The following is a 57,671-nucleotide window of genomic DNA, read 5'->3' on the forward strand; positions in this document are numbered from 1 at the left end:
GACAAGTTCGTCGGCCGCCAGAAGCGCCCAACGCCCTCGTCGATGAGCGGCGTTATAAGCCCACCAACCATAAACAGTCAACAGGAGATATGACATTTTTTTGAAAAAATTCCAAGTCTTGTCTTTCCCCCCGGGCCGGCTCCCGGGAATCCGGGCGTTATCCGAAATCGGCGGCAGGCCTCCTGTCCTGCCTTCAGATACACACAATCCCCGCGTCTACACTGGACCGAAGGCGCGGGCGCGGTGATTTGACTTCCGCCCCCTCGTGCGTGCATGGTCCCGCCCCTGACGGCATTCTCTGACGAGGCAAAGCAACAACGGCATGACGACCGACCGGAACATGATCCGATCTCTCGGCAACGAGCCGCCGATTCTCGCCGACGGGCGAAAGGCGCCCGACCGCCGCGAGATTTCGCTTCGCTGGCTCTCCGGGACGTTCCTCACCGGCATTACCTCATCCCTGCTGATGGGCGTGGCGCTTTTTGCCGCGCTCGACGGCCGCCAGCAGCTTGCCATCCCCGCCGAAGCCTACGCCGCGCTCGACCCGACCGGGCAGGCCGCGAGAAACCCGGCGGTCGCCGCCAAGCGCGGCGAGCGCATACTGGAGCCCGCGCTCGTCACCAAGCCGTCCGACAAGAAGGTCATGGAAATTTCGACCCTGATCCATGACGGCGAGAAGGAAGTGGTTCGTCGCCAGCCTTTCGCCCACGTCAAGATGGCGCTTGCCGTCAACCATACGCCGACAGAGGACTATCCCCGCTTCGATCCGCTCGCCATTTTCTCTCCGAGCGGGCGGGACACCACATCGGCCTCCCGCATGGGCACGATCTATGGCTCCGACGTCGAATCGGAGGTGGCGCTTCAGACCGGCGATTTTCCGAGCGGCGGTTCGGCGCTCGATTACGGCGATCTGATGTCGATCGAGGAAGTGGAGGAGAACGTCCGCACCAACGGTTCGGTTCTGACCGACGGCAACGTCCAGGTCGCCTCCCTCGCCTATGTCGACCCGCGCCGCTTCGCCTCCGACAGTTCCGACATCGACCTCTTCGCCGGCCTGACGGCGCGCGTGGTCGAAGAGAACATGAGCGTGTCGACCTATGACACGATCACCCCGGACGATACGGAATACGCCGACGACGTGCTTCCCGCGCGCCAGGATACCGATATCGACACGCTGATGATCGGGGCCGGTTATACCAAGGCGCAGGCCGAAGACCTCGCCGCCTATCTCGAAGGACAGCTCGGGAGCCGGGAGCTTGCCGAAGGCGATGTGCTGCGTATCTGCATCGCGCAGCAGGGCAAGGAGGCCGATATCGTCCGCGCCAGCGTCTATTCGCGCGGCCGGCATGTGACGACCGCCGCCCTCGACGACAAGGGCCGCTTTGTCACCGGGGCCGAGCCACCCTATCTGGATGCGGTGGCGACCGCATTCGACGACGATGGAAAGCCGGCGATCATCACCGGCCGCGACCTGCCGCGCGTCTATGACGGCATCTACCGCGCCGCCCTGTCCTATGGCATGGGCAAGGAGATGACGGCGGAGATGATCCGCATCCTGGCCAGCAATGTCGATTTCCAGGCGCAGCTGCGTTCCACGGACACGCTCGAGGCCCTCTATTCCGTCTCCGACGAAAACGGCCAGGCCACCGAGGATTCGGAGCTTTTGTTCCTCACCGCGAAATTCGGTGATACGCAGACCGGCGTTTATCGCTTCCAGAACCCCGAGGACAATTCGGTCGACTATTATGACGAGAACGGCAAGAGCATCCGCCAGTTCCTGCTGCGCAATCCCGTTCCGAACGGCGTCTTCCGCTCCGGCTTCGGCATGCGGCGCCATCCGATCCTCGGTTTCTCGCGCATGCACACGGGCGTCGACTGGGCCGCTCCGCGCGGCACGCCGATCATCGCCGCCGGCAACGGCGTGGTGGAAAAGGCAGGATGGGATTCGGGCGGTTACGGCAACCAGACCCTGATCCGCCACGCCAACGGCTACGTGTCCTCCTACAATCACCAGAGCGCCATCGCCAAGGGCATCAAGCCCGGAGTCAAGGTGCAGCAGGGGCAGGTGATCGGCTTTGTCGGCACGACCGGCCTTTCGACCGGACCGCACCTGCATTACGAACTCATCGTCAACGGCAACAAGGTGGATGCGCTGAAGATCCGTCTGCCCGGCGGCAAGTCGCTGGAAGGCAAGGCCCTTGCCCAGTTCGAAGTCGAGCGAAAACGCATCGACGATCTGCTGGGCCGCAGCGACAGTTCGACGGAAGTCGCCGAAACCCGCTAACACCGGAGCCGTGGACCTGCCGCATCTTCCCGTCCCGTGAAGAGCCTCGCTCGGCCGGCCGCTGCGCAAGCCGGCCCTGACGCGCAAGGCCGCCGGGAGCCAAGCAAAAAGCGCGGGCCGTAACCCGCGCTTTTGCCTTTTTCCGATCGGTGGCCGCGAACCCGTCTTCGGCCCCGGCTTCTCGACCCCGGCGTCAGGCCGCCTTGCTCATCCCGCCTGGGCGCGGCGAAAACAGCAGCCGGTCGGAGCCGGCCGTCACCTTGACGGTCGAATCGTCCACGATGTCTCCGGCGAGAATCCGCTCGGCCAGCGGATCCTGAAGATGCTTCTGGATCGCCCGCTTCAGTGGCCGTGCGCCATAGACGGGATCATACCCCTTCTCGGCCAGCCAGTGCACCGCTTCCTCATCCAGCTCCAGTGTGATCTTGCGATCGGCCAGAAGCCCGCGCAGCCGCTCGAGCTGGATATCGACGATCGCGCCCATTTCCGAGCGTTTGAGGCGATGGAACAGGATGATCTCGTCGATCCGGTTCAGGAATTCCGGCCGGAAGGATGCCTTGACGACATCCATGACCTGATCGCGAACCGCCTCGCTGTCTTCATCCTCGCCGAGCGCCGTCAGATATTCAGCACCCAGGTTCGAGGTCATGATGATCATCGTATTGCGGAAATCCACGGTGCGGCCCTGACCGTCGGTCAGGCGGCCGTCATCGAGGACTTGCAGGAGCACGTTGAAGACATCCGGATGCGCCTTTTCGATCTCGTCGAACAGCACGACCTGATAGGGCCGGCGACGGACCGATTCGGTGAGTGCCCCGCCCTCCTCGTAGCCGACATAGCCGGGAGGCGCGCCGATCAGCCGGGCCACGGAATGCTTCTCCATGTATTCCGACATGTCCATGCGCTGGATCGCCGTCTCGTCATCGAAGAGGAAGCGGGCGAGCGCCTTGGTCAGCTCCGTCTTGCCGACGCCGGTCGGCCCGAGGAAGATGAACGAGCCGATCGGCCGGTTCGGATCCTGAAGGCCGGCGCGCGCGCGGCGAACGGCCCGGGAGACCGCCTGGACGGCGTCGCCCTGACCGACCACCCACCGGGCCAGGTCATCTTCCATCCGAAGCAGCTTGTCCCGTTCGCCTTCGAGCATCTTGTCCACGGGAATGCCCGTCCAGCGGGAGACCACATGGGCGATATTGTCAGGGGTGACGACCTCCTGCACCATCGGATCGATATCGCCGGCATCGCGGCCTTCGGCCGCCTCAAGCTCCTTCTCGAGGTTCGGAATGATACCATAGGCTAGCTCGCCGGCGCGCTGGAACTCACCTTTTCGCTGCGCGATGGCCAGTTCGTTGCGCAACTCGTCAAGCTGGCGCTTCAGGTCGGCGGCGCGGCCGAGCTTGGATTTTTCCGCCTGCCAGCGCGCGGTGAGGGCTGCCGCTTCTTCTTCCAAGGCCGCCAGATCGATTTCAAGTCTTTCCAGCCGGTCCTGCGAGGACCGGTCGGTCTCCTTCTTCAGGGCCTCGCGCTCGATCTTGAGCTGGATGATGCGGCGGTCAAGCTCATCAAGCTCTTCCGGCTTGGAATCGACCTGCATGCGCAGGCGCGCGGCGGCCTCGTCCATCAGGTCGATGGCCTTGTCCGGCAGGAAACGGTCGGTGATATAGCGATTGGAAAGCGTCGCTGCGGCAACGATGGCCGAATCGGAGATCCGCACCTTGTGGTGCTGCTCGTATTTCTCCTTGAGGCCCCGCAGGATCGAGATCGTGTCCTCGACGGTCGGCTCCTCCACCATGACAGGCTGGAACCGCCGGGCGAGCGCCGCATCCTTCTCGACATGCTTGCGATACTCGTCGAGCGTGGTCGCGCCGACGCAGTGCAGCTCGCCGCGGGCAAGCGCGGGCTTCAGGAGGTTGGAGGCGTCCATCGCCCCGTCCGCCTTGCCGGCGCCGACCAGCGTATGCATCTCGTCGATGAACAGGATGATCTCGCCGTCTTCCGCCTGCACTTCGCTCAAGACCGCCTTCAGCCGCTCCTCGAATTCGCCGCGATATTTCGCGCCGGCGATCAGCGCGCCCATGTCGAGCGCCATCAGCTTCTTGTCCTTCAGGCTTTCCGGCACGTCGCCATTGACGATACGCAACGCAAGCCCCTCGGCGATCGCCGTCTTGCCGACGCCGGGCTCGCCGATCAGCACTGGATTGTTCTTGGTGCGGCGCGACAGGACCTGGATCGTGCGGCGGATTTCGTCGTCCCGGCCGATGACCGGGTCGAGCCGGCCTTCGCGTGCGTCGGCCGTCAGGTCACGGGCGAATTTCTTCAGCGAATCGAAACCCTGTTCCGCGCTCGCCGTATCGGCGGTGCGACCCTTGCGGATGTCGTTGATGACCTCGTTGAGCTTGGCGGGCGTCACGCCGGCCTTGGCGAGAATCTCCGACGTCGCCGCGGATTTTTCGATCGCCAGCGCCAGAAGCAGGCGCTCGACCGTGACAAAGCTGTCGCCGGCCTTCTTCGCGGCCTCCTCGGCGGTGGAGAAAACTTTCGCGACCTGCTGAGAGAGATAGACCTGTCCGTTGCCGCCGGAAACTTTCGGCTGCCTGGAAAGGGCAGCGTCATTGGCCATCCGCGCTTCGCGCGCGTTGCCGCCGGCCCGCTCGATCAGCGACGCGGCCATGCCCTGCTCGTCATCGAGCAGAACTTTCAGGATGTGCTCGGGTGTGAACTGCGGATTACCGTCCGCCAGCGCTTTCGTCTGGGCCGATTGCAGGAAACCGCGAACGCGCTCGGAATATTTTTCAATGTTCATTGTCTGCCTCCAGGACTCGCCCGGCCCTTCACAAGGCGCCGGCCGACGTTTCAGGACAGGGCTCCCATGCCGGCAAGCCCTTTCATTGCTGCGACGACCCTGTTTGCACATGGCCGATCGCCTGAAGCGAATATGGGGAGAACAGTGTGGAATTAAAGAGAGGCCAGACGCCGCAAGCGACAATTTTACCAGCTGAAATCCCATCGGCAGAGACGCGAAAACCCGGCGCGGGGCCGGGTTCCTGCCTGATGGATGATTTTTCTTCCCTTACTCCGAGGTGACAACCTCAAGGGACGAGGCTTCTCCGCCTGTCGCGGGACGCTCTTCCTCGCCTGCGGCCTGGGCCTCACTGCTGCGCCTCGTGCGGCGCGGGCGCGTCACGCTGCGGCGGCGCGGCGTCTGGCTGCGGGGGGCTGCGGCGTCCTCCTCCTCGAGAGAGACTTCGACCGGCGTGCCCTCGATAACCGGCTGCGGGCCGGTGCCCTCGATGACCGGTTGCGGGCCAGTGCCCCCGATATCCGCCGTCTCCGGGGTGCTTTCCGGAGCCGGCTTGACAGGCTTTGCGGGCTTTGTGACGGCGGCGGCCGCGCTTTCCTCTACGGCAGGCGTCAGATCGCCCTCTTCCTGATCACGGTCGAAACCGTCGCGGTCGGAAAAGTCGTTGCGATCCTCGCGGGCGACACGATCCTGCATCTGCGCCTGCGCGGCGGCAATGATCCGATTGTAGTGCTCCGCATGCTGGAGATAGTTCTCCGCAATGACGCGGTCGCCGGAACTCTGGGCGTCACGGGCAAGTGCGGTGTATTTCTCGGCAATATGCTGCGCTGTGCCTCTGATCTTCACATCCGGACCCGAACTGTCGTAGGTCCGCGTCAGGGGATTACCGCCCTTACGGTGATTGTTGTTGCCGTTATTGTTATTGTTATTATTGCTACGCCCGCGACCGCGCTTGTTTTGCTGTCCTGGCCTCATATGTCACTCACCTAATGTATCGAGTATCGATGATCATGTGTCTGCATGCCCGATCGGCCGAGCCGGATCAGGCAACCTTAGCCGCGGCCAAACCGCATCGGTGGCCCTGTCGCCGTAAGACGCCAAATTAACAGGTACCCGCACAGGGCAGTCTTCAATCCAGCAACTCTTCGAAGAGAGCAACCCTCGCGATCGGGTCATGCAGGAACGAATCCTCTGCGTCATGACCGCTTGCCCAGTGCGTGGCCGCAACCTATCCCGCTTCCCGCCTGATTCCAAGCCTTTTCTTTGCAGAAGCGGAATTTTACTGCGCAGTCGCAGCATTCCGATCCATAGCCTTGCGTTCGAAGATCAGGGCGCGATCGTTTCCGCCGAGATCCCGCACCGCCTCGATCAGGCGGAAGCCCTCCGCCGCCATAAGGTCGGCTACCGTGTCCTTCTGGTCGTAACCAATCTCCAGTCCGACCCGCCCCTCCGGCGAAAGATGGGAAACGGCGCCGGCCGCAATGGCGCGATAGGCGTCCAGCCCGTCGCGACCACCGTCCAGCGCCAGAACGGGATCGTACAGCCGAACCTCCGCGTCCAGCGTCTCCACGACGGAGCGGACGATATACGGCGGATTTGACACTATGATATCGAATCGTCCGCTCACGGCGGAAAACCAGTCGCTCTCCACCGTTTCGAAACGGTCGGCGACGCCGTTCAGATCGGCATTGCGCCGCGCCGTTTCAAGGGCTCCGGGTGAAAGATCGACACCCACCCCGGTAGCACCCGGCACGAGATCGAGAAGCGCCAGACAAATCGCGCCCGTTCCCGTTCCCAGATCGAGGATGCGGCAGCCGCCGCTTTCCGCCATCATGCGCCGGGCCGGCGCGACCAGCGCCTCGACAAGGATTTCCGTATCCGGCCGCGGCTCCAGCGTTTCCGGGGACAATTCCAGTTCGAGATCCAGAAAAGCGCGTCGTCCGAGAATCCGATGCACCGGCTCCCGAGCGGCGCGGCGTTCCAAAGCCCGGTCGATCGCCGTCATCTCGCCGGCGTCGAGCATCCGCGCGCCCTCGCTGATCAGTTCGGCCGGCGTCAGATGCAGGGAAGCGGCGACCAGCATGCGCGCATCTCCCGCCGCTTCGGCGATACCGGCCTCCTGCAACCGACGGCGCGCCGCGGCAACAACCCCGGCGAGCGTCGATCCGCTCATGGCCTGCCCTGCTCGCCGAGCTGGGCGAGCTGCCCCGCCTGATAATCCGTCACCAGTGCGTCGACCACCTCGTCGATCTCGCCTTCCATCATCCGGTCGAGTTTGTAGAGCGTCAGGTTGATGCGATGATCGGTGACGCGTCCCTGCGGGAAATTGTAGGTACGAATCCGCTCCGAACGGTCACCGGAGCCGACCTGGCTCTTGCGATCGGCGGAGCGTTCGCTTTCGGCGCGCTGGCGCTCCATGTCATAGAGCCGCGAACGCAGCACCTGCATGGCCCTGGCGCGGTTCTGATGCTGTGATTTTTCCGAACTGGTCACGACGAGGCCGGTCGGCAGATGGGTAATGCGCACCGCCGAATCGGTGGTGTTGACGTGCTGCCCGCCCGCGCCCGAAGAACGCATCGTATCGATACGAACATCCTCCGGACGGATTTCGATATCGATGTCTTCGGCTTCCGGCAGCACGGCGACCGTCGCCGCCGACGTATGGATGCGGCCGCCCGCCTCGGTCTCCGGCACACGCTGCACGCGGTGGACGCCCGATTCGAACTTCAGCTTGGCGAAAACGCCCCGCCCGGTGATCGTCGCGATGATTTCCTTGTAACCGCCCGCTTCGCCCTCGTTTGCCGAAAGAAGCTCCACCTTCCAGCCATGGGAGGCGGCGTAGCGCTCATACATGCGGAAGAGATCGCCGGCAAAAAGCGCCGCCTCCGAGCCGCCAGTGCCCGCCCGGATTTCGAGAATCGCGCTTTTCTCATCCGCCGCGTCTTTCGGCAGCAGCAGGATCTGCATTTCCTGCTCGATCGTTTCCAGCCGATCACCGAGTTCCGGCAGCTCCATTTCCGCCAGGTCCCGCATCTCGCGATCCGTCGTCTTGTCGGCCAGCAGGGTTTCAAGCCCCTTGAGATCGTCGGCCACCTTCTGGTAATCGCGAATCTTCGTCACCACCGGCTGCAACTCGGCATATTCCGATGCAAGGCGCACATAGGTATCGGAGTCCGGGCCGGCGGACATGCGCGCCTCGATCTCGCCGAAGCGGCGTTCGAGTTCACGCATCTTTTCGATTGGAAGCTTCGCCACCTTGGCACTCCGGATGGATATCTTACAGCGGAACGCCGTTTTCGGCGGCGAAATCCGCAAGGAACTGCCGGATCGACACCGACGGGCGCGCGTCATCGAGCTGGGGCGCCAGCGCCGCCTCGAGCTTGCCCGCATCCAGCGCAAGCAGCATCGATTTCACGGGACCGATAGCGGTCGGCGACATGGACACCGAGCGGAAACCGAGGCCGATCAGCGCCATCGCCGAGATCGGCTTGCTCGCCATTTCCCCGCACAGGGTCACGGATGTCTCGTTGCGCGCGCCGGCGCGCACGATATCGCGCAGGATACGCAGGAAAGGGCGTCCGAGCGTGTCAAAGCGGTCGGATACGCGCGCATTGCCCCGGTCGACCGCCATGCAGAACTGGAACAGGTCGTTCGATCCCACCGAGACGAAGTCCACTTCCGCCATCAGTTCGTCAAGCTGCCACATCAGCGCCGGCACTTCCAGCATCGCGCCGAATTGCAGCTTCTTCGGCAATTGCTCGCCGAGTTTCGACTGGCGCTGGATTTCCTTTTGCAGGAGGCCGCGCACCTCGCGGATTTCCGCGACCTCGGTGACCATCGGCAGCATCAGCCTGAGGTCGGCGCCCGCCGTCGCGCGCAGCATGGCGCGAAGCTGCGTGCGCAGCAGCCCCGGCCGGTCGAGCGACAGGCGGATCGCCCGCCAGCCGAGCGCCGGATTTTCCTCCGTGGCCGCGCGGAAATAGGGCACCACCTTGTCGCCGCCGATATCCAGCGTGCGGAAGGTCACCGGACGCCCCGCCGCCTGTTTCAGGACATTGCGGTAAAAGGCTTCCTGCTCGTCCGCCTTCGGCATCGTCGAGGCGATCATGAACTGGAGTTCGGTGCGGAAGAGCCCGATGCCGGCAGCGCCCGATTCGTTGAGATGCGGCAGGTCGACGAGGAGACCGGCATTCATCTGGAGATTGATCGCCTTGCCGTCCCTGGTAATCGGCTCGACCGCCCGCAGCGCCCGGTATTGCGCCTGCCGGCGCGCCCGGAAGCGCACCTTTTCCTCATAGGAACGCTGAAGGTCCGGCACCGGCCGGAGATGGACCCGTGCCGCATCGCCGTCGATGATGATCGGATCGTCGTTTTCCGCAAGCGCCACCGCGCCGGCCGCCTGCCCGACCACGGGAATGCCCATGGCCCGTGCGACGATCACCACATGGCTCGTTACCGCGCCGTCCTCAAGCACCAGCCCGCGCACATTCTCGCGCGGATAATCCAGCAGTTCGGCCGCCCCCATGGCGCGCGCCACCACAATGGCGTCATTGGGAAAATTGCTGGCCGACAGTTTCGCGCCATAGCCGGTCAGCTGCCGCAGCAGGCGATTGGCGAGATCGTCGAAATCATGCATCCGCTCCCGAAGATAAGGATCGGTCAGGCGGATCATCCGCGCCTTCATTTCGCTTTGCACCCGCTCGACCGCCGCCTCCGCGGTCAGGCCGTTGCGGATCGCCTCCTCCAGCTTGCGCACCCAGCCGCGGTCATGCGCGAACATGCGATAGGTTTCCAGCACCTCGCGATGCTCGCCCTCCATCGAAACCTCGCGGCGCGACAGCATGTCGTCGATGGAGATGCGCAGCGATCCGAGCGCCTCGGCCAGCCGGCCAAGCTCATGCTCCGAATCCTCGTTGAGCAGATTGGTGACGACGATCCGCGGCTCGTGCAGCACGACGTAGCCAAGGCCGATGCCCTCGCCGAAGCTTGCGCCATCGATGCTGACGGGGCGGGAGAGGTCGAGTTCCAGGCCGGGGCGCGTGAGCTTCTTCAGCTCGCCGGTCGCCACCATTTCGGCGATGACCATCGCCGTCGTCTCCAGCGCCTCCACCTCCTCTTCGCGATAGGTGCGGCTTGCCTTGTTCTGCACCACGAGAACACCGAGCGCCCGGCCCGTCCGCAGGATCGGCACGCCGAGGAAGGAATGATAGACCTCCTCGCCCGTCTCCGGCAGATAGGTGAAGGCGGGGTGGGATTGCGCATCGGAAAGGTTGAGCGGCCGGGCGGAAGCGGCGATCGTGCCGACCAGCCCCTGGCCCATCTTGAGCTGCGCAAGATGCACGGCGTCGGGATTGAGGCCCTCGGTGGCGTAGAGTTCGAGCACGCCGTCGGAGCGCAGCACATAGACCGAGCACACTTCCGCAACCATGTTCTGCGCGATCTGGCGCACGATCTGGTCAAGGCGCTCCTGGGGCTCAAGCGGCTCCGCCATCAGTTCGCGCAGCCGCTTGAGAAGAACGCGCGGACCTGCCGAGAGGTCTCTCATCGCGTGGCGTCTCCTAACAGGACTTTCATCACCGGCTCGATGCACCGGTGGACGGCAATAAACCTGCCGATTCCTTACGTTTTATCGAGACCGTAGACGGAATGCAAAGTCCGCACGGCAAGTTCGGCATAGGCGCCGTCGATCAGGATGGAAATCTTGATTTCCGAGGTGGTGATCGCCTTGATGTTGATCCCCTTATCGGCAAGCGCCCGGAAGGCTGAGGCGGCAACGCCCGCATGGCTGCGCATGCCGATGCCGATGACCGAGACCTTCACGAGGCCCGACTCGTGCTGGATGACATCGAAGCCGACCTGGTCCTTGACGCCTTCGAGAACCTTGATGGCCTTGTCGGCATCGCCCGAGGGCACAGTGAAGGTCATGTCGGTCTTCGAACCGTCCTCGGAAATATTCTGCACGATCATGTCGACGTTGATGCGCTCCTCGGCGAGCGGGCCGAAGATCGCGGCCGATACACCGGGCCGGTCCGCGACGCGGCGGAGCGAGATCTGCGCTTCATCCTTGGCATAGGCGATGCCGGTTACGACTTCCTGTTCCACGATCTCTTCCTCATCACAAATCAACGTGCCGGGCGGGTTCACCGGATCGCCCATTCCCGGCGCATCGGGGTCCTCGAACGACGAGCGAACGAACATGCGTACCTTGTGCACCATCGCCAGTTCGACGGAGCGGACCTGAAGGACCTTCGCGCCAAGCGATGCCAGTTCCAGCATTTCCTCGAATGCGATCTGCCGGAGGCGGCGCGCCTTCGGCTCGATGCGCGGATCGGTCGTATAGACGCCGTCGACATCCGTATAGATATCGCAGCGATCCGCCTGCACGGCGGCGGCGATCGCCACGGCCGACGTATCCGACCCGCCGCGTCCGAGCGTCGCGATGCGATTGTCCGGGCCGATGCCCTGGAAGCCGGCGACGACCGCGACCTGACCCTCGCCCATGCGACGAACGATATCGTCGCCGGGAATATCCAGAATGCGGGCCGCCCCGTGGGCATTGTCGGTCCGGATAGGGATCTGCCAGCCCTGCCAGGAGCGGGCGTTCACCCCCATCGATTGCAGCGCGATGGCGAGCAGCCCGGACGTCACCTGCTCGCCGGAGGCGACCACGGAGTCATATTCGCGCGCGTCGTAGAAGGGCGAGCCCGCACCGGTCACCTTCGGCATGCCCTGCACCCAGCCGACCAGTTCGTTGGTCTTGCCGGACATGGCCGAAACGACCACCGCGACCTCGTTGCCGGCGTCGACCTCACGTTTCACATGGCGGGCGACAGTGTGGATACGGTCGAGGTCGGCGACGGAGGTCCCGCCGAATTTCATCACGATGCGTGCCATATTGTGTCCGATAGTCCATGTGGTCGCGCGAGCGCGCGGAAGTTTTCCGGCGTCTATTAGCGGAAGAGGCCGCCGCGTGCAATGGCGCGAAATCCGGCGGAATGCCGCATTCGCGCCTCCGTCCTCACGCCCCCCGGGAAGCCGTCTCCACGAGACGCACATCGCTTTCAAGACAGATCGAGCGGATGTTGTCGAGCGGGCAGCGGTCGGTGATGAAGGTATGGACCTGCGAGAGATGGCCAATCCGCACGGGTGCGGTCCGTTCGAACTTGGTCGAATCGGAAACCAGGATGACATGGCGCGCATTGGCGACGATCGCCTGGGCCACCTTCACCTCGCGATAGTCGAAGTCGAGCAGCGACCCGTCCTCGTCGATGGCCGATGCCCCGATGACCGCGTAATCCACCTTGAACTGGCGGATGAAATCGACGGCCGCCTCACCGACGATGCCGCCGTCGGAGCCGCGCACGACACCGCCGGCGATCACCACCTCGATGGAAGGAAAGACGCGCAGCCGGTTTGCGACATTGATGTTGTTGGTGATGACCATCAGGCCGCGATGATCGAGCAGCGCCTCGCCGACCGCCTCGGTGGTGGTGCCGATATTGATGAAGAGGGAGGAATTGTCGGAGATCATGCCGGCGGCGGCGCGGCCGATCGCCTGCTTCTCCGCCGCCGCGATGGAGCGGCGGGCCTCGTAGCGGACATTCTCGTTGCCGCCCGGAAAGAGCGCGCCGCCGTGGATGCGCGTCAGCACCTTTCCGTCGCACAGATCGTTCAGATCCTTGCGGATCGTCTGCGGCGTTACGGAAAAGCGCGCGGCAAGCTCTTCCACCAGCACGCGCCCCTTCGTTTTCGCCAGATCCACGATCTCCGTCTGGCGCTCCGTCAGAAACATCCGCTTTTCTCCCGCTTCGTTTCGCCGCCATAATATGCAAATGCGAAAACACATCAATTCGTCCCTGCCGGTCTTGGAGTGGCGCGGCGATTTTGGGATAGTGGGGAAAATGAACCCCAGCGGGAGAAAGACGCATGTTCCATCCGGCATTGTTCAAGGGCGCGAATGTCGTGGTGACCGGCGCCGGGCGCGGCATCGGCCTGGAGGTGGCGCGGCAGTTTCTGGACTGCGGCGCGCATGTGCTGCTGCACGGCGGCCGCACCGCCGCGACGGAACTGCCGGAATTCCTCGAAATCGCGGTGGCCGAGGCCCGCGCCCATATCGTCCATGCGGATTTCCTGCAACAGGACGGCATCGCGACGGTGGCGCGCCGGGCGGAAGACCTGTTCGACCAGGTCGATGTGCTGGTCAACAATGCCGGAACGATGGTCGGCCGCTTCCCGGCCGGCGAGATCACCGATGCGGAATATGAAACGGTCGTCCGCCTCAACCAGACCTCGGTCATGGAAATGACGCGGGCGCTGCTGCCGCATCTGCGGCGCGCGCCGCAGGCGGCGATCGTCAACACCGTCTCGATCTCGGCCCTGACCGGCGGCAGCCCCGGCTCGTCCATCTATTCGGCGACCAAAGCCTTCGTGGCGACCTATTCCAAGGCTCTGGCCCGCGAACTGGCGCCCGACGCCATCCGCGTGAACTGCGTTTCGCCGGGCACCATCGAAACCGACTTCCACCAGCGCTATTCCTCGCCGGAAAAGCTGGAGGCGACGCGCAAGGCGATCCCGCTGCAGCGGCTCGGCACGGCGGAGGACTGCGCCCCCGCCTATCTCTTCCTCGCCGCCGGGAGCCTGTCCGGATATATCACCGGACAGGTGCTGGAGGTAAACGGCGGCCAGCTCATCTGCTGACCGTCAGGCCCGCACGTCAATCACCGCCCGGCCCTTGACCTGGCCGGCAAGAATACGGTTCGCCAGCTCCGGCAGGTCGGAAAGCCGGTGTTCCTCCACCATTGCCTCCAGCTTTTCCATGGGAAGATCGGCGACAATACGGTTCCATGCGTCGACCCGCTGGTCATAGGACCGCATGACCGAATCGATGCCGATCAGGCTCACGCCGCGCAAAAGAAAGGGAATGACGGTGAAGGACGGCACGGCGGCGCCTGCGGCAAGGCCGACGGCGGCGACCGCCCCGTCGTATTTCATCTGTTTCAGCACCCGCGCCAGCATCTCGCCGCCGACCGCGTCTATGGCCCCGGCCCAACGCTCCGATTCCAGCGGCCGGCCCGAGGCTTCCGACAGTTCCGAACGCGCGACGATGGTGGTCGCGCCGAGGTCGCGCAGATAATCCGCCGCTTCCGGACGTCCGGTGACGGCGGCAACCGCATAACCGAGCCGGGCGAGCAGCGCCACGGCGACCGAACCGACGCCGCCGGCCGCCCCCGTCACCAGAACCTCGCCCTTCGGCGGCGAAAGTCCCGCCTTCTCCAGCGCCATCACGGCGAGCATCGACGTCAGCCCCGCCGTGCCGATGGCCATCGCCTGCCGGGTCGACAGCGCGCCGGGAAGCGGCGTCAGCCAGTCCGCCTTGACGCGGGCGCGGGTCGCATAGCCGCCCCACCAGATCTCGCCGACCCGCCAGCCCGTCAGCACCACCCGGTCGCCCGGCCGGTAGCGCGGATCCTGCGAGGCCTCGACCGTGCCGGCGAAATCGACGCCGGGCACATGCGGATAGGTCCGCACCAGCCCGCCCTTGCCGTTGATGCAGAGGCCGTCCTTGTAGTTGAGGGTGGAATATTCGACCGCCACCGTGACGTCTCCTTCCGGCAGGCGCGAATCGTCCAGCTCCCGGACCGCGGCCGAAACGGTTCCATCGTCATCCTTTTCGACAAGCAGGGCGGTGAACGTCATGGTTTCCTCCTCGTGTTCCCGGCTTTTTTCCTTCATATAGGGCCACGGCCACGGCTGTGGCCACCGTTCTTTTGCCCAGAGGCCCGGGAGGCCCGTTCCGTGATCGACAAGCTCGAATATTTCATCGCACTCGCCCGGGAGAAGCATTTCGCCCGGGCGGCAGAAGAACTTGGAATTTCGCAGCCGACGCTTTCGGCGGCGATCCGTCAGCTTGAAGAGCAGCTCGGCGTCATCCTCGTCAACCGCGGCTCGCGCTTCCAGGGCCTGACGCCGGAAGGCCAGCGGGTGCTGGAATGGGCCCGCCGCATCGTCGGCGACACCCGCACGATGCGCGAGGAGATGCGCGCGGCGCGCAAGGGTCTGTCCGGCCACATCCGGCTTGCCGCCATTCCCACGACCCTCGCCATGGTCCCCCGCATCACCGCACCCTTTCAGGAACAGCATCCCGACGTCACCTTCTCGGTACAGTCGACCACTTCGCTCCAGATCCTCAGCCTGCTCGAAAATCTGGAGATCGACGCAGGCCTGACCTACCTTGAAAACGAACCGCTCGGCCGGGTAACGAGCGTGCCGCTTCATACGGAGCGATACCACCTTGTCACCGCCATCGGCAGCCCGCTGTCGGATCGCGAAAGCGTGTCCTGGAAGGACGTGAGCAATCTTCGGCTTTGCCTATTGACCGCCGACATGCAGAACCGCCGCATTATCAACCATCACTTCACGGAAGCCGGCGTCACAGTCAGGCCGCAACTCGAATCCAACTCGATGATCGTGCTGTTTTCTCATATCCTGACCGGCCGCCTGTCCAGCATCATGCCGAAAAGCGTCACGAAATCCTTCGGCTTTCATGGGGAAATCGCCGTGGTTCCGATCACCGAGCCGGCGGCCCACCATACCGTCGGCCTCGTGGCGACCCACAGGGAACCCTTCACGCCGCTGGTTTCCGCTTTGCTGCATCAGGCGCGGATCCTGGCTGAAACGGACCTTTCTTGATAGAAATTTCCTATCAAGTAACGAAACAGCTTTATTGACCTGCGGCACAGCCGCTGGGAAGTTGGAGGGACGCAAGCGAAGATGGCGGTGTTCCGGGCTTCGCACAGCAGCGACTTGAAGTTTTCGGCGCACCGGAATCCGTCTCCCTCTTGCGGTACTGGGTCGTGTCCGTTCGGGAGGCCTGATCATGAATGTCCATGCGACCGGCGGCGATGTCGGGAAACGAAGCCTGTCGATCATCGACGCGTTGCGGGAGCTGGAAGGCCCGCTCCTGCCCATCCTGCACGAGATCCAGGCCGAATTCGGCCATATCCCGCAGGAAAGCCTGCCTGTGATCGCCCGCGAACTCAATCTTTCGCGCGCCGAAGTGCATGGCGTCGTCACCTTCTACCATGATTTCCGCCAGCAGCCGGCCGGCCGGCATGTGCTGAAGCTCTGTCGGGCGGAAGCCTGCCAGTCGATGGGCGGCGATGCGGTGGCCGAACGGGTGAAGGCGATGCTCGGCATCGATTTTCATGAAACGACCGGCGATGGCGCGGTGACGCTCGAACCCGTCTACTGTCTCGGGCTCTGTTCCTGCGCGCCGTCCGCCATGCTGGACGGCGCGGTGCACGGCCGGCTCGACCCGGCCCGGGCGCAGGCCCTCGTCGAGGAGGCGCGCCGATGACCGTCCGCATCTATGTTCCCCGCGACGCCGCCGCGCTCGCCCTTGGCGCCGAAGCCGTGGCGGAGACGCTGCACCGGGAAATCGCCGGGCGCGGTCTCGACGTGAAGATCGTGCGCAACGGCTCTCGCGGCCTGCACTGGCTGGAGCCGCTGGTGGAGGTGGAGACGCCGGCCGGCCGCGTCGCCTACGGTCCCGTCAGCGCCGCCGACGTTGCGGCCCTGCTCGATGCGGGCCTTGCGGAAGGCAGGCCGCATGCGCTTTGCCACGGGCTCACCGAAGAAATCCCCTTTCTCAAGGGCCAGACCCGGCTCACCTTCGCCCGCTGCGGCGTCACCGATCCCCTTTCGCTCGAAGACTATCGCGCCCATCGCGGACTGACCGGTCTTGAAAAGGCGCTCGCCATGGACCCGGCCGACGTGGTGCGGGAAGTGACCGACAGCGGCCTGCGCGGCCGTGGCGGCGCGGGTTTCCCGACCGGCATCAAGTGGAAAACCGTCCTCGATGCCGCCGGTCCGCAGAAATATATCGTCTGCAATGCCGACGAGGGCGACAGCGGCACCTTCGCCGACCGCATGATCATGGAAGGCGACCCCTTCGTGCTGGTCGAGGGCATGACGATCGCCGGTCTGGCGACGGGTGCGACGAAAGGCTATATCTACACCCGATCAGAATATCCCCATGCCGTGAAAACGATGCGGAACGCCATCGTGGCGGCCCGGGCGGCGGGCCTGCTCGGCCCTTCCATCCTCGGCTCCGGCCGCGCCTTCGACATGGAAGTCCGCGTCGGCGCCGGCGCCTATGTCTGCGGCGAGGAAACCTCGCTGCTCAACAGCCTGGAGGGCAAGCGCGGCGTCGTGCGCGCCAAGCCGCCGCTGCCGGCGCTGCAAGGTTTCCTCGGTCGCCCAACGGTCGTCAACAACGTCATCTCGCTTGCCTCCGTGCCGATCATCATGGACCGGGGTGCTGCCTATTACCGCGATTTCGGCATGGGCCGCTCGCGCGGAACGATCCCGATCCAGATCGCCGGCAACGTGCGCCATGCCGGCCTCTACGAAACGGCCTTCGGACTGACGCTCGGCCAGATCGTCGATACGATCGGCGGCGGCACCGCCTCCGGCCGGCCGGTCAAGGCGGTCCAGGTCGGCGGCCCGCTCGGCGCCTATTTCCCGCGCGCGCTCTTCGACACGCCCTTCGACTATGAAGCCTTCGCCGCGAAGGACGGGCTTATCGGCCACGCCGGCATCACCGTCTTCGACGACACCGCCGATATGCTCAAGCAGGCGCGTTTCGCCATGGAATTCTGCGCCATCGAAAGCTGCGGCAAGTGCACACCCTGCCGCATCGGCTCGACGCGCGGCGTCGAGACCGTCGACCAGATCGCCCGCGGGATCGAACCGGAGAAGAACCGCGATCTCCTGACCGATCTCTGCAACACCATGAAGTTCGGCTCGCTCTGCGCGCTTGGCGGCTTCACGCCTTATCCGGTGATGAGCGCCATGACCCATTTCCCCGAAGACTTCCGGCCCACGCCGATGGTGGAGGCTGCGGAATGAACGGCACGCTTCCCGCCATACGACCGAATTCTTCCCTTTCTCGCGCACCGGAGGCTTCTCATGCCCCTCATTCGTGAAATCGACTACGGCACGCCGGAATCCCGCTCCGAGGCGATGGTCACGCTGACCGTCGACGGCCGCGAGGTCACCGTGCCGGAAGGCACCTCGATCATGCGCGCCTCGATGGAGGCCGGCATAGAGGTGCCGAAGCTCTGCGCCACCGACATGATGGACGCCTTCGGCTCCTGCCGCCTCTGTCTCGTGGAGATCGACGGGCGCAACGGCACGCCGGCCTCCTGCACGACCCCCGTCGCGCCGGGGCTGGTGGTGCGCACCCAGACCGAACGCCTCAAGCAGATCCGCCGCGGCGTGATGGAACTCTACATTTCGGATCACCCACTCGACTGCCTGACCTGCGCCGCCAATGGCGACTGCGAATTGCAGGACATGGCCGGCGCGGTCGGCCTGCGCGACGTGCGCTACGGCTATGAGGGCGAAAACCACATCCGCGCCCGCAACAACGGCGAGGCCAATCCGCACTGGACGCCCAAGGACGAATCGAATCCCTATTTCGCCTATGATCCCTCGAAATGTATCGTCTGCTCGCGCTGCGTGCGCGCCTGCGAGGAAGTGCAGGGCACCTTCGCGCTGACCATCGAGGGCCGGGGCTTCGAAAGCCGCGTCTCCGCCGGCATGCATGAATTGTTCATCGATTCGGAATGCGTCTCCTGCGGCGCCTGCGTGCAGGCCTGCCCGACCGCGACGCTCATCGAGAAATCGGTCATCGACATCGGCCAGCCGGAGCATTCCGTCGTCACCACCTGCGCCTATTGCGGCGTCGGCTGCTCCTTCAAGGCGGAAATGCGCGGCGAGGAACTGGTGCGCATGGTGCCGTGGAAGGACGGCAAGGCCAACCGCGGTCACTCCTGCGTCAAGGGCCGCTTCGCCTATGGCTACAGCACCCATCGCGACCGTATCCTCAATCCGATGATCCGCGAGAAGATCACCGACCCCTGGCGTGAAGTCACCTGGGAGGAGGCCTATGCCCATGCGGCCTCCGAATTCCGCCGCATCCAGTATCAATACGGCCGCGATTCGATCGGCGGCATCACCTCCTCGCGCTGCACCAACGAGGAGACCTATCTGGTGCAGAAGCTGGTGCGCGCCGGCTTCGGCAACAACAACGTCGATACCTGCGCCCGCGTCTGCCATTCGCCGACCGGCTATGGCCTCGGCCAGGCCTTCGGAACCTCCGCCGGCACGCAGGACTTCGATTCCGTCGAGGAAACCGACGTGGTGATCATCATCGGCGCCAATCCGACGGACGCTCATCCCGTTTTCGGCTCCCGTCTCAAGAAGCGGCTGCGGCAGGGCGCGAAACTGATCGTCATCGACCCGCGACGCATCGAACTCGTCTCGTCGCCCCACATCAAGGCGGCGCATCACCTGCCGTTGCGGCCCGGCACCAATGTCGCCGTCATCACCGCGCTTGCCCATGTCATCGTGACGGAAGGTCTCAGCGACGAGCGCTTCATCCGCGAGCGCTGCGACTGGGCGGAATTCGAGGACTGGGCCGCCTTCGTTTCCGATCCTCGCTACAGCCCCGAGGCAACGGAAGCGCTGACCGGCGTCCCGGCGGAAGCCGTGCGCGAAGCCGCCCGCCTCTTCGCCACCGGCGGCAATGGCTCGATCTACTACGGCCTCGGCGTCACGGAGCACAGCCAGGGCTCCACCGCCGTCATGGCCATCGCCAACCTTGCGATGGTGACGGGCAATATCGGCCGTCCCGGCGTCGGGGTGAACCCCTTGCGCGGCCAGAACAACGTGCAGGGCTCCTGCGACATGGGCTCCTTCCCCCACGAGTTGCCGGGCTATCGCCATATCTCCGACGACGCCACCCGCGACGTTTTCGAAAAGATGTGGGGCGTCACGCTCAACCCCGAACCGGGCCTGCGTATCAACAACATGCTGGACGCCGCCGTGGAGGGCTCCTTCATGGGTCTCTACATCCAGGGCGAGGACATCCTGCAATCCGACCCGGATACGAAGCACGTCTCGGCGGGCCTCGCGGCGATGGAATGCGTCGTCGTGCAGGACCTCTTCCTCAATGAGACCGCCCGCTACGCGCATGTCTTCCTGCCGGGCTCCACCTTCCTCGAAAAGGACGGCACCTTCACCAACGCCGAACGCCGCATCAACCGCGTGCGCCGCGTGATGACGCCGAGAAACGGCTTTGCCGACTGGCAGGTGACGCAGGATCTCGCCCGGGCCATGGGTATCGACTGGAACTACAGCCATCCTTCCGAGATCATGGACGAAATCGCGGCCACGACCCCGAGCTTCGCCAATGTCTCCTACGACTATCTGGAGGAGATGGGTTCGGTGCAATGGCCCTGCAACGATACACACCCGCAGGGCTCGCCGATCATGCATGTGGACGGCTTCGTCCGCGGCAAGGGCAAGTTCATCCGCACGGAATATATCGCGACGGACGAGAAGACCGGCCCGCGTTTCCCGCTGCTGCTGACCACCGGCCGCATCCTCAGCCAGTACAATGTCGGGGCGCAGACACGCCGCACCGACAATGTCGCCTGGCATGCGGAGGACCGGCTGGAGATTCACCCGCACGACGCGGAAAACCGCGGCATCCGCGACGGCGACTGGGTGCGGCTGGCCAGCCGTTCCGGCGAAACCACCCTTCGCGCGCTTGTCACCGACCGCGTCGCGACAGGGGTCGTCTACACCACCTTCCACCACCCGGACACCCAGGCGAACGTCATCACCACCGACTTTTCCGACTGGGCCACCAACTGCCCCGAGTTCAAGGTGACCGCCGTGCAGGTCGCACCCTCCAACGGGCCGTCCGACTGGCAGCTCGAATATGAGGACCTGTCACGCAAGACGCGGCGGATTGCCGGCAAGCTGGAGGCCGCGGAATAGAACAGATCATGCCGGATCCCGCCCTCTGCGTCGAAGTGCCGGACGTCACCCGCCGCGGGGGGCGGCTGTCCGCCGGAAAGCGTCTCGTGCCGGAGGAAACGCCCGTCGCCTTTTCCTATGCCGGTTCGACCCACGCGGTGATGATGGCGACACCGGCCGATCTGGAGGACTTCGCGACAGGCTTCAGCCTGACCGAAGGCATCATCGGCGATCCCTCGCAGATCGAGACGATCGGGATCGTCACGGAAGAAAAGGGCATCGACGTGCAGATCCGGCTCGTCGAGCCGCAGAACGATGCGCTCGTCGCCCGGCGTCGCCACATGGCCGGCCCTGTCGGTTGCGGCCTGTGCGGCATCGAATCGATCGAACAGGCGGTGCGTCCGACGCCGTCCGTCCGCGCCTCATCGCTGACGCTGAGCGAGGAGGAGGTGATCGAGGCCGTTCGCCTGCTCGATGGCCAGCAGCCGCTGCATCATGCGACACGGGCCGTCCACGGCGCCGGCTTCTACGTCCCCGGTCGCGGCCTTGTGGCCGTGCGCGAGGATGTGGGCCGCCACAACGCCCTCGACAAGCTTGCTGGCGCGGCATGCCGGGCGGGCCACGAGGGCGCGGCCGGAGCAGTGGTCGTGACCAGCCGGGTGTCGGTCGAAATGGTGCAGAAGACCGCCGTCATCGGCAGCCCTTTCATCATCGCCATTTCAGCGCCGACGGCGCTGGCGATCCGCACCGCCGAGACAGCGGGCATGACGCTGATCGCCCTGGTCAGGGGTGACGAATTCGAAATCTTCACCGGCGCGGAACGCGTGAGCACGAAAGCCCGCCGGACGGAAAACATTCAGGAGCAGGTCTGATGTCCGAGGAAAACAAGCTCGTCCGGATGGCGAACCAGATCGCCGCCTTCTTCCACACCCAGCCGGCTCTCGACGGCCCGCAGGAAGTCGCAGACCACATCAACAAGTTCTGGGAGCCGCGCATGCGCCGCGCCCTGTTCGCCCTCGTCGAAAACGAGGGCGGCGAGGGGCTCGACGGGCTCGTTCGCCAGGCCGTGCCGCTCATTCGCCGGCCGCCGGCGGAAGCAGCACGCGGCCCGACGACCCCGCCGCCGGCGGCAGGCTGAGCCGCGCCGGCAGGCCGGCGGCGCGTCAGAACTCCTCCCAGCCCGTCGCAGCAGCCGCCGCCGCACCGCCGCCTGAACCCCGCATCGTGCGGGCGACCGCATGAAGCCTGGCGACCGATCCGGCCGCCGGACGCGGGGCGCCCGCATCTCCGGAAAGGCGGAAGCCGCGGATCAGCCCGTGCAGCGCATCCGCTTCGCGCGCCATGGCGTGGCTCGCCGCGGTGCTTTCCTCGACCATCGCCGCATTCTGCTGCGTGGCCTGATCCATCGCATTGACCGCCTGGTTGATCTCGCCGAGCCCGCTGGACTGCTCGCGGGAAGCCTCGACGATCGCCACCACATTGACATGAACGTCCTGCACCTGCGCGAGGATAGCCTCCAGCGCCCGCCCGGTTTCACCGACCAGCGCGACACCGTTGCGCACCTGCTCGCCCGAGGTGGTGATGAGACCCTTGATATCCTTCGCGGCGCTTGCCGAACGCTGGGCGAGTTCACGCACTTCCTGCGCCACGACGGCGAAGCCCTTGCCGGCCTCGCCGGCCCGCGCCGCCTCGACGCCCGCGTTGAGCGCCAGAAGGTTGGTCTGGAAGGCGATATCGTCGATGACGCCGATGATGTTGGATATTTCCCGCGACGAGCCCTCGATCTGGCCCATGGCCTCGATGGCCTGCTTGACCACCTCGCCCGACTTTTCCGCCCCGTCCCGGGTCCGGGCGACGAGCGTGCCCGCCTCATCGGCGCGGCGGCTGGAATCGGCGACCGTCGTGGTGATCTGGTCCAATGCGGCGGCGGTCTCCTCTACGGAAGCCGCCTGCTGCTCGGTGCGCTTGGCGAGGTCGTCAGCCGCCGAGCGGATTTCCTGCGCGCCGGAGGCAATGGCGTTGGCGTTTGTTTCAACCGTCCGCATCGCCGCGTGCAATCCGGCGACCGCCTCGTTGAAGTCCTTTCGCACCGCTTCCATCGACGGCACGAAAGCCGTGGAAAGATGCTGCGTCAGATCTCCTTCCGACAAGGCCTTCAGCGCACCGCCGAGAAGGTTGATCGCCGACATGCGCTCGGTGACATCCGTCGCAAACTTGACGATCTTGTAAACCTGGCCATTGAGGTCGCGCATCGGGTTATAGGCGGCCTGAATCCAGACTTCCCTCCCGTCCTTGCCGTAACGGACGAACTCGTTGGAAACAAACCGGCCTTCCGCGAGGCTCTTCCAGAAGTCCTCATAGGCCGGCGTGCGGGCATAGGTCGGGTCGCAGAAAATACGGTGATGCTTGCCACGGATTTCCGAAAGCTCGTAGCCCAGCACCGCGCAGAAATTCTCGTTGGCGTCCAGCACTTCGCCGGCTGGCGTGAATTCGATGATCGCCTGCGAGCGGGAAATGGCGGCGAGCTTGCTTGCGTCCTCCGCCGCCTGCACCCGTCTTTCGGTGATATCGGTCGCGAATTTCACCACCTTGTAAGGCTTTCCGCCGCGCAGCACCGGATTGTAGCTCGCCTGGATCCAGATCTCCGCGCCGCCCTTGCAAAGCCGCTTGTAGACGTTGGAATCGTATTCCCCGCGCGAAAGCCCCGCCCAGAACGCCTTGTATTCGTCGCTCGCCACATAGGCGGCATCGCAGAACATGCGATGATGCTGACCGACGATCTCGCGCAGTTCATAGCCGAGGGTCCGGCAGAAGTTTTCGTTTGCGGTCAGAATTTTTCCGGAGAGATCGAACTCGATGATGGCCTGCGATCGCGAAAGCGCCGCGATCACATGGCTGGCGTCTCCAAAGCGCGCGAATGACAACATGACCTGTCCTCCTGGCGAAACCGCATGGGCCGGAAAGCCCGCCCGGGCGGCATTCATCCTGTTGTTGATACTGCCGGAGTCGCTCTTGCCGATGCAGACCCCGTACGTCCTGTGACGGTCGATCAATCTTCGCGGAAGGCGTCATGCCGAAAGCGATAGAAATGCGCATCTGCAATCAAGGATAGATATTTCTTTGTTAAAAGATCATGAAGCAGGGAGGGCCAATTCATCTAGTTCCGCGCGTGAATACCGGATTTACAGGGTATTCGACACTCGAAGATATAAACTTTCAAACCAGTAAAACACTTTATAGTTGCATACGCTGGCAAAAAATGCCGCCACGCATGAACCGCGCGGCGGCCGATTGCAACCGGCGGAAAGGGTCGTCAGGCCGCCAGGTCTTCCCCGTCGCGTTCCCTGAACATGCGCGACAGATTGAGGAAGCAGATCATGCCATTCTCATGCGCGATGATCCCTTCGGCATAGGTTTTGTCGAAGGACGTCGTCACTTCCGGCACCGGCTGGATCTGCTCGCCGCGAATGGTGAGGATGTCCGACACGCGGTCGACCACGAGTCCGACCACCATATTGTACACTTCTGCAACGACGATGGCGCTGCGCTCGTTGGCGTCGGTGCTCTTCATTCCGAGCTTATGGGCGAGATCAATGATCGGGATCACGCTGCCGCGCAGGTTCATCACCCCGATGACATCCGGCGGCGCATGGGGAATGGGTGTCGACCGGGCCCAGCCGCGAATCTCGCGGATCGTCGTCGTCTTTACGCAGAACTCCTGATCATGCAGGCGGAAGGCGATGATTTCGAGCGTCTCTCCGTCGAAACCGGCTGTGTTGATTGTCGTCATCGAAAAACCCCGAAGCCCCTTGAAAACTGGAACCGATCCTAGACACCGACGGGTTAACATCCTTCAAACGCCGGCGTCCGGCGCAACGGCAAACGAAAAAAGGCCACGCGCCGGCGCAGCCTTTTTCCTTTCCCACAAGTCGCTCCTCAGGCGCGAAGCACCGCCTCGAACTGCTCCAGCGCCCAGTCGACCTGGTCTGCGGTGATGACGAGCGGCGGCGCGATACGGATCGTATCGCCATGCGTATCCTTGGCGAGGATGCCGCGCTCCTTCAGCGCCTCGCAATATTTACGCGCACCGCCGGCGGCGGGATCGAGTTCGACGGCCAGCATCAGGCCGCGCCCGCGCACCTCCTTGACGAGGTTGGAGCGGATGTCATTGAGCCCCGCCTGAAAGCGCTCGCCCATGCGGGCCGAATTGGCGATCATATCCTCCTCGACGAGGACTTTCAGCGCCGCGCGCGCGATGGCGCAGGCCAGCGGATTGCCGCCGAAGGTCGAACCGTGCTGGCCCGGCTTCAGCACACCCAGGACCTCGCTGTTGGAAAGCACCGCCGAGACCGGATAGAAGCCTCCGGACAGAGCCTTTCCGACCAGCGTCACATCCGCTTCCACGCCCTCATGCTCCTCGGCCAGAAGCCGGCCGGTGCGGCCGAGCCCGGTCTGGATCTCGTCGAGGATCAGCGTGATGCCGTGCCGGGTGCAGAGATCGCGCACCGAGGAGAAATAGCCGGCAGGGGGGATGATCACGCCCGCCTCGCCCTGGATGGGCTCGACGAGGAAAGCAACCGTATTCTCGTTGATCGCGGCGCGGAAGGCGTCGATATCGCCGAAAGGCACGGTGCGGAAGCCGGGCGCGAAGGGGCCGAAGCCGGTGCGGGCGTCGGGATCCGTCGAGAAACTCACGATGCCCATGGTGCGGCCGTGGAAGTTGTCGGCGCAGACGATGATTTCCGCCCGGTTCTCCGCCACCCCCTTCACCTCATACCCCCATTTGCGAACCGCCTTCACGGCGGTTTCCACCGCCTCCGCGCCGGAGTTCATCGGCAACACCTTGTGCGAACCGGTCAGCGCGGCGATCTCCTCGTAGAAAAGCGCAAGCTGGTCGTTGCGGAAGGCGCGCGAGGTCAGCGTCAGCTTCCCCGCCTGCTCCACCATCGCCGCGAGGATCTTCGGGTGGCAATGGCCCTGGTTGACGGCCGAATAGGCCGACAGGCAATCGAGATAGCGGTTGCCGTCGATATCCCAGACATGAACACCTTCGCCGCGCGACAGGACCACGTCGAGCGGTTGGTAGTTATGAGCGCCGAGGCGGTGTTCGGCTTCGATCAGGCGCGCGGTCGATGACGTCATCTTGTTCCTCCGGAATAGTCATGCGCTGCGGGTTGGCCGGTCGAGTATCCGGCGCCCGAAAAGGCTGGCGGTCAATTCGACGAGAATGCGGGCGCTCTTGCCCCGGTCGTCGAGAAAGGGATTGAGCTCGACGATATCGAGCGAGGAAACGAGGCCGCTGTCGCAGAGCGTTTCCATGATAAGATGCGCTTCGCGGAAGGTCGCCCCGCCCGGCACGGTCGTGCCGACGCCGGGTGCAAGGTCGGGATCGAGAAAGTCGACGTCGAGGCTCACATGCAGCAAGCCGTTCTGCGCTTTGATACGGTCGACGATCTCGTGCATGATCCGGGCCATGCCGATCTCGTCGATGGAGCGCATGTCGTAGACATTGACGCCCTGTGCGGCGATCTCCTTGCGCTCCCGCGCATCGACGGAACGGATGCCGACCTGGAACACGTTGCCGGGCTCGACCAGCGGGCGATTCTTCTCGAGGATCGGCGCAAACTCGGCCTGACCGCAGAAGAAGGCGACGGGCATGCCGTGCATATTGCCGGAAGGCGAGGTGGCGGGCGAATTGAAATCCGCATGCGCATCGAGCCAGAGCACGAAGAGCGGGCGCCCCTCGTCGGCGGCATGGCGCGCCATGCCGGAAACCGAGCCCATCGAAAGCGCATGATCGCCGCCGAGGATCAGGGGCAGCCGGCCCGAACGGGCAGCGGCATAGACGCTCGCATCCAGCGCCCGGGTAAAGGCCGCCACCGTCTGCAATTCGTTCGCGCCGGGATGGTCGGCAAGGTCGGCGGCCGGCAGCGGGCAGAGATCGCCCTCGTCCTTCACGTCATGGCCGAGTTCGATCAGCGTAGCGTCGATACCGGCGATGCGCAGCGCCGTCGGCCCCATCGCCGCGCCCCGCCGTCCGGAGCCTTCCTCCAGCGGCGCGCCGATCAAGGCGATCTGTTTGCGATTTTCATCCATGCTGCCCCCACGACGGATCACGATACGTTTCTCGTCAGGGTGCATTATCGCCGGTTGCACTGTTGGCAAATAGTGTAAAAACTGACAGATAGTTTGCCAGTTTCAGCATTTTGAGAAGCCGATCCTGACAAAATGGCAAACCTCGACGATCTCGACCGCGCGCTGATCAGCGCGCTCCGCCACAATTCCCGCCTCCCGGTCTCCTCGCTGGCGGCAACGACCGGCGCCTCGCGCGCCACCGTCGCCGCACGCATCGAACGGCTCGTCGCCTCCGGCACCATCGCCGCCTTCACCATCACCACGGGGGCGGAACTGGCGGGAAGCGGCGTGCGGGCCATCGTCATGATCGAGGTTCACGGCAAGATGGCCGACCGGGTCGCCATGCAATTGCGCGGTCTGCCGCAGGTGCGCGCCCTCCATTCCACCAACGGGCGCTGGGATTTCATCGCCGAGCTGGAAGATCGCGATCTCGGCAGTTTCGACGAGACGCTGCATCGCATCCGGCTCATCGACGGCATCACCGTGACCGAGACCAATATCCTGCTGAAGACCACCAAGAATACGCTGGCCTGAAAGACCGGAGCCTATGCCCGCCGGCACCGGGCCGGCCTTTTGCGGCTTTGGCGGTCAGTATTCCTTTTCGTAGAATATGCCCGCGCCGGCATTGCCACCGCTGCCGGCCTCGCCCCGCAACTTCAGCCCGCGCCCGACATCGAGGTTGATCACCGCCTTCGCGCCATTGGTCTCGGGATCCTGCTTCAGTTCGATATAGGTGCGGTCGTTCAGGTATTTTCCGGCCGAAACCTGGGCCCGGCCTTCCGAATCGGTGGTGATGTCGAGATCGTCCACGCCGAGCTTGCTGCGCAGGCTGTTGAGAAGGCCGGTCGAGCGCCCGCCGGCAAGCTCGCTTGCAGCCGCCGCGAGCTGCGCGATCTGCACCGCCGAAAGGTTCGACATCGAGCGATTGAAGATCAGCTGGGCCAGGATTTCGTCCTGCGGCAGCGAGGGCGAAGACATGAAGGTGACGGTCGGATTGCTGGCCACACCGGCGACAGTCACGGAAATCTCGGTCCTGTCGGCCGTGGTGGTGGCCACGAAATTGACCGTCGGCACGAGACCGCCGGCAAAACCGATGGTGGCCGTCGAGAAATCGAGCCGGCGCGTCAGGATCTCCATGCGCCCGCGCTCCAGCTGGAAACCGCCCGAGATGCTGGGATCGGCCGAGGTGCCGGCAATCGTCAGATCGCCGCCGAACTCCGCATTGATGCCGCGCCCGCGCACGAAGACCTGGCCCGGCGCGGTGATGGTGAGATCCAGGCCGATGCCCCGCGTTTCCTTGTCGCCCCCCACGTCCGGCGAAATATCCGCTGCCATCCGCTGTACGTCGGCCGGCGCGTTGCGGTGCCGGATATCGATTTCCGACAGGGTCGCCGGCAATTTCTGCGGAATGGTGATATTGGCCTTCCGGATGGCGATCCTGCCGCCGAGCGACAGGCCCGTCAGCGCCGGTCCCTTGAGGGTAAGGTCGCCCGCAAGCGTGGCAGCGACCAGCGTGCCATCCACATAGGTGATATCGCCAAGCTTGACGGCGACATCGACGGGAAAGCCGCTGTCGGGGGCGATACCGACCGTACCGGTCGCCGAGATCGCCCCGCCGCTCGCCAGTTGGCCGCCGAACTCCTGGATCACCGCCTGCCGCCCGTCGAGCGAGACGCGCAGGGCAAGCTTCTCCACCGCCAGATTGCGCCGGACGTCGACCAGCCGCGCACCGGAGGAGGCGATCGTCCCGGTCACCAGCGGCTGCGCCGCCGTGCCCGAAACGGCAAGATCCACATTGGCATCGCCCGTCAGCACGAATCCCTGCGCCGAAAGCTGGTTCTGCAACAGACTGAACGGCACCGTGCCGTTGAACTTGAGCGAAAGCGGCGTCTGCCCCCCCACGCCGACCGTGCCGCCGCCCTTGAAGAAAAGACCGCCGGCCCCGGTGAGACTGGCGTCCAGACGCAGCCTATTGTCGGCAAAGACGCCGTTTGCGCCGATATCGATCGTCCCGACGCCGGCCGCCCTGGTCTGGCTTGTCGCCGCCCCCTTCCAGTCAAGCGCATAATCGACAGTCGGGCTGGCCGCCTGCCCCTTGACGATCACGGTGCCGTCGATCCGTCCTTCCGCATCGAGGCCCGCGGCGAAATTATTGGCAAGCGCCGCCGGCAGCGCATTGAGCTTCACCGTCAGATCCAGCGCCTCGCCCGCACGGCCGGACGCCGTCACGGAGCCGCTTCCCGTCTCGACGGTGAGCCCGTCGATCCGGGCTGCGCCATCCACCACCTCTATGGTCGTCGGCCGGGCGAGTTTCACGGCGATGCCGCGCGGCTTCGCCTCGAAGGACTGGAGGGCGACGGCAAGTCCCTGCGGCCGCTGCTCCACCCGCCCGCTGGTCGACAGGGGCGCCCCATCGAGCTTTCCAGCAAGTTCGAAGCCGGTATTGGTACCTTCACGCGAGAAATCGAGTCGCAGCGCCTCCAGGCGGTTTTCGCCGGCCGCGACACGGTCGGCCCGGACCGTACCGGTGGCGGCGACCGTCGACAGGTCGGAAATCTCCAGATCGACGGCGGGTTTCACGATGCTCAGCGTGTCGCGGGCAATCGACGAGCCGGCCGCCTGCACGCTCAGCGCCGTCTTGCCGCCGCTGGAGGCAATCTCGACCTGGCCCGCAAGATCGCCTTGCGCCTTTTCGCCGGTCATGGCGGCCAGAAGCCCGAGATCGGGAAAATCGAACCGGATGGTGCCGTCGGGCAGGAAGGCTTCGCTCAGCGACAGCGCCCCCTTCAACGTGTTCGGGCCGATCTCCGCCTCGATCACCGGAACGGTGATCCGCCCCTCCTGCGAGGAAACCGTCGAGCGGACGTTGATCGCCTGACCATCGAGGGCGCCGGTCGCAGTGAGATCGCCGCTCGGCCCCTCCGCAGCCGTCCGTCCGTCGAGCGTGACGACAAGGTCGCTCAGCGTCCGGCCGGACAGCGTCGCGCCGCTTGCCGTCACCTTGCCGGCGATCGCCAGCGTGTCGAGCGGCCCGGACGCCGAAATGTCGAAATCCGCCGTCCCGGAGGCATCGGCCAGAAGCTTGCCGAGGTCGATAACGCTGCCGGCCAGTTTCGCATCGAGCGTGTCTCCGTCGAGCGATACGCCGCCATTGGCCTCCAGCGTGCCGGACTTGACCATCAGATCGCTGAGCCGGAGGGCGCCGCCTGCCGCAAGCGCCAGCCTGCCGTCGACCGCGATGGTGGTGTCGAATTTCCCGGCCAGCGCCTCCGGCAGAACGGCCGGCAGGGCGAAGAGCTTGAAGGCGAGATCCGCCTCGCCGCTTTCCAGCCCGTATCCGCCGGAAAGCGTCCCGCCGATACTGGCGCTCTCGATGGTCGCCGGGTCGAAGGCGATCCGCGCCGGCGTCACGCCGAGCGTCGCGGCGACCTTGACCGGCCCCTTCACGAGACGGTCGAGATCGGGGCTGGAAAACGCCGTCCCGCCGGTCTCGAGAACCGTCTCGATCGATCCGGAGCGGCTGGCGACATCGAAGGCGGCGCTATGGGCCGAAAGCCGCAGGGCGTCGATCCGGCCGGCCGGCAGCGCAAGGGATGAGACCCGCGCGCTCATGTCGAGCACCGCCGCGCTCGCCTCGCCGGCAAGCGTCAGCTCCGCCCCCTCGATCAGAAGGTTGAGGTCGCCTCCGGCAAGCGGCCAGCGGAAATCGACGGGCCCGTCGCGGCCGGCAAGCCGTATTGCAAGATCGTTCTCGCCCCGGGCGCTCGCCGTGCCGGACGCGTCGAGCGTCATCGCCCCGGTCGTCACCCGGCCGCTTTCGATCCGCACCATGTCGGATCCGTCGAAACCCGCGCGCAGGTCGATGCCGGTCTCGCCGGCGAAAAGCGGCCGCAACTGCGGCGGCATCAGCGCATCGAAGGAACCGCCGCCGGTGAGCGCCACCTCATGCAATCCGTTTTCCGCAAGCGCGTGGCTTCCGTCGAGGTGCAGGATTTCCTCGCCGTCGAGCGCGGCGGTCAGCCGGCCCGTCCATTCGGAAAGCGGCCCTTCGCCGGTCAGCCGGATCGCCACGGCGGGCGCGCCCGGCAGCTTCAGGAGGGTCGCCAGGATGCCTCCCTCCGGCTCCCGCACATCGGCCTCCAGCCGCAATTCGTTCCTGTCTGGATCGAAGACGATATCCGCAGCCACGCGCGCCTCCGGCCGCGCCTTTTCCGAAGCGGCGATCTTCGCGGCCATGCGTTCGGCGGCCGCGTCGGCGCTGGCCGAAACGGCGATACGCTGATCCTGCCCGGCGACCGCCGCCGCCACGAAAAGCTCCGGCACCTCGAGCGCGCCGACATGCACTTCCACCGGCAGGGAGAAGCCGCCGCCGGACGACGGGCTCTCGCCGGTCGTCTCGGGAAGGCGCAGCAGGGAAACGGAAGAGGCGGCGATGCGCTCCGCGTCGAACCGGAAGAACAGGAGATCGAGCGGCGACCAGTCGACGGCAAGGTCACGCACCTCCGCATAGACGCCCTTCTGGTCGGAAAGCGTGATCGCATCCGCCCGAAGCCGGCCGGTAAGCAGCCCGGAGGGCGCCTCGATCGTCAGCCCCTGGCCGTTGGCGGCAGCAATCTTCTCCGCTTGCGAGACTGCGAAGCGCGCACCCGTATCGGTAAAGCCGATGAAGCCGAGCAGCAGGAAGGCGACGAGCAGAACCGCCGCGAGGCCGTAACCGGCATAGCGAAGAGCGGGGCGGAGAATTCGGGACAGCCTGTTCATGCCTCATCCATAGCGCGGGGGTACGAAAGAGCGAATCGCCCATACCTGTGTTGTCGCCGATTCCGCCGGACGATCAAGAGTCTGTCCGGCGAATGCGGCGATTGTCAGAATGATTGCCCGATCCCGGCGTAAACGCCGAAGGACGTACCGCCCGGATATTTGTCGAGTGGAACGGCGACGTCGAGCCGCAACGGGCCGAAGGGCGTCGCATAGCGCAGGCCGACGCCCGCGCCGGCGCGGATGTCCTCGAAATCGGGGACCGCGCTGGTGGAGACCGTGCCGACGTCGAGGAAGGGAACGACCCCTATCGTCTCGGTCACGTTGACACGCACTTCCGCCGTTGCATTGACGTAGGAGCGGCCGCCAAGCTGCTTGCCGGCGCCGTTGCGGGGCGAAATCTCCTGATAGCCGTAGCCGCGCACGGTGCCGCCGCCGCCGAGGAAGAACCGGCGGGGCGCGGGAATGTCCGAAAGCGAGCCCACGCCGACGATGGTGCCGGCCGCAAGCTTGCCGGCCAGGACGGTGCGCTCCTCGGAGCCCAGCGCCTTGTAGCCGGTAATCGCGCCCTCGAAGCTGGAAAACAGCGTTCCGCGCTCGGTCTCGTAGCTCGGCTTGGCATTGATCAGCGCCCGATAGCCCTTGGTCGGGTTGAGCTTGTCGTCGCGGGTGTCGCGCACGTATTCGATCGGGATGGCGACCGTCAGATAGGTATTCTTGCCGAAGGCGTCATCGACATCGCTCCACATGACCTCGCCGCCGGCGCTGACCGTATCGACATCGGAAAGCTCAACACTCACGCCCGCCGCGCCGGTGAAGGTCAGCGCCTGATAGGCGTCAGGATCGACATAGGCCGCCTTGAGGCTGGCATTGAACGTCGTGGCGGGGCCGAAAGCGCCCGGCTTGGAAAAGAGGATGGCGCTCGAATAGTCGAGATCGCCGAAGCGTCCCTCGCCGATGCGGTTGATCGCGCCCTCGACGCGCAGCGATTCCGCCCGGCCGAACAGGTTGCGGTGACCCCAGTAGCCCTGCAACCCGAGGCCGTCGGTATTGGAGACCTGCGCGCCGAAGCCGAAATAGCGATGCTTGCCCTCGGAAACCTCGATGGTCATCGGCAGCGATCCGTCGGGGGCAAGCGCCGTCGCCTCGCGGATCGTCACGCTGGAAAAGACGCCGAGCTGGCGCAATCTGTCGGCCGCCTTGGCGAGCGCCTCCGGCGAATAGGGCTGGCCCGCGTTGATGCGTGAATAGCTCGCCACGAAATCCGCATCGACGGTTTTCGTGCCGGTGACCCCCACCGCGCCGACCGGCGCGACCGGGCCGCCCTCCGCGGCGATCACCACATCCACCGTCTGCGTGCGGTGATCGGCCGTGGCGTTGCGCTCGGTAAGCTTGGCGAAGGGACGGCCTTCGGCCTTCAGGTCGGCGACGATCTTCTCGCCGGCCTTCAGGATGAGGATGGAATCCGCCGGCTCTCCCGGCGTGATGCCGTAATCGGCGGGGTTGCGGCCCTCCGCATCGCCCGAGAAGGCGACCTCGCCGAAGGCGAAGACCGGCCCCGGCCGTACGCGAACGGTGACGGGAACGGGGCCCTGGTGCGCAAATTCCGGATTGGGCGGCAGCCGGTCGAGATCCTCCCCGGCGATGGTCACCTCCACCACGCCGCCGTAACGGGCCTTTTCATAGAGCGCGGCGAGAATGCGGTCGCGGTCGTCACGCGCCTTGATGACCAGGCCGAGATCGCCGGAAACCGGCTTTTCCTCGTCCATCTTGAGCATCGAGGCGTTTTCGACGACGTCCTTCAGTTCCTCGTCGGAACCGGCGTCCAGGGTGAGCGTATAGGACACCGGGTCGATGACCGTCGGCTCGTCCTCATCCTTCTCGAAGAATTTCCAGCCGAAGATTTCGAAGGCATGGGCAGGCGTCGCCGCCATCGGCACGCAGAAAAGCGCCGCCGCCGCAACCAGCACGGTGCCCGCCTTGAGAAACGCAATACTCTTTTCCAGCCGGTTCACGATGCCCCACATTGGCTGTTGTCCGCCGCCTCTATTCCTCGAGTGGGAAGCCAGGCTTCGCCACGAACTTCGGAAACCCCGTCACATCCGGGGCGTCAGGCTGGAAAAGACCCTAACGTGTTAGGTTTTCCGTAAGATTAACGCCGTTCTACACGGACAGGCCGGCAATTTGAAGCGCTTGTGGAAATTTCACCGGTGTGGGCGCATGGAAAGGCCCCGGGGCTCGCCCGGGGCCTTTCCGGATCCGATCCCGGCAGGTCAGTAACCACGCGGGCAGGAATCGATGTAGCGGCGGCCGTAGCGGTCGCGGTAATAGCACTGGCCGGGCTGTTCCGAAACGGAACCGATGACGGCGCCAGAAACACCGCCGATGGCCGCGCCGACGGCCGCGCCACGAACGTTGCCGGTGACCGCGCCGCCGATGATTGCGCCGGAAGCTGCGCCGATACCCGCGCCCTTCTCCGTCGCCGTGCAGCCTGCAACCGAAAGTCCGACCAGGACAAGCGCAATGACTTTCTTCATGAAGGTGTTCTCCAATGTTGTGCAGCGGCCGTTCATGCCGGGCACGCGCATCCCCTTATTACTCAAGGCAACACACCGCATCCGTCTACGACAGCGAGGTCTGTCCAAAATCGAAAATATAGTCCGGAACGGGGAAGTCCATGGCGGCCGGCTATTTTTTTGATCGGAACGTCGACCGGGGCGTTCTTTCGTCCCCGTCCTTCCGCCGGATGGCGCGAATTTCCCGGCCCGCGAAAAGTATCGGTTGATCGGCGGTCGAAAAAGACAAATGATGCTTCCGGCCGATGCCGCCGCCATGCGGGAGAACGGCGAGATGGGCATCGGAACGGCCGCAAGCGCCAGCGCGAGCGGAAAAGCAGGCCACCGGGTCGCCCGGTCCGACGCCACGCCTGTGAATGCAGGCAGCCACGGTCCGCCCGAGCGACCGTCCCGGTGAGGATAACCGCCAGGGAGGAGCGAATGGCGAAAGTTACGATGACCGTCAACGGGCGAAAGGTCGCGAAGGAGTGCGAGGACCGCACGCTTCTCGTCCATTTCATACGCGAGAATCTGGGCCTGACCGGAACCCATGTCGGCTGCGACACCTCCCAGTGCGGCGCCTGCGTCGTGCATATGGACGGCAAGGCCGTGAAGAGCTGTTCCATCCTGGCGGCCCAGGCCGCCGGCTCCGAGATCCTCACCATCGAGGGGCTGGCCGCCAATGGCGAACTTCACCCCGTCCAGGCCGCCTTCCGGCAGAATCACGGCCTGCAATGCGGCTTCTGCACGCCGGGCATGGTGATGACCGCCGTCGACATGATCAATCGCTACGGTGCCGTTCTCGATGAGAAAACCGTGCGGGAGAACCTTGAAGGCAACATCTGTCGATGCACCGGCTACCACAACATCGTGAAAGCCATTCTCGCCGCCGCCACGGAAATGGGCGCGGCTCGACAGGCCGCGGAATAGACGCGGGACTGTAACCGGGAGGAGATGAGAGATGGGTGTCGAAGGCATCGGCGCGCGCGTGACGCGCAAGGAAGACAAGCGGTTTCTCACCGGCAAGGGTCGTTATACGGACGATATGACCGTGCCGGGCATGTGTTTCGCCGCATTCGTGCGCTCGCCGCACGCCCATGCGCGAATCGGAAACATCGACGCCACGGCCGCCGGGGAAATGCCGGGCGTCATCGCGGTGCTCAATGGCCGGCAGATGCTCGACGACGGCATCGGCAACCTGATCTGCGGCTGGATGATCCATTCGAAGGACGGCTCGCCGATGAAGATGGGGGCCTGGCGGCCGCTTGCCCATGAAACCGTGCGCTATGTGGGTGACGCGGTCGCCGTGGTGGTCGCCGAAAGCATGGCGGAGGCCCGCGACGCCGCAGAGGCCGTCATCGTCGACTATGAGGAACTGCCGGCGGTGACGGACGCCGTGACGGCGCTTGCCGACGGCCAGCCGCAACTGCATCCCGAAGCGCCGAACAATCTGATCTTCGACTGGGACATCGGCGACGCCGCGGCCACGGACGCCGCCATCGCCGCCGCCGCCCATGTCACGCAGATGCGGATCGTCAACAACCGGCTGGCACCGAACCCGATGGAGCCGCGCGCGGCGCTCGGCATCTACGACGCGGCGGACGACCACTACACCTGCTACACGACCAGCCAGAACCCGCATGTGGCGCGGCTCGTCATGAGCGCCTTCTACAATGTCGCGCCGGAAAACAAGCTGCGGGTCATCGCACCCGACGTCGGCGGCGGCTTCGGCTCGAAGATCTACATCTATCCGGAGGAGATCACCTGTCTGTGGGCCTCCAGACGCACGGGCGTTCCCGTCAAATGGACGAGCGACCGCACCGAGGCGTTCCTGACGGACGCCCATGGACGAGACCATGTCTCGACGGTGAAAATGGCCTTCGACGCCAGCCACCGCATCACCGCGCTCAAGGTCGACACGATCGCCAATCTCGGCGCCTATATGTCGCTGTTTTCTTCCGCCGTCCCGACCTATCTCTACGCCACGCTGCTCTCCGGCCAATATGACATCCCGGCGATCCACGCCAATGTCCGCACGGTCTACACCAATACGGTGCCGGTCGACGCCTATCGCGGCGCGGGCCGGCCGGAGGCGACCTATCTGCTCGAACGCACCGTGGAGACGGCGGCGCGCGAACTCGGCCTGTCGCCGGTGGAGCTTCGCCGCATCAACTTCATCCGCTCCTTCCCGCATCAGACGCCGGTGATCATGAATTATGACGCCGGCGACTACGACGCCTCGCTGGCGGCGGCGCTCCAGGCGGCGGACTGGGACGGCTTTCCCGCCCGCAAGGCCGAGGCGGCAAGCCGCGGCCTGAAGCGCGGCATCGGCATGAGCTGCTATATCGAGGCCTGCGGCATCGCTCCTTCGGCGGCTGTCGGCTCGCTCGGGGCCGGTGTCGGCCTCTGGGAATCGGCGGAGGTGCGGGTGAATGCGGTCGGCACCGTCGAAATCCTGACCGGGTCGCACAGCCACGGCCAGGGACATGAGACGACCTTCGCCCAACTCGTCGCCGACCGTTTCGGCGTACCGATCGACAGTGTCTCCGTCGTGCACGGCGACACCGACAAGGTCCAGATGGGCATGGGCACCTATGGCTCGCGCTCCGGCGCCGTCGGCATGTCGGCCGTCGTCAAGGCGCTCGACAAGGTCGAGGCCAAGGCGCGGAAGATCGCCGCCCATCTCATGGAGGCCGACGAGAGCGACATCGTCATCGAAAACGGCACGCTGAAGGTCGCCGGCACCGACAAGTCGCTGCCCTGGTTCCAGGTGACGCTTGCCGCCTACACGGGACACAACCTGCCGCCGGGCATGGAGCCGGGATTGAAGGAGGGCGCCTTCTACGACCCTTCGAACTTCACCTTCCCGGCCGGCTGCTACATCTGCGAGGTCGAGGTGGACCCGGAGACCGGCAAGACGGAAATCGTGCAATTCGTGGCGGCCGACGACTTCGGCAACATCATCAATCCGATGATCGTCGAGGGCCAGGTGCATGGCGGCATTGCCCAGGGCATCGGCCAGGCGCTGCTCGAGGGCGTGCATTACGATCCGCAGACGGGCCAGCTCCTGACGGCAAGCTACATGGATTACGCCATGCCGCGCGCCGACGACCTGCCCTCCTTCCAGGTCTCCCATCAGGTGACGCCCTGCCCCGGCAACCCGCTCGGCATCAAGGGCTGCGGAGAGGCCGGCGCGATCGGCTCGCCGCCGGCGCTGATGAACGCCATCACCGACGCCATCGGCACCAACGCCCTCGACATGCCCGCGACGCCGGCCAGGGTCTGGGCCGCCGCCCGCGCCGCCGCGAACTGAAAAGGAGGAATGACCATGTATGAAACGACCTATCACCGCGCCTCCTCGCTCGCCGAGGCCGTCCGCCTGCGCGCCGACAGCGACGAAGCGAAATATCTCGCCGGCGGAATGACGCTGATCCCGACCATGAAGCAGCGGCTCGCCGCCCCGAGCGAACTGGTGGACCTGCGTCACATCGCCGAACTCCGGGGCATTGCCGTCAAGGGCCGCCGGGTGAGGATCGGTGCCGGCACGCCCCATAACGAAGTCGCCACATCCGCCGCGATAAGCGCGGTTTGCCCGGCGCTTTGCCATCTCGCCGCATTGATCGGCGATCCGCTGGTGCGCCACATGGGCACGCTCGGCGGCTCGATCGCCAACAACGACCCGGCGGCGGACTATCCGGCCGCCATGCTGGGCCTCGACGCGACCATCATCACCGACCGCCGGGAAATCCCCGCCGGCGACTTCTTCACCGGCCTGTTCGAAACGGCGCTGGAGGATGGCGAGATCGTCGTCGCGGCGACATTCGAGGCACCGGCGCGGGCAGGCTACAGCAAGTTCGCCAATCCTGCCTCCCGCTTTGCGATGACCGGCGTCTTCGCCGCACAGGCGGCCGACGGTACGGTGCGCGTGGCCGTGACCGGCGCGGGCGCAAACGGCGTCTTCCGCCATGCCGGCCTCGAGGCGGCGCTGACACGGAACTGGTCGCCGGACGTTGTCTCCGATGTCGCCGTCGAGACGGGCGATCTCCTGTCCGACCTGCACGGCAACGCGGACTATCGCGCCAATCTGGTGAAGGTCATGGCGAAGCGCGCCGTCGCTACGGCCTGAACGCGCCGGGACATGCGATACCAGGCCGGAAACAGTTCACGAAAACGGGACGGTTCAAGGCCGTCCTTTTTTCGTGCAGACTTGACATATATCAACGAGCGAGGGCTTCTGCCGGGGCAAGATACTTTGGAACGGTTCAAAGGTGACGCGATTTGCCGCAGCGCTTCGCATTGCAGCGAGCCGCTGCAGGGTATAGCCGATTGAACGACAGCCGGCGGCGATGAGGCCGGCGCATGAGCGGACCGGAGAAACCGATGGACTTCGAGACATTCTTCAAGAACGAACTGGACGGACTGCATGAGGAGGGTCGTTACCGCGTTTTCGCCGACCTGAAGCGGCAGCGGGGAAGTTTCCCCAAGGCCGTGCGCCATACCGAGCAGGGGCCGCAGGAAGTCACCGTCTGGTGTTCGAACGATTATCTCGGCATGGGCCAGCATCCCGAGGTCATCGAGGCGATGAAAAGCGCGCTCGACGAATGCGGCGCCGGCGCCGGCGGCACGCGCAATATCTCCGGCACCAATCGCTATCATGTGCTGCTGGAGCAGGAGCTTGCGGATCTCCACGGCAAGGAGGCGGCCCTTCTCTTCACCTCGGGCTATGTCTCCAACTGGGCCGCACTCGGCACGCTCTGTTCCCGCATTCCCGGCATCATCTGTTTTTCCGATGCCGGGAACCACGCTTCGATGATCGAAGGCATCCGCCATTCGAAATGCGAGCGCGTCATCTGGAAGCATAACGACCTGAAGGATCTTGAAGCGAAACTCGCCGCCGCCGATCCGAAAGCCCCCAAGATCATCGCCTTCGAATCGGTCTATTCGATGGATGGCGACATCGCCCCGATCAGGGAAATCTGCGACCTTGCCGATCGCTACGGCGCGATGACCTATCTTGATGAGGTCCACGCCGTCGGCATGTACGGCCCGCGCGGCGGCGGCATCGCCGAGCGCGACGGCCTGATGCACCGGCTGACGGTGATCGAGGGCACGCTCGGCAAGGCCTTCGGCGTCATGGGCGGCTATATCACGGGCTCGACGGCGCTCTGCGACTTCGTCCGCTCCTTCGCCTCGGGCTTCATCTTCACGACGGCCCTGCCGCCGACGCTGGCCGCCGGGGCGCTCACCTCGATCCGCCATCTCAAGGAGAACCAGGTCGAGCGCTTCGCCCATCAGGAACGCGTGCGCCGCCTGCGCTCGGCCCTGGATCGCAAGGGCATCCCCCATATGCCCAATCCGAGCCATATCGTGCCGGTGATGGTCGGCGACGCCGCCAAGTGCAAGTGGATTTCAGACCTGCTGCTCAACGATTTCGGCATCTATGTGCAGCCGATCAACTATCCGACGGTGCCGAAGAAGACGGAGCGCCTGCGCATCACGCCGACGCCGCTGCACACGGACGCCGATATCGACCATCTCGTCGACGCCCTGCATTCGCTATGGTCGCATTGCGCGCTTTCGCGCGCCGTCGCCTAGAGCATTTCCGGCCGAAGCGGGATCGCTTCGGCGTCGGATAATGCGGGAAAAACAAAAACCAGACCCTATCCGATCAGCCCGGCGGCCACCCGCCGGGCTTCTTCGTCCGCGGCGAAGACATCCTCCATGGAGGTCGCCGGCGGCAGGTGGCTGAGGCGATCCATCGCCGCTTCTACGACATCGGCCATGGCGAGAAAGCGGATGCGGCCTTCCACGAAGGCGTGGAAGGCGGTTTCCTCCGCTGCATTCATCACCGCGCCCTGGAGACCGCCGCGCTGAAGCGCCACCCGCGCCAGCCGCAGCGCCGGAAAGCGCTCTTCGTCCGGCGCTTCGAAATCGAGGCGGGAAAGCCGGGCGAAATCCAGACGCTCGACATCGAGCGGCGCACGGTCGGGATAGGTGAGCGCATAGCCGATCGCCGTGCGCATATCCGGCGCCCCAAGCTGCGCCAGCACCGATCCATCCACATAGCCGACCATCGAATGGACGATCGACTGCGGATGCACCACCACCTCGATCTGCTCCGGCCGCACATCGAAGAGATGCTTCGCCTCGATCATCTCGAGCGCCTTGTTGAACATCGAGGCGCTGCCGATCGAGATCTTCAGTCCCATCGACCAGTTCGGATGCGCGCGCGCCACCTCGACCGTGACATCGGCCATCGCCTCGCGCGTCCATGTGCGCAACGGGCCGCCCGATGCCGTCAGCACGATACGTTCCACGGCATGGCGCTGGTCCTCCTCCAGCGCCTGAAAGATCGCACTATGCTCGCTATCGACGGGAATAAGCCGGCCGCCGCCCGTTGCGACGGCCTTCACGAACAGTTCACCGGCAGAAACCAGGCATTCCTTGTTTGCCAGTGCGATATCGGCGCCCCTGCGGGCGGCCGCCAGCGTCGGGGCGAGCCCCGCCGTGCCGACGATTGCCGCCATCGCCCAGTCGACTTCGGCAGAGGCGGCGTCGAGGAGCGCCTGGCGTCCGGCCGCCGCTTCGATGCCGCTGCCCGAAAGCGCCTGCTTGAGTTCCGCATAGCGCTTCTCGTCGGCCGTGACGGCGAGAGCCGCGCCGCATTCGCGCGCCTGCGCCGCAAGGAGGTCGATATTGCCATTGCCGGTCAGCGACAGCACCTCGAACCGCTCGCGCCCGCCGAGTTGCCGGATCACATCGAGTGTGCTGGTGCCGATGGAGCCTGTCGAGCCGAGAATGCTGATGCGACGTTTCCGCCCTGCTTCGGGAGCCATGCTGTTTTCCGCGCTTGTCTCTTTTCCGCAAAGGCTCTACAGCCGAAAGGCGTCCGCAACAAGCCGTAGCGACAGCGGCGGGGGCTCCGGCGCCCGTTATGCGGGCCCCGCGTCTTGACCTTTTCACCCGGACGGCCATAACGTCGCCGGATGGCGGCCCTCCGCCGCGACACGATTGGAGAGATCTGTGCGCAGAAGCCTCGGACTATTGTGCCTTGTCGGCATCGCCCTTGCGTCGCCTCTTCCGGCCCAGGCCGAGGAAGCCGTACCGGCCGGCCTCGGCGGAAGCTGGCTTGCCGAGGACATCGGCGGCGGCGGCGTCATCGACGATTTGCAGACGACACTCGACATCCGGCCCGACGGCTCCTATGGCGGCAATGGCGGCTGCAACACCTATCGCGGCAAACTGAAGGTTCAGAACGGCAGCATCGCCTTCGCGCCGGCCGCCGCGACGCGCAAGATGTGCATTCCGGCCATAATGGACCAGGAGCAGAAATTCTTCGACGCCCTCGGCACCGTCACCTCCTGGAAGCTGGAAAACGGCATCCTGCACCTGACCGGCAAGGATGGCGCGCCGGCGCTGCGTCTTGCCGCGATGAAGAACGGCACCGACGTCCTCATTCGCCTGCCCGGCCCCGAACAGGCCGTCTCACGCTCGACCGTCGTCTATCAATGCGGCGACGACCAGCGGATCAGCGCCGAATACATCAATGTCGACGAGGCCTCGCTTGCCGTTCTGACGATCGCCGAAGAGACCGTGATAACGGTGAACGTGGTCTCGGCCTCCGGCGCCAGATATGTCGGCGGCCGCTACGAATGGTGGACAAAAGGCGACGAGGCGACCCTCGACGACCTGATGAAGGAGGAAAACGCACCGGTCGTTTCCTGCCGCAAGACGGGCTGACCGGCGCGCATCCAAGAGGTAACCCATGGCCACGTTCCGCATCGGACAGAAGGTCGTCTGCGTCAACGACCGCTTCAGGAACGTCTCGATCGATCAGGGCATCCGCAAGGGCCGGATCTACACGGTCCGCTGGGTGGGGCACTACCGCCATTATGTCGACGGCGACTTCTACGGCATCAAGCTGATGGAGCTCCATCGCGGCATGGACGACGGTCCGGAGGGCTACGGCGCGACGGACATGCCCTTCCGCGCCAGCCGCTTCCGGCCGCTCGTCACCGATCGTATCCGCGATCTCCTCGGCCTCAAGGCCCCGAAGCCGAAAGTGGTCAGCGCCCCGTCGAGCGTCCCGTCCATCCGGGCCAAACCCCGCGTCACCACGCCGGAACGCGAAAAGGAAGACGCCTGAGCGCAAACGGCGTTCCGGCGCGGCCTGCATTGCCTATCCGCGGAGGTCTTCCGGCCATCGGCCTTCAAGGCTTCGGCATAAAGGAAACCATGCCCGTCAAGCCTTGCTTCATCGTCAAGAACAAGTTCCAGATCGTGCAGTTCGCCCCGCTCGCCGAGGCCTATCCCGATGCCCGCTATCTGCTGATCGACCGGAAGACGCTGCGAAACGAATTCACGCGGCAGGATATCGCCTCCTCGCGCATTCCGATAACCGTGGTGGACCGCGAGACGGTCGTCAAGGCGGCCGACGGTTTCGACGTCGTGTTCTTTCAGACGGTCTTTCCCGGCATCGAGCGGCTTACCAGACCGCTGGTCTCGGTGCAGTACGGGCTCGCCAAGGAGCGCCACAACTACGGGGAATGGCGGGCCCTTGCGGACATGAACCTGATGTTCGGTCCCTATTCCGCCCGGAAGGTCGAGCATTTCTCCCCGAGCCATGGCGTCGGGAACATCAAGTTTTCGGGATGGGATCCCGTCATTTCGAAAGAGGCGCGCCTGTCGGCGAAGGCATCGATCGGCGCCGATCCCTGCAAGCCGCTCGCCCTTTACATGCCCACCTATGGCGAACTCGGATCGTTCGGCCAGCTGGCCGCACCGCTTGCCGGGCTTCGCGGAACCTGCGACGTCGCGATCAAGATGCATCACAACGACGAAAGAGCGGGCTATGGCTGGATAGCCGAGGCGCAAAGGCACGGTTTCAGGCTGCTGTTTTCGGGCGATGCCGACCAGAAGCGCCTTCTTGCCGCCGCCGATGTGGTCGTCAGCGACTTTTCGGGAGCGATCTTCGACGCCATCTACGCCCATGTCCCGGTCGTCCTCTTCCAGGAGAACCCGGCGCAAAAGATCGGCATCCAGAAATTCGACCTGTCGTCGATCGAATTCAGCCGGCGATCGGAGCTTGGGATCACCTGCGAACGGCCGGAAGACATCGGCGCGGCGATACAGGCGGCCATGGACAGCCCCGCCGCGGCGCTAAATCGCATTCGATCGGTGCGAAAGGAGCTGTTTGCGGAAGGGGTGGACAGCGTGAAACGCAGCACGGACCTCGTCGAAGCCCTGCTGCGGGGCGACCTGCCGGGCCTGACGACGCCACAGCTTTACGTCCGCGAAACGGTGCAGGCGCTGCTTTCCTGCGAAGCCGCGCGTCGAGGCGGCGCGCTATCACGCCTGTGGGAGAAGAGGGTCCTGCAAACGCTCGCCCGCGCCCGTCGCGGCCTGGCGGCGCGAAGGAAATAGAGCAATTCCAGGAAAAGTGCGAAGCGGTTTTCCGTCCGGAATTGCGTAAAAGCAAGACTTGGATTGTTTCACCGCTTCCGTGAAGCAATCCAGCCGCTCCGCCTTTCGCAAGCCCTCGTCACGCCATGCAGTAAAAATGGTGATCCCGCCGCGATTCGAACGCGGGACCCCCAGATTAGGAATCTGGTGCTCTATCCTGCTGAGCTACGGGACCACTGGACGAACCCATACAAAAGCTGATCCCGGAAGCCAAGCGATTTTCAGGGCAGGCGCCCGTGTTTCGTCAGGCCGACAGACGGCTTTCGGCAAGGCGCACCCAGTAGCTTACGCCATGGGGAATGGCCTCGTCGTTGAAATCGTAAGCCGGATGGTGAAGACCGGCCGTATCCCCATTGCCGAGGAAGACGAAAGCGCCCGGGCGCGACAGCAGCATGTAGGAAAAATCCTCGCCCCCCATCGTCGGATCGATCGCCGCCTGCACCGCCGCCTCGCCGGCAATCTCCCGCGCCGCCGCAACCGCATGCGCCGTTTCTTCCGGATGGTTGACGGTCACCGGGTAGTTGCGGTGATAGGCGACGGTGATCTCGGCTCCGTTCGCCGTCGCAATTCCCGCGCAGATCTGGCGGATACGCGCCTCCGCCTCATCGCGCATGGCCGGATCCAGCGTGCGCACCGTACCGGCGAGCGCCGCCTCCCCGGGAATGACGTTATGGGCGAAGCCGGCATTGAATTTCGTCACCGAGACGACGAGAGCGGAGACCGGATCTGCGACCCGCGAGACGATGGTTTGCAGCGTCGTCACCACCTGAGCGCCGATGACGACCGGATCGATCGTCGTTTGCGGCATGGCGGCATGGCCGCCGCGTCCCCGAACGGCGATGGTGAACTCGTCGGTCGCCGCCATGATCGCGCCGCTGCGCGTGCCGAAGCTGCCGACCGGCATGCCCGGCAGATTGTGCATTCCGTAAACCTCGGCAATGCCGAAGCGTTCCATCATGCCGTCCTTCACCATCTCATTGCCGCCGCCGCCGCCCTCCTCCGCCGGCTGGAAGATGACGGCGACATTGCCGGTGAAATTGCGCGTTTCGGCAAGATATTTCGCAGCCCCCAGCAGCATGGCCGTATGCCCGTCGTGGCCGCAGGCGTGCATCCTGCCCTTGACGGTGGACGCCCAGGGCTTGCCGCTCGTCTCCTCGATGGGCAACGCGTCCATATCGGCGCGAAGACCGATGGTACGCCCCTCGCCGCGTCCCCGGATAAGACCGACGACCCCGGTGCGGCCGATGCCGGTCGCCACCTCGTCGACGCCGAACGCCTTCAGCTTTTCGGCAACGAAGGCTGCCGTTTTCTCCACCGCGAACAGCAGCTCCGGCTCCCGGTGCAACTGTCGGCGCCAGACGGCGATTTCGTCCTGCATATCCGCGACGCGGTTGAGAATGGGCATGAATTCATCCTGTCGATAAGGCCGAAAAACGGCCGGAACGGGTTCGATGGCTTTGCCATCACTGCGCCATATAGGTTAAATAGGCCGACGGTTCGAAACAACACCCGATTTCCGAGGAAAGATCCTTGCAGATGAACGGACGAACGACGCGCCGGAGCATACGGTTTCTGGCCATCGCATTTCTTGCCGGAGCCTTCCTTGCAGCAAAGGGCGCGGAAGCCGGCCCACGCATGCTGGTGGACGTCAACACGCTGAAAGTCATCGACCACGAGGACGCCTTCCAGCGCTGGTATCCGGCATCGCTGACCAAGCTGATGACCGCCTACACGGTGTTTCGCGCCATCAAGGCCGGCGAGATACGGCTGGACAGCCCGGTGGTCATGAGCAAGAACGCGGCCGCCGAACCGCCGAGCAAGATGTATTTCAAGCCCGGCCAGACGATGACGCTCGACAGCGCGCTCAAGATCATCCTCGTCAAGTCGGCAAACGACGTTTCGGTGGCGATCGCCGAATCGGTCGGCGGCTCCGAGGCCGCCTTCATCGCCCGCATGAACGCCGAGGCCGCCCGCATCGGAATGAGTTCCTCCCGCTTCATCAATCCGCACGGCCTGCCCGGCAAGGGCCAGTATACGACCGCCCGCGATCTCGCCGTTCTCGCGGTGACGCTGAAGCGCGAATTCCCGCAATATGCATCCTATTTCGCGCTGGAAGGCTTCACCACGGGCAAGAAGAACTATCCGAACTTCAACATGCTGATCGGCCGTTTCGATGGCGCGGACGGCATGAAGACCGGCTTCATCTGTGCGGCGGGTTTCAACCAGGTCTCCTCGGCCACGCGCAATGGCCGCAGCGTCGTTTCCGTCGTTCTGGGCGCCGACAGCCTTGGCGCGCGGGCCGACCTTTCGGCCAATATGCTGCAACGGGGCCTGACGACCAATGCACGCAACGCGCCGACACTCGGTCAGTTGCGCCCCTATGGAGAAAACCGCGACAACGTCACCGACCTCACGAAGGTCATCTGCACGCAGCACGCGGCCAAGGTGCGCAGCGAAGGCCGCGACGAGGCGGGCCGCCAGAAGCTGACGTCGCCCTATATCCACGAACTCAACCGTCCGCTGCAATTCGTCACCGCCGGGCTGATCGGCGGCGGCGCCGTCACGGCGGCCGCAAACGATAATCGTGCTGCCGGCATCGGCGATATCGCCAATATCCCGATCCCGCTTCCACGCCCGGCATTCTGACAGGAAAAACCATGACCCAGGCGGCAAAGCGTGTGCCGGTTTCCGTGCTGACCGGCTTTCTCGGCGCGGGCAAGACGACATTGCTCAATCGCCTGCTGAAGTCGCCGGCGCTCGTCGATACGGCGGTGATCATCAACGAGTTCGGCGACGTGAGCATCGATCACCTGCTGGTCGAAAGCTCCGGCGACGGCATCATCGAACTGTCCGACGGCTGCCTGTGCTGCACGGTGCGCGGCGAACTTGTCGACACGCTCGCCGATCTGATGGACCGCATGCAGACCGGCCGCATCCGGCCGCTCAAGCGGATCGTGGTGGAAACGACGGGGCTGGCCGACCCGGCGCCGGTGCTCCAGGCGATCATGGGCAATCCCGTCATCGCCCATTCCTTCACCCTCGACGGCGTGGTCACCGTGGTCGACGCCGTCAACGGCCTTTCGACGCTTGCCAGTCATAAAGAGGCGGTGAAGCAGGTGGCGGTCGCCGACCGCATCGTGCTCAGCAAATCATCGCTTGCTGGACAGGAAGCGCTTGCCGCCGTCCGGCGCGAGATCGCCGCGCTCAACCCGCGCGCCCGCGTCTTCGACGCAGACGACACGGAAAGCGTCGGCCCGGCGCTATTGGCAAACGGCCTCTACGATCCCGACAGCAAGATAGCGGACGTGCGGCGCTGGCTGCATGAGGAAACACACGACCATGCGCACGGGCATTCCCACGATCACGACCACCACGATGGCCATGTCCATGACGTGACCCGGCACGATTCGACGATCCGCTCCTTCAGCATCGTGCACGATCGTCCGATCGATCCGCTGGCGCTCGACATGTTCGTCGACCTCCTGCGTTCGGCCCATGGAGACAAGCTCCTGCGCATGAAGGCCATCGTCCAGCTTTCCAGCAATCCGGACCGGCCGGTGGTGCTGCACGGTGTGCAGACTATCTTCCACCCGCCGGAGCGACTGGCAGAATGGCCCGATCCCGCCGATCGTCGCACGCGCCTCGTCCTCATCACCCGCGACCTGCCGGAAGATTTCGTGCGCGACCTCTTCGACGCCTTCACCGGCACGCCGAACATCGACAGGCCCGATCGCGTCGCTCTGGAAAACAATCCGCTGGCGGTTCCGGGAATGAAGTTCTAGGTCGTTTCCAACCGAAGCGAGATCGCTTCGGCGCCAGATAATGTGGCAAAACAGGAATCCGGCGTCTTTCCAGCGAAAACCAGATCGCCTGAAATGCCCGGAAGGCTATGCGCGCCTCGTCCCTCACCCCGCCTTGCGGATCAGGAAACGATGGCCGTCCGCCATCCGTTCGCTCGTCTCGAGCACATGACCGTCCTCGCGGCAGAAATGGGGAATATCGATCACGGCCAGCGGATCGGTCGTCTCGACCCACAATGCGCTGCCCGCCGCCATGGCGGAAAGCCGCCGCCGCGTCTTGAGCACCGGAAGCGGGCATTTCAGCCCGCGCAGGTCGTAAATTTCCCCGGGCGCGTCGGTCTCGGCGGCAGTCATTTCTGCCAGAACTTCCAGAACGGCTTCTTCGAAGCCTCCTCGACCACCTCGACGCCGGGGTTTTCCTCGGGAACCGGCAGCGCGCCCGCAACGCCGGCAGCCGCCTTCTGCGCCTGTTCGGCGGCGACGTCGGAGGCAAGCGCCTCGGCTTCCTTGCGCGCGCGTTCTTCCGCCGCCTGCTTCGCGCGCTGCTCGGCCTCGATCTTGCGGTTCTCGGCCTCCTCCGCGCGCTTCTTCTGCGCCTCGATTTCACGCAACGTCGTCAGCTTGCCCGCATCGATCGACGAACCGGTGGGCGCATAGGCGAGTTCGCGCCCCTTGCGCTGTTCGGCGACGATCGCCTTGCGCTGGGCTTCCGAAGGCTCCAGCCAGACGGTGCCCTCATATTTCTTCATCGCCTTCGCATAGGCGGCGTCATAGGTCTTGTTGTGGCTTGCAAGCGCCACTTCCAGCGCCGGCGGCGAGGAGAGCGCCGGACAGGCCCCTGCCGGCGAAAGAGCTTTGTCGCTCTGCTGGTTGAAGACATATTTGCGGTCGCAGACCTTCACCTCGGGCGGGCGCTTGGTGACCTCGAAATGGTCATAGCCGACCTTGAGCATCTTCCAGAATTCGATATTCGGATTGTCGCGATGGCGCGCCATGTTCTCCGCGGTCATGCGGAAGGGGAAGGCCTGAAGCTGGACCACCTCCTGCCCGCCCTTGAAGGCGTCGCGCGCGAAGGCGAAAATCTCCAGCATCTGCTCGTCGGTCATCGAATAGCAACCGGACGACGAACAGGCGCCATGGATCATCAGGTGGCTGCCGCTGGCGTTGTTCGCCCGGTCATAGCTATTGGGAAAACCGGTGTTGATCGCCAGATAATAGTTCGAATTCGGATTGAGATGCTGCCGGGAGAGAGGATAGAAACCCTCCGGCGCCTGCCGGTCGCCTTCCTTGCGTTTCGGCCCGAGCTTGCCCGACCAGGCGCAGATCTTGTAGCTCTTGAGCATCTGGAACCGGTTCGCCCGGTCGGCCTTCCAGACCTCCAGCGTACCCTCTTCCTTGAAGATGCGGACCATCACCGGCGCAAGCCGGTCGATGTTGAGCGAGGCCATCTTCTGGAGAACCTTGCCGGAAAGCTGGTACTCGACCTTGTTCTTCACCGACTTGATGTCGACGGTGTCGAGCGTCTCGTTGGTGCAGCCGGCGGCGGCAACGGCAAGAAGAGATACGGTGGCAAGAACTTTCAGGCGCATTCGGGAAGTCCGTAACAACGTCATATCGCGACCGCTAACCGCAGATGGCCGGTGCGAGATCGTTTCGGCTTATACTCCATAAACCGCAGAACGGAAATTCTTTCGCACGCCCGCCGAGCCTACCCGTTGAGACATGGGATTGTGGCCGAGATGGGGCGGCGGCGCAACGCCGGCCCCGGCGGCGATCAGAGCTGGCGGCCGATATTCAGGTAGCGCTGGCGGCGATCGTTGCGAAGCGCGTCGCCCGGCTTTCCGGCAAGGTCGTCGAGGGCAGCCGCGACGACGTCGCCGGTGCGCGCGATGATCTCCTGCGGGTCACGATGCGCGCCGCCGACCGGCTCGGGGATGATGCCGTCGATGACGCCGAGCGTCTTCAGGTCCTCGGCGGTGATCTTCATATTGCTGGCCGCTTCCTTGGCGCGGGCGGAATCGCGCCACAGGATCGAAGCCGCGCCCTCCGGCGAGATCACGCTGTAGATGGCATGCTCCAGCATATAGACGCGGTCGCCGGTCGCAATGGCGATGGCCCCGCCCGATCCGCCCTCGCCGAGCACCACGGAAACGATCGGCACGCGGATATTGAGGCACATTTCCGTCGAGCGGGCGATGGCTTCCGCCTGACCGCGCTCTTCCGCGCCGATGCCCGGATAAGCGCCGGCGGTATCGATCAGCGTGATGACCGGCAGCCCGAAGCGGTCGGCCATTTCCATGACGCGGATCGCCTTGCGGTAGCCTTCCGGCCGGGCGCTGCCGAAATTGTGCTTGAGGCGCGACTTGGTATCGCTGCCCTTCTCCTGGCCGATGATGGCGACGGGTTCGCCCCGGAAGCGGCCGAGACCGGCCTGGATCGCCTCGTCCTCGGCGAACTTGCGGTCACCGGCAAGCGGCGTGAAATCCTGAAACAGCCGTGCGGCATAATCGAGGAAATGCGGACGCTGCGGATGCCGCGCGACCTGCGTCTTCTGCCAGGGCGTCAGCTTGGAATAGATGTCGACCGTCGCTTCGCGAGCGCGAACCTCCAGACGGCCGATCTCGTCGCTCGTATCGACGCTCTCATCTTCCTCGGCGAGTTTCTTCAACTCGTGGATCTTGCCTTCGAGGTCGGAGATGGGCTTTTCGAAATCGAGGTAATTGTGCATGAGATGCGTTTCCGATCGTTTGCTCAAACCGCGCCAGGCTGTCGTCGACCAGGGCCGACGGCAAGCGGTGGGGGTCCTAATCCGGTTTTTTTGCCTGTTTGGCAAGAGGGTGATGGGTCTGAACGAGTGCGTGCAGCCGTTCTTCCAGCACATGCGTGTAGATTTGTGTCGTCGAAATGTCCGAATGCCCGAGCAGTTCCTGCACCGCCCTGAGGTCGGCCCCGTTCTGTAGCAGATGGCTTGCAAACGCGTGGCGAAGCACATGCGGCGACAGTGTCGCGGCGCGGATTCCCGCCCGGCCGGCAAGCGCCTTGAGATCGCGCGCGAAAACCTGGCGCGGCAGATGTCCCTCCTTGCTGCGGGAGGGAAAGAGGAACGTCTGCTCGGCGGCATCCTCGCCGGTTTCGGCTGCAAGCGCGGCGCCATAGGCCGAAAGCGCCGCCGCCGCCGCCCGCGAAAGCGGCACCAGCCGCTCCTTGCCGCCCTTGCCCCGAACCACGATGAAACGTCCGGTCTGCGCCAGAACGCTCGCCGGCAGCATCACCAGTTCGCTGACGCGCAGGCCCGTGGCATAGAGAAGCTCGACCAGCGTATGCAGGCGCAGCCGCGCAAGCCGGTCCTCGCCGGCTTCCTTCGCCTCCTGCGCCGCCCGCTCGATCAGTCGCCCCACGTCATCGATGCTGAGCGTCTTCGGCAGCGCCCGCCCCTTGCGTGGCGCGTCGAGGATACCGGTCGGATCGTCGCCCCTGATCCCCTCGGCATAGAGGAACTTGAAAAACTGCCGCAACGCCGAAAGCCGCCGCGCCTGCGACGAGGCGGCGAAGCCCTGCCGCGCGAGATGTCCGAGGTAAGCGCGCAGATCCTCCGCGGCGGCGTCGACCAGACGCAGGCCGCGCCCGTCGAGGAAGGAGCGCGCGTCTTCCAGGTCCCGCTCGTAGGATTGCAGCGTATTGGCGGCCGCCCCCCGCTCGGCGCTCATCATCTCGAGAAAGGACTCGACCTTGAGTGCGGAGGGATCCCTCATTGCGGCGGGTTCACCCGTTCGGAGGGAATGCGGATCGTCACCTCCCGCTCGCGCGGCTCGACGAAGGTGACGAGGACGACCATGGCGCCATAGATCGATCCGGCGATCACGGCGCAGAGGAAAAGAAAACGCAACAGGGTCGGCATGGCGGTCTCCGGGGCGAGGTTTCTATATCGCCCCGCGCCGCGCCGAGCGCAAGGGAGGCGACGATCGTCGGCCCGTTGCCGTCTTGACGCTCCCGGCGCTTTTGTCGATACCGGAATGGACACCCATAACCGGAAGGCGCCATGACCGATCTGATCGAGCAGCCACCCCTGACGCTGGCAGAGCAGGCGCGCGCCGCTCTCGGCCGGCGCAATCTCGTGATGATCGGGCTGATGGGGGCGGGCAAGTCGGCGATCGGGCGGCTGACGGCGCAGGCGCTCGGCATTCCCTTCATCGACACGGACCACGAGATCGAGCGCGTCTCGCGCATGACGATCAGCGAATTGTTCGCCGCCTATGGCGAGGAGGAGTTCCGCGCGCTGGAGGCCCGCGTCATCAAGCGGATATTGCGCAGCGGTCCCCGCGTCGTTTCCACCGGCGGCGGCGCTTATATCAACGAACGCACGCGCAGGCACATCAGGCGCGGCGGCCTCACCGTCTGGCTGAACGCCGAACTCGACGTCCTGTGGGAGCGCGTGAGCAAGCGCGACACCCGCCCGCTTCTCAGGACCGAAAATCCGCGCCAGACGCTGGAAAATCTCATGCAGGCCCGCTATCCGGTCTATGCGGAAGCCGACCTCGCCGTGATGTCGCGCGACGTGAAGAAAGACGTGATCGTGGACGAGGTGCTGGCCGCCGTCGCCGCATCGACACCGAAGACAGGACAGGAACGCCCATGACCGCCGAGACCCCCGCCCGCCGCACCGTTCGCGTCGAACTCGGGGAGCGGGCCTATGATATCCTGATCGGCCCGGGCCTCATCGCCGCCGCCGGCCACGAGATCGCCAGCCGTATGAAGGGCCGCAAGATCGCGGTCGTCACCGACGAGCATGTCGCCCCCCTTTATCTTGCGCCTTTGATGGCCGCCCTCGAAAGAGAAGGCATCGCCGCCGTTTCGCTGGTCTTGCCGGCGGGCGAGAAAACGAAGAGCTTCGAGCCCCTGACCCGGGTCTGCGACAGCATCCTGGCCGCCCGTATCGAGCGCAACGATGCGGTCGTGGCGCTCGGCGGCGGCGTCATCGGCGACCTCACGGGCTTTGCCGCCGGCATCGTGCGCCGCGGATCGCGCTTCATCCAGGTACCCACCTCCCTGCTTGCCCAGGTCGATTCCTCGGTCGGCGGCAAGACCGGCATCAACACCGCTCACGGCAAGAACCTCGTCGGGGTCTTCCACCAGCCGGACCTCGTTCTTGCCGATACGGATGTGCTGAGTTCGCTCTCGCCACGCGAATTTCGCGCCGGCTATGCCGAAGTCGCCAAATACGGCCTGATCGACAAGCCGGAGTTCTTCGCCTGGCTCGAGCGAAACTGGCAGGATGTCTTTTCCGGCGGTCCCACCCGCATCGAGGCGATCGCCACGAGTTGCCAGGCCAAGGCCGATGTGGTGGCCGCCGACGAGCGCGAGCACGGCCGGCGCGCCCTCCTCAATCTCGGCCATACGTTCGGCCACGCGCTCGAAGCGGCGACCGGCTACGACAGCAGCCGCCTCGTCCATGGCGAGGGCGTGGCGATCGGCATGGTGCTCGCCCATGCATTTTCCGCCCGCCTCAATCTTTCGAGCCCCGACGACACAAGGCGCGTCGAGGCGCATCTGAAGGCCGTTGGCCTGCCGACCGCCGTAAACGACATTCCGGGCGGCCTGCCGCCGGCCGAAGTGCTGATGGACGCGATTGCCCAGGACAAGAAGGTCAAGGCCGGCAAACTCACCTTCATCCTGACGCATGGCATCGGCCGCTCCTTCGTCGCCGACGACGTGCCCCAGTCCGAAGTCATCGCCTTTCTCAGGGACAATCTGCCGCAATGACCGGCGACCCCTCCGTCGCATCCGCCGTTTCCCTCTTCTGGCCGGGGCTTGCCGTCGTCCTCGGCCTGGTCGCGCTTGCCGCCGTCCCGGTCGTTTTCTGGCGGCGCAGACGCGACGCGGAAGGCGAGAGCCGAGCCGGCCAGCTCCAACGCGACAACGCGCCGCCGCGGGCCGACCGCGACCGGCCTTCCACCACGCTCGACCTCGACGCGCTGGAAGTCTCCGATATCATGATCCACCGGACCGCCATGCGCGCGCTCAACGCCGGCGACCCGGCGGAGGAGAACGTGAAGGCGGTGCTGGAAAGCGCCTACACCCGCATGCCGCTCTGGTCCGGCTCGGTCGACAATATCGTCGGCGTCGTTCACGCGAAGGACCTGCTTCGCGCGCTGGCGCAACCCGGCATGGAACCGAAGAACCTCGACATCACCCGCGTCGCGCAAAAGCCGTGGTTCGTTCCGGACACGACGACGCTCAAGGAGCAGCTGGCCGCCTTCCTGCGCCGCCAGGAACATTTCGCCACCGTCGTCGACGAATACGGCGAGGTGCAGGGCCTGGTGACGCTACAGGATATATTGAAGGAAATCGTCGGCGATATCTCCGACGAGCACGACCTCGATATTCCCGGCGTGCGGCAGGAGGCGGACGGCTCCATCGTCGTCGACGGCGGCGTCACGATCCGCGATCTCAACCGCGCGCTCGACTGGCATCTGCCCGACGAGGAGGCGACCACGGTCGCCGGCCTCGTCATCCACGAATCGCGGTCGATCCCGGAGGAGCGGCAGGCCTTCACCTTCTACGGCAAGCGCTTCATCGTCATGAAACGGGTGAAGAACCGCATCATGCGGCTACGAATCCGGCCCGCCGAGCCACAGGCCCGGGCGAACTGAAGCGGCCTACCAGCGCACCGGTTCCCCGGGCGCTGCCGCCTCGACGGCAAGCGCGTGCAGGCCGGCGTCCAACTCTTCCTTCAGCAGGTCGTTGATGGCCCGGTGGCGCGCCACGCGCCCCATTCCCTCGAAGGCCGCCGAGACGATGCGCACGCGCATATGCGTCTCGCCTTCCCCGTCGAAACTCGGCTGGTGGCCGGCATGCAGCCCGCTCTCGTTGACGACCTCAAGCCTTTCGGGTGAAAAGGCGGCGGCAAGCTTTGCTTCGATGCTGCGGGTGATGGACATTTCAAACCTCGGCGGCGGCGCAGGCAGCCGGCATTGCGATAAAATGTCTCCACCAAGCCAGCAACAATCCGCTTTGTCAATTCTTGTTGGCGAGGCTTCCCGACACCATAATCAGGCGCATGAAACTCGATTCAAAATATTTCGACCGCATCCGCACGCGGCGCCGGGCGGAGCGTCCCGAGCCCCTGGCGCCGACCTGTCAATGGGACGGCTGCGAGGAGAACGCCGCGCATCGCGCCCCCGTCGGACGCAATGCGGAGGGGCAATATTTCCTGTTCTGCTTCGAGCACGTCAAGGAATACAACAAGGGTTACAATTACTTCTCCGGCCTCTCCGATGGCGAAATCGCCCGCTATCAGAAGGAGGCGATCACCGGTCACCGTCCGACCTGGACGATCGGCGTCAACAAGGCCAGCCGCACCGGGCCGACGCAGGGCTCCGCCCGCTCCGGCACCGCCGGCGCGAATCAGCGCGTCCGCGATCCGTTCGGTTTTTTCGAGCAGGGCCGCGCGAGCGCCACGCAACCGCGCGTCCGCAAGCTCAAGACCCTGGAGGCCAAGGCCTTCGATACGCTCGGCCTGACGGCGGGCGCCGGCAGCGAAGATATCAAGTCGGCCTACAAGGCCCTTGTCAAGAAGCACCATCCCGATGCAAATGGCGGAGACAGAGGCTCGGAAGAGCGTTTTCGGGCGGTCATCCAGGCATATCAATTGTTAAAGCAGTCCGGCTTCTGCTAAGGCAGTCGCACGCAACTGGATATTTGGGCGCTTGCGCGGCATTCGCCCGCGGAGACGTGATGAGCACTATGGATCTCGATATTTCCAACCTCCCCGACACCACCGTTTCCGTCAGGGAGGTTTTCGGCATCGACACGGACCTCAGGGTTCCGGCCTATTCCGAGGCGGACGCCTATGTGCCGGACCTCGACCCGGACTATCTGTTCGACCGGGAAACGACGCTCGCCATTCTCGCGGGGTTCGCGCATAACCGCCGCGTCATGGTGTCCGGCTATCACGGCACCGGCAAGTCCACCCACATCGAACAGGTCGCCGCCCGCCTCAACTGGCCTTGCGTGCGCGTCAACCTCGACAGCCACGTCAGCCGTATCGACCTCGTCGGCAAGGATGCGATCGTCGTCAAGGACGGCCTTCAGGTCACCGAGTTCCGGGACGGTATCCTGCCCTGGGCCTATCAGCACAATGTCGCGCTCGTTTTCGACGAATATGACGCCGGCCGCCCGGACGTCATGTTCGTCATCCAGCGCGTGCTCGAATCCTCCGGCCGCCTGACGCTGCTCGACCAGAGCCGCGTCATCCGCCCGCACCCGGCCTTCCGGCTTTTCGCGACCGCCAACACCGTCGGCCTCGGCGACACGACCGGCCTCTATCACGGCACGCAGCAGATCAACCAGGCGCAGATGGACCGCTGGTCCATCGTCACCACGCTCAACTACCTGCCGCACGACAACGAGGTGAACATCGTCGCCGCCAAGGTGAAGGGGCTTTCCGCCGGCAAGGACGGCCGCGACACCGTCTCGCGCATGGTGCGCGTGGCCGATCTCACGCGCGCCGCCTTCATCAACGGCGACCTTTCCACCGTCATGAGCCCGCGCACCGTCATCACCTGGGCCGAGAACACGGAAATCTTCGGTGACATCGCCTTTGCCTTCCGCGTCACCTTCCTCAACAAGTGCGACGAACTGGAACGCACGCTGGTCGCCGAACTGTATCAGCGCGCCTTCGGTGTGGAACTGAAGGAAAGCGCGGCCAACATCGTGCTGGCGGCGACGGCCTGACGATCGCTTGAGGAAGGCGCATGGCAGCTCGGGGTGACAATTCAAGGGCAAGACCCGCCGGCGTGATTGACGTGGAGCCGTTGCGCCGCGCCGTGACCGGCTGTGTGCGCGCGGTGTCCGGCGATGCCGAGGTGGAGGTTTCCTTCGCCAACGAGCGGCCGGGCATGACCGGCGAGCGCATCCGCCTGCCCGAGCTTTCCAAGCGCCCGACGGCCGAAGAGATCGCCGTCACCCGCGGCATCGGCGATTCCATGGCCTTGCGCAAGGCCTGCCACGACGCCCGCATCCATGCCGTCATGTCGCCGGAAGGCGCCGACGCACGCGCGATCTTCGACGCCGTCGAACAGGCCCGCGTGGAGGCCATCGGCGCCAACCGGATGCCGGGCATGGCGCAGAATCTCGCCTCCATGCTGTCGGAAAAATACGCGAAGGCGAATTTCGGCGCAATCAGCCGGCAGGCCGATGCGCCCGTCCAGGAAGCCGTCGCGCTCATGGTGCGTGAGAAGCTGACGGGGCGGACTGCGCCGGCTTCGGCCGGCCAGGTGCTCGACCTGTGGCGCGACTTCATCGAGGACAAGGCCGGCCCGGACGTTGCGGCTCTTTCCGCCGCCATCAACGACCAGCAGGCCTTCGCCCGCGTCGTGCGCAGCATGCTCGCCTCCATGAACATGGCCGAGGACTACGGCGACGACGAGACCGAGCCGGACGAAACCGAGACGCCCGAGGACGAGAACCAGCCCCGCAGCGACGAGGAGCAGGAAAACAGCGCCGAGGAGGACGCCGGAGAAGACAGCGCCCCCGCCGATGAAAACCAGACCGCCGACGAGCAGATGGAAGACGGCGAGATGGACGGCGCGGAAATCTCCGATGACGATTTCACCGACGACGAGGGCGACGAGACGGAAGCCCCGGGCGAGACGCGCCGCCCCAACAGCCCTTTCACCGATTTCAACGAGAAGGTCGATTATACGATCTTCACCGAGGAATTCGACGAGACGATCACTGCCGAGGAGCTTTGCGACGAAGCCGAACTCGACCGGCTGCGCACGTTCCTCGACAAGCAGCTCGCCCATCTCCAGGGTGCGGTCGGCCGTCTCGCCAATCGCCTCCAGCGCCGCCTGATGGCGCAGCAGAACCGCGCCTGGGAATTCGATCTCGAGGAAGGCTATCTCGACAGCGCCCGCCTCCAGCGCATCATCATCGATCCGATGCAGCCGCTGTCCTTCAAGCGCGAGAAGGACACCACCTTCCGCGATACGGTGGTGACGCTTCTCATCGACAATTCCGGCTCCATGCGCGGCCGGCCGATCACCGTCGCG

The 57,671-nt window shown here is 64.9% G+C and carries 46 protein-coding genes, 1 tRNA gene and 1 pseudogene (1 of these 48 running past the window's edge); 24 read left to right on the plus strand and 24 right to left on the minus strand.

What is annotated here, in order from left to right; translation table 11 throughout:
- The first annotated feature begins 322 nt into the window (after positions 1–322).
- A complete protein-coding gene (locus KYK29_RS20440; protein ID WP_254692753.1) occupies positions 323–2,284 on the plus strand; it encodes a M23 family metallopeptidase in 1,962 nt (653 codons plus the stop codon).
- Between the two features lie 193 nt (positions 2,285–2,477).
- Here the strand turns inward: KYK29_RS20440 and clpB are convergent, their stop codons facing one another.
- From clpB to KYK29_RS20475, 7 genes are all read right to left on the minus strand, one after another.
- Entirely contained in the window at positions 2,478–5,084 is a 2,607-nt protein-coding gene (clpB, locus tag KYK29_RS20445; protein WP_254692754.1) for an ATP-dependent chaperone ClpB, read from the minus strand.
- A gap of 267 nt (positions 5,085–5,351) precedes the next feature.
- A complete protein-coding gene (locus tag KYK29_RS20450) occupies positions 5,352–6,056 on the minus strand; it encodes a DUF4167 domain-containing protein (RefSeq protein WP_254692755.1) in 705 nt (234 codons plus the stop codon).
- A 304-nt stretch (positions 6,057–6,360) separates the two neighbouring features.
- Complete coding sequence (gene prmC, locus KYK29_RS20455) at positions 6,361–7,254, minus strand: peptide chain release factor N(5)-glutamine methyltransferase (protein WP_254692756.1); 894 nt, start codon at positions 7,252–7,254, stop codon at positions 6,361–6,363.
- Positions 7,251–8,336: a peptide chain release factor 1 gene (gene prfA, locus KYK29_RS20460; RefSeq protein ID WP_254692757.1), complete on the minus strand. Its 1,086-nt coding sequence runs from the start codon at positions 8,334–8,336 to the stop codon at positions 7,251–7,253. Before prfA ends, prmC begins: the two co-directional genes overlap by 4 nt.
- A 22-nt stretch (positions 8,337–8,358) precedes the next feature.
- Positions 8,359–10,626: a phosphoenolpyruvate--protein phosphotransferase gene (gene ptsP, locus KYK29_RS20465; RefSeq protein WP_254692758.1), complete on the minus strand. Its 2,268-nt coding sequence runs from the start codon at positions 10,624–10,626 to the stop codon at positions 8,359–8,361.
- Between the two features lie 74 nt (positions 10,627–10,700).
- A complete protein-coding gene (locus KYK29_RS20470) occupies positions 10,701–11,975 on the minus strand; it encodes an aspartate kinase (RefSeq protein WP_254692759.1) in 1,275 nt (424 codons plus the stop codon).
- Positions 11,976–12,099: 124 nt separating this feature from the next.
- Positions 12,100–12,873 carry a DeoR/GlpR family DNA-binding transcription regulator gene (locus KYK29_RS20475; protein WP_254692760.1) on the minus strand — a complete coding sequence of 258 codons (774 nt, stop codon included), beginning with the start codon at positions 12,871–12,873 and terminating at the stop codon, positions 12,100–12,102.
- Between the two features lie 134 nt (positions 12,874–13,007).
- On the opposite strand from KYK29_RS20475, the gene KYK29_RS20480 reads away from it, so the two are divergent.
- Positions 13,008–13,778 carry an SDR family NAD(P)-dependent oxidoreductase gene (locus KYK29_RS20480; RefSeq protein WP_254692761.1) on the plus strand — a complete coding sequence of 257 codons (771 nt, stop codon included), beginning with the start codon at positions 13,008–13,010 and terminating at the stop codon, positions 13,776–13,778.
- A 3-nt stretch (positions 13,779–13,781) separates the two neighbouring features.
- Here the strand turns inward: KYK29_RS20480 and acuI are convergent, their stop codons facing one another.
- Positions 13,782–14,777 (minus strand): acrylyl-CoA reductase (NADPH), encoded by a 996-nt coding sequence (gene acuI, locus KYK29_RS20485; RefSeq protein ID WP_254692762.1) that lies wholly within the window; start codon positions 14,775–14,777, stop codon positions 13,782–13,784.
- Between the two features lie 99 nt (positions 14,778–14,876).
- On the opposite strand from acuI, the gene KYK29_RS20490 reads away from it, so the two are divergent.
- The 6 genes from KYK29_RS20490 (at position 14,877) to KYK29_RS20515 (ending at position 22,047) form a co-directional block, all read left to right on the plus strand.
- Positions 14,877–15,770: a LysR family transcriptional regulator gene (locus KYK29_RS20490; RefSeq protein WP_254692763.1), complete on the plus strand. Its 894-nt coding sequence runs from the start codon at positions 14,877–14,879 to the stop codon at positions 15,768–15,770.
- A 187-nt stretch (positions 15,771–15,957) separates the two neighbouring features.
- Positions 15,958–16,437: a formate dehydrogenase subunit gamma gene (locus tag KYK29_RS20495; RefSeq protein ID WP_254692764.1), complete on the plus strand. Its 480-nt coding sequence runs from the start codon at positions 15,958–15,960 to the stop codon at positions 16,435–16,437.
- The gene (locus KYK29_RS20500) at positions 16,434–17,990 is read left to right on the plus strand and encodes a formate dehydrogenase beta subunit (RefSeq protein ID WP_254692765.1); all 1,557 of its coding nucleotides are present in this window, start codon (positions 16,434–16,436) and stop codon (positions 17,988–17,990) included. The genes KYK29_RS20495 and KYK29_RS20500 overlap by 4 nt, the downstream gene beginning before the upstream one ends.
- 60 nt (positions 17,991–18,050) lie before the next feature.
- Positions 18,051–20,930: a formate dehydrogenase subunit alpha gene (gene fdhF / locus KYK29_RS20505; RefSeq protein ID WP_254692766.1), complete on the plus strand. Its 2,880-nt coding sequence runs from the start codon at positions 18,051–18,053 to the stop codon at positions 20,928–20,930.
- 8 nt (positions 20,931–20,938) lie between these two features.
- A complete protein-coding gene (fdhD, locus tag KYK29_RS20510) occupies positions 20,939–21,781 on the plus strand; it encodes a formate dehydrogenase accessory sulfurtransferase FdhD (protein WP_254692767.1) in 843 nt (280 codons plus the stop codon).
- Complete coding sequence (locus KYK29_RS20515; RefSeq protein WP_254692768.1) at positions 21,781–22,047, plus strand: formate dehydrogenase subunit delta; 267 nt, start codon at positions 21,781–21,783, stop codon at positions 22,045–22,047. Before fdhD ends, KYK29_RS20515 begins: the two co-directional genes overlap by 1 nt.
- A gap of 25 nt (positions 22,048–22,072) precedes the next feature.
- Here KYK29_RS20515 and KYK29_RS20520 read toward each other — a convergent pair whose 3' ends face one another.
- The 4 genes from KYK29_RS20520 to rocF form a co-directional block, all read right to left on the minus strand.
- Entirely contained in the window at positions 22,073–23,836 is a 1,764-nt protein-coding gene (locus tag KYK29_RS20520; RefSeq protein WP_254692769.1) for a methyl-accepting chemotaxis protein, read from the minus strand.
- 386 nt (positions 23,837–24,222) lie between these two features.
- Complete coding sequence (locus tag KYK29_RS20525; protein ID WP_254692770.1) at positions 24,223–24,699, minus strand: chemotaxis protein CheW; 477 nt, start codon at positions 24,697–24,699, stop codon at positions 24,223–24,225.
- A gap of 146 nt (positions 24,700–24,845) precedes the next feature.
- Positions 24,846–26,051, minus strand: a complete 1,206-nt coding sequence (gene rocD / locus KYK29_RS20530; RefSeq protein WP_254692771.1) for an ornithine--oxo-acid transaminase — start codon at positions 26,049–26,051, stop codon at positions 24,846–24,848.
- 18 nt (positions 26,052–26,069) lie between these two features.
- The gene (gene rocF / locus KYK29_RS20535) at positions 26,070–27,005 is read right to left on the minus strand and encodes an arginase (RefSeq protein WP_254692772.1); all 936 of its coding nucleotides are present in this window, start codon (positions 27,003–27,005) and stop codon (positions 26,070–26,072) included.
- A gap of 132 nt (positions 27,006–27,137) precedes the next feature.
- Between rocF and KYK29_RS20540 the strand changes: the two genes are divergently transcribed.
- Positions 27,138–27,578 carry an Lrp/AsnC family transcriptional regulator gene (locus tag KYK29_RS20540; RefSeq protein ID WP_254692773.1) on the plus strand — a complete coding sequence of 147 codons (441 nt, stop codon included), beginning with the start codon at positions 27,138–27,140 and terminating at the stop codon, positions 27,576–27,578.
- Between the two features lie 54 nt (positions 27,579–27,632).
- Here the strand turns inward: KYK29_RS20540 and KYK29_RS20545 are convergent, their stop codons facing one another.
- From KYK29_RS20545 to KYK29_RS20555, 3 genes are all read right to left on the minus strand, one after another.
- Entirely contained in the window at positions 27,633–31,805 is a 4,173-nt protein-coding gene (locus KYK29_RS20545) for a translocation/assembly module TamB domain-containing protein (protein WP_254692774.1), read from the minus strand.
- A gap of 104 nt (positions 31,806–31,909) precedes the next feature.
- The gene (locus KYK29_RS20550) at positions 31,910–33,829 is read right to left on the minus strand and encodes an autotransporter assembly complex protein TamA (RefSeq protein ID WP_437437283.1); all 1,920 of its coding nucleotides are present in this window, start codon (positions 33,827–33,829) and stop codon (positions 31,910–31,912) included.
- 246 nt (positions 33,830–34,075) lie between these two features.
- Positions 34,076–34,339 (minus strand): YMGG-like glycine zipper-containing protein, encoded by a 264-nt coding sequence (locus KYK29_RS20555; RefSeq protein WP_254692775.1) that lies wholly within the window; start codon positions 34,337–34,339, stop codon positions 34,076–34,078.
- A 459-nt stretch (positions 34,340–34,798) separates the two neighbouring features.
- Between KYK29_RS20555 and KYK29_RS20560 the strand changes: the two genes are divergently transcribed.
- The 4 genes from KYK29_RS20560 (at position 34,799) to hemA (ending at position 39,952) form a co-directional block, all read left to right on the plus strand.
- Positions 34,799–35,287 carry a (2Fe-2S)-binding protein gene (locus tag KYK29_RS20560; protein ID WP_254692776.1) on the plus strand — a complete coding sequence of 163 codons (489 nt, stop codon included), beginning with the start codon at positions 34,799–34,801 and terminating at the stop codon, positions 35,285–35,287.
- Between the two features lie 31 nt (positions 35,288–35,318).
- A complete protein-coding gene (locus KYK29_RS20565; protein ID WP_254692777.1) occupies positions 35,319–37,670 on the plus strand; it encodes a xanthine dehydrogenase family protein molybdopterin-binding subunit in 2,352 nt (783 codons plus the stop codon).
- 15 nt (positions 37,671–37,685) lie between these two features.
- A complete protein-coding gene (locus tag KYK29_RS20570; RefSeq protein WP_254692778.1) occupies positions 37,686–38,483 on the plus strand; it encodes an FAD binding domain-containing protein in 798 nt (265 codons plus the stop codon).
- A 254-nt stretch (positions 38,484–38,737) separates the two neighbouring features.
- The gene (gene hemA / locus KYK29_RS20575) at positions 38,738–39,952 is read left to right on the plus strand and encodes a 5-aminolevulinate synthase (RefSeq protein ID WP_254692779.1); all 1,215 of its coding nucleotides are present in this window, start codon (positions 38,738–38,740) and stop codon (positions 39,950–39,952) included.
- Positions 39,953–40,017: 65 nt separating this feature from the next.
- On the opposite strand, the gene dxr is transcribed toward hemA, so the two are convergent.
- The gene (gene dxr, locus KYK29_RS20580; RefSeq protein ID WP_254692780.1) at positions 40,018–41,193 is read right to left on the minus strand and encodes a 1-deoxy-D-xylulose-5-phosphate reductoisomerase; all 1,176 of its coding nucleotides are present in this window, start codon (positions 41,191–41,193) and stop codon (positions 40,018–40,020) included.
- Positions 41,194–41,380: 187 nt separating this feature from the next.
- Between dxr and KYK29_RS20585 the strand changes: the two genes are divergently transcribed.
- From KYK29_RS20585 to KYK29_RS20595, 3 genes are all read left to right on the plus strand, one after another.
- Positions 41,381–42,097: an META domain-containing protein gene (locus tag KYK29_RS20585; protein ID WP_254692781.1), complete on the plus strand. Its 717-nt coding sequence runs from the start codon at positions 41,381–41,383 to the stop codon at positions 42,095–42,097.
- A gap of 25 nt (positions 42,098–42,122) precedes the next feature.
- Positions 42,123–42,503 (plus strand): CAP-Gly domain protein, encoded by a 381-nt coding sequence (locus KYK29_RS20590; RefSeq protein WP_254692782.1) that lies wholly within the window; start codon positions 42,123–42,125, stop codon positions 42,501–42,503.
- 89 nt (positions 42,504–42,592) lie between these two features.
- Positions 42,593–43,780 (plus strand): CDP-glycerol glycerophosphotransferase family protein, encoded by a 1,188-nt coding sequence (locus tag KYK29_RS20595; RefSeq protein ID WP_254692783.1) that lies wholly within the window; start codon positions 42,593–42,595, stop codon positions 43,778–43,780.
- Between the two features lie 137 nt (positions 43,781–43,917).
- Here KYK29_RS20595 and KYK29_RS20600 read toward each other — a convergent pair.
- Both KYK29_RS20600 and KYK29_RS20605 read right to left on the minus strand, forming a co-directional pair.
- Positions 43,918–43,994: transfer RNA gene (locus tag KYK29_RS20600), tRNA-Arg, on the minus strand.
- Positions 43,995–44,063: 69 nt separating this feature from the next.
- Entirely contained in the window at positions 44,064–45,224 is a 1,161-nt protein-coding gene (locus KYK29_RS20605; protein ID WP_254692784.1) for a M20 aminoacylase family protein, read from the minus strand.
- A gap of 131 nt (positions 45,225–45,355) precedes the next feature.
- On the opposite strand from KYK29_RS20605, the gene KYK29_RS20610 reads away from it, so the two are divergent.
- Entirely contained in the window at positions 45,356–46,465 is a 1,110-nt protein-coding gene (locus KYK29_RS20610; RefSeq protein ID WP_254692785.1) for a D-alanyl-D-alanine carboxypeptidase family protein, read from the plus strand.
- An 11-nt stretch (positions 46,466–46,476) separates the two neighbouring features.
- Positions 46,477–47,601, plus strand: coding sequence for a CobW family GTP-binding protein (locus tag KYK29_RS20615; protein ID WP_254692786.1), 1,125 nt, complete (start codon positions 46,477–46,479; stop codon positions 47,599–47,601).
- A gap of 123 nt (positions 47,602–47,724) precedes the next feature.
- On the opposite strand, the gene KYK29_RS20620 is transcribed toward KYK29_RS20615, so the two are convergent.
- From KYK29_RS20620 to KYK29_RS20640, 5 genes are all read right to left on the minus strand, one after another.
- Entirely contained in the window at positions 47,725–47,973 is a 249-nt protein-coding gene (locus tag KYK29_RS20620) for a sulfurtransferase TusA family protein (RefSeq protein WP_254692787.1), read from the minus strand.
- A complete protein-coding gene (locus KYK29_RS20625; protein WP_254692788.1) occupies positions 47,970–49,208 on the minus strand; it encodes a L,D-transpeptidase family protein in 1,239 nt (412 codons plus the stop codon). The genes KYK29_RS20620 and KYK29_RS20625 overlap by 4 nt, the downstream gene beginning before the upstream one ends.
- A gap of 185 nt (positions 49,209–49,393) precedes the next feature.
- On the minus strand, positions 49,394–50,347 hold the full coding sequence (locus tag KYK29_RS20630; RefSeq protein ID WP_254692789.1) for an acetyl-CoA carboxylase carboxyltransferase subunit alpha: 954 nt from the start codon (positions 50,345–50,347) through the stop codon (positions 49,394–49,396).
- Positions 50,348–50,423: 76 nt separating this feature from the next.
- Complete coding sequence (xerD, locus tag KYK29_RS20635; RefSeq protein ID WP_254692790.1) at positions 50,424–51,371, minus strand: site-specific tyrosine recombinase XerD; 948 nt, start codon at positions 51,369–51,371, stop codon at positions 50,424–50,426.
- A complete protein-coding gene (locus KYK29_RS20640; protein ID WP_254692791.1) occupies positions 51,368–51,517 on the minus strand; it encodes a hypothetical protein in 150 nt (49 codons plus the stop codon). Before KYK29_RS20640 ends, xerD begins: the two co-directional genes overlap by 4 nt.
- 141 nt (positions 51,518–51,658) lie before the next feature.
- On the opposite strand from KYK29_RS20640, the gene KYK29_RS20645 reads away from it, so the two are divergent.
- The 3 genes and pseudogenes from KYK29_RS20645 to KYK29_RS20655 all read left to right on the plus strand — a co-directional run.
- Positions 51,659–52,255: a shikimate kinase gene (locus KYK29_RS20645; RefSeq protein WP_254692792.1), complete on the plus strand. Its 597-nt coding sequence runs from the start codon at positions 51,659–51,661 to the stop codon at positions 52,253–52,255.
- On the plus strand, positions 52,252–53,379 hold the full coding sequence (gene aroB, locus KYK29_RS20650; protein WP_254692793.1) for a 3-dehydroquinate synthase: 1,128 nt from the start codon (positions 52,252–52,254) through the stop codon (positions 53,377–53,379). Before KYK29_RS20645 ends, aroB begins: the two co-directional genes overlap by 4 nt.
- Positions 53,380–53,546: 167 nt before the next feature.
- Positions 53,547–54,269: pseudogene (locus KYK29_RS20655) on the plus strand (transporter associated domain-containing protein); the annotation flags it as partial.
- Positions 54,270–54,275: 6 nt separating this feature from the next.
- Here the strand turns inward: KYK29_RS20655 and KYK29_RS20660 are convergent.
- Positions 54,276–54,557, minus strand: a complete 282-nt coding sequence (locus KYK29_RS20660; RefSeq protein ID WP_254692795.1) for a BolA family protein — start codon at positions 54,555–54,557, stop codon at positions 54,276–54,278.
- A 119-nt stretch (positions 54,558–54,676) separates the two neighbouring features.
- Here KYK29_RS20660 and KYK29_RS20665 point away from each other — a divergent pair, with 119 nt between their 5' ends.
- The 3 genes in view from KYK29_RS20665 to cobT are tightly spaced (at most 59 nt apart) and all read left to right on the plus strand, a layout consistent with a single transcriptional unit that may run on beyond the window.
- The gene (locus tag KYK29_RS20665) at positions 54,677–55,294 is read left to right on the plus strand and encodes a J domain-containing protein (protein WP_302795650.1); all 618 of its coding nucleotides are present in this window, start codon (positions 54,677–54,679) and stop codon (positions 55,292–55,294) included.
- Positions 55,295–55,353: 59 nt separating this feature from the next.
- Positions 55,354–56,352, plus strand: a complete 999-nt coding sequence (gene cobS / locus KYK29_RS20670) for a cobaltochelatase subunit CobS (protein ID WP_254692796.1) — start codon at positions 55,354–55,356, stop codon at positions 56,350–56,352.
- Positions 56,353–56,372: 20 nt separating this feature from the next.
- Positions 56,373–57,671, plus strand: the 5' portion of a protein-coding gene (gene cobT / locus KYK29_RS20675; RefSeq protein WP_254692797.1) for a cobaltochelatase subunit CobT. 603 nt of this gene lie beyond the right edge of the window; the window shows 1,299 of its 1,902 coding nt (coding positions 1–1,299); it begins with the start codon at positions 56,373–56,375; its stop codon lies off the right edge, out of view.

The sequence above is a fragment of the Shinella daejeonensis genome (assembly GCF_024281235.1).
Lineage (GTDB): Bacteria > Pseudomonadota > Alphaproteobacteria > Rhizobiales > Rhizobiaceae > Shinella > Shinella daejeonensis.

What these genes read in the sequence shown, in the direction of transcription:
- KYK29_RS20625 (WP_254692788.1), bottom strand. Translation starts at nt 49,208, where the DNA reads ATGCGCCTGAAAGTTCTTGCCACCGTATCTCTTCTTGCCGTTGCCGCC.
- cobS (WP_254692796.1), top strand. Translation starts at nt 55,354, where the DNA reads ATGAGCACTATGGATCTCGATATTTCCAACCTCCCCGACACCACCGTT.
- xerD (WP_254692790.1), bottom strand. Translation starts at nt 51,371, where the DNA reads ATGAGGGATCCCTCCGCACTCAAGGTCGAGTCCTTTCTCGAGATGATG.
- KYK29_RS20630 (WP_254692789.1), bottom strand. Translation starts at nt 50,347, where the DNA reads ATGCACAATTACCTCGATTTCGAAAAGCCCATCTCCGACCTCGAAGGC.
- KYK29_RS20440 (WP_254692753.1), top strand. Translation starts at nt 323, where the DNA reads ATGACGACCGACCGGAACATGATCCGATCTCTCGGCAACGAGCCGCCG.
- fdhD (WP_254692767.1), top strand. Translation starts at nt 20,939, where the DNA reads ATGCCGGATCCCGCCCTCTGCGTCGAAGTGCCGGACGTCACCCGCCGC.
- prmC (WP_254692756.1), bottom strand. Translation starts at nt 7,254, where the DNA reads ATGAGCGGATCGACGCTCGCCGGGGTTGTTGCCGCGGCGCGCCGTCGG.
- KYK29_RS20480 (WP_254692761.1), top strand. Translation starts at nt 13,008, where the DNA reads ATGTTCCATCCGGCATTGTTCAAGGGCGCGAATGTCGTGGTGACCGGC.
- clpB (WP_254692754.1), bottom strand. Translation starts at nt 5,084, where the DNA reads ATGAACATTGAAAAATATTCCGAGCGCGTTCGCGGTTTCCTGCAATCG.
- KYK29_RS20615 (WP_254692786.1), top strand. Translation starts at nt 46,477, where the DNA reads ATGACCCAGGCGGCAAAGCGTGTGCCGGTTTCCGTGCTGACCGGCTTT.
- KYK29_RS20515 (WP_254692768.1), top strand. Translation starts at nt 21,781, where the DNA reads ATGTCCGAGGAAAACAAGCTCGTCCGGATGGCGAACCAGATCGCCGCC.
- KYK29_RS20550 (WP_437437283.1), bottom strand. Translation starts at nt 33,829, where the DNA reads ATGTGGGGCATCGTGAACCGGCTGGAAAAGAGTATTGCGTTTCTCAAG.
- KYK29_RS20605 (WP_254692784.1), bottom strand. Translation starts at nt 45,224, where the DNA reads ATGCCCATTCTCAACCGCGTCGCGGATATGCAGGACGAAATCGCCGTC.
- acuI (WP_254692762.1), bottom strand. Translation starts at nt 14,777, where the DNA reads ATGACGTTCACCGCCCTGCTTGTCGAAAAGGATGACGATGGAACCGTT.
- rocF (WP_254692772.1), bottom strand. Translation starts at nt 27,005, where the DNA reads ATGGATGAAAATCGCAAACAGATCGCCTTGATCGGCGCGCCGCTGGAG.
- KYK29_RS20545 (WP_254692774.1), bottom strand. Translation starts at nt 31,805, where the DNA reads ATGAACAGGCTGTCCCGAATTCTCCGCCCCGCTCTTCGCTATGCCGGT.
- KYK29_RS20560 (WP_254692776.1), top strand. Translation starts at nt 34,799, where the DNA reads ATGGCGAAAGTTACGATGACCGTCAACGGGCGAAAGGTCGCGAAGGAG.
- KYK29_RS20555 (WP_254692775.1), bottom strand. Translation starts at nt 34,339, where the DNA reads ATGAAGAAAGTCATTGCGCTTGTCCTGGTCGGACTTTCGGTTGCAGGC.
- KYK29_RS20590 (WP_254692782.1), top strand. Translation starts at nt 42,123, where the DNA reads ATGGCCACGTTCCGCATCGGACAGAAGGTCGTCTGCGTCAACGACCGC.
- KYK29_RS20610 (WP_254692785.1), top strand. Translation starts at nt 45,356, where the DNA reads ATGAACGGACGAACGACGCGCCGGAGCATACGGTTTCTGGCCATCGCA.
- KYK29_RS20520 (WP_254692769.1), bottom strand. Translation starts at nt 23,836, where the DNA reads ATGTTGTCATTCGCGCGCTTTGGAGACGCCAGCCATGTGATCGCGGCG.
- rocD (WP_254692771.1), bottom strand. Translation starts at nt 26,051, where the DNA reads ATGACGTCATCGACCGCGCGCCTGATCGAAGCCGAACACCGCCTCGGC.
- KYK29_RS20450 (WP_254692755.1), bottom strand. Translation starts at nt 6,056, where the DNA reads ATGAGGCCAGGACAGCAAAACAAGCGCGGTCGCGGGCGTAGCAATAAT.
- KYK29_RS20495 (WP_254692764.1), top strand. Translation starts at nt 15,958, where the DNA reads ATGAATGTCCATGCGACCGGCGGCGATGTCGGGAAACGAAGCCTGTCG.
- KYK29_RS20500 (WP_254692765.1), top strand. Translation starts at nt 16,434, where the DNA reads ATGACCGTCCGCATCTATGTTCCCCGCGACGCCGCCGCGCTCGCCCTT.
- KYK29_RS20595 (WP_254692783.1), top strand. Translation starts at nt 42,593, where the DNA reads ATGCCCGTCAAGCCTTGCTTCATCGTCAAGAACAAGTTCCAGATCGTG.
- KYK29_RS20570 (WP_254692778.1), top strand. Translation starts at nt 37,686, where the DNA reads ATGTATGAAACGACCTATCACCGCGCCTCCTCGCTCGCCGAGGCCGTC.
- KYK29_RS20660 (WP_254692795.1), bottom strand. Translation starts at nt 54,557, where the DNA reads ATGTCCATCACCCGCAGCATCGAAGCAAAGCTTGCCGCCGCCTTTTCA.
- ptsP (WP_254692758.1), bottom strand. Translation starts at nt 10,626, where the DNA reads ATGAGAGACCTCTCGGCAGGTCCGCGCGTTCTTCTCAAGCGGCTGCGC.
- aroB (WP_254692793.1), top strand. Translation starts at nt 52,252, where the DNA reads ATGACCGCCGAGACCCCCGCCCGCCGCACCGTTCGCGTCGAACTCGGG.
- dxr (WP_254692780.1), bottom strand. Translation starts at nt 41,193, where the DNA reads ATGGCTCCCGAAGCAGGGCGGAAACGTCGCATCAGCATTCTCGGCTCG.
- KYK29_RS20475 (WP_254692760.1), bottom strand. Translation starts at nt 12,873, where the DNA reads ATGTTTCTGACGGAGCGCCAGACGGAGATCGTGGATCTGGCGAAAACG.
- KYK29_RS20525 (WP_254692770.1), bottom strand. Translation starts at nt 24,699, where the DNA reads ATGACGACAATCAACACAGCCGGTTTCGACGGAGAGACGCTCGAAATC.
- KYK29_RS20640 (WP_254692791.1), bottom strand. Translation starts at nt 51,517, where the DNA reads ATGCCGACCCTGTTGCGTTTTCTTTTCCTCTGCGCCGTGATCGCCGGA.
- KYK29_RS20565 (WP_254692777.1), top strand. Translation starts at nt 35,319, where the DNA reads ATGGGTGTCGAAGGCATCGGCGCGCGCGTGACGCGCAAGGAAGACAAG.
- hemA (WP_254692779.1), top strand. Translation starts at nt 38,738, where the DNA reads ATGGACTTCGAGACATTCTTCAAGAACGAACTGGACGGACTGCATGAG.
- KYK29_RS20620 (WP_254692787.1), bottom strand. Translation starts at nt 47,973, where the DNA reads ATGACTGCCGCCGAGACCGACGCGCCCGGGGAAATTTACGACCTGCGC.
- KYK29_RS20665 (WP_302795650.1), top strand. Translation starts at nt 54,677, where the DNA reads ATGAAACTCGATTCAAAATATTTCGACCGCATCCGCACGCGGCGCCGG.
- KYK29_RS20645 (WP_254692792.1), top strand. Translation starts at nt 51,659, where the DNA reads ATGACCGATCTGATCGAGCAGCCACCCCTGACGCTGGCAGAGCAGGCG.
- KYK29_RS20540 (WP_254692773.1), top strand. Translation starts at nt 27,138, where the DNA reads ATGGCAAACCTCGACGATCTCGACCGCGCGCTGATCAGCGCGCTCCGC.
- fdhF (WP_254692766.1), top strand. Translation starts at nt 18,051, where the DNA reads ATGCCCCTCATTCGTGAAATCGACTACGGCACGCCGGAATCCCGCTCC.
- KYK29_RS20470 (WP_254692759.1), bottom strand. Translation starts at nt 11,975, where the DNA reads ATGGCACGCATCGTGATGAAATTCGGCGGGACCTCCGTCGCCGACCTC.